Source organism: Pseudanabaena sp. CCNP1317, assembly GCF_034931345.1.
In the GTDB taxonomy this organism is placed as follows: Bacteria; Cyanobacteriota; Cyanobacteriia; order Pseudanabaenales; family Pseudanabaenaceae; genus Pseudanabaena; species Pseudanabaena galeata.
Window position 1 is genome coordinate 1 of record NZ_JAYGIF010000058.1, and the last position, 57671, is coordinate 57671.

The window sequence follows — 57671 nt, forward strand, 5'->3', positions numbered from 1 at the left end:
AGAAACTTGCAAATAAGCTTGCTTATCAAGACAACTTTTTAGGACGAGACTTAGCCACTTTACCCGCCTGTTTCGGCTTCCCCTGAGAAACTTTCTTCTCCTTCGCAGTAGCAACCTTACCCAAATTCGGCTTAGCCGCCTCATCCAAATCGCCAAACTTCTTCGACCACCACTTCTCCTGAGAAGACCAGAAAAAGACCACATCCGCATGATCCTTGCGTTGCCGCGCCTGAACATCCGCACACTTCAACATTACCTTATCCACACCATCCTTATGGTAGGGAAACTTAGCCAAAGGCTTGCCACAGACAGGACAAGCAAAACTAGTAACCTCCGCCATCACTGCATTCTCACCCTTCGGTTGAGGAATCTCCCACTGATTGCGGCGATCACTCCAAAACATGACCAGATTCTCACAGCCATGCTCACACTTGAGAAAATGCCCACCACTCACCTTCTTAGAAGGAATCTTACTGAGAGGATGACTGCAATTAGGACAAGCCACATCTGAAAGCTCATTTTTACGATCGCTTGGCTGTAAATCCGCACCGAGATTTGTATAAGCCCGCGCCAACATCGGCTGAAAATAGGACTGATGCCAACCAATCAAATAGCTTTGCCACTCCAACTTACCCACCGAGATTTCATCCAAAGTCGTCTCCATCCCTGCGGTAAAATCGGCTCTGAGCAGATCGGGAAAAGTTTTATGCAACACATCATCCGTAGACATTCCCAAAGCCGAAGGTTCGAGAACCTTACCCTTAAGTAACACATAGGTTCTATCCTTCAGCGTCTTCACGATCGCGGCAAAAGTACTCGGTCTACCCACACCCTGACGCTCTAGCACCTGTACCAACTTCGCCTCGCTATACCGCGCAGGAGGTTGAGTTTGTTTCTGCGTAAAACCTGCATTTGCCAAAGCCAAGGTCTGACCGCTCGTTAAAGCAGGAATATGTTTATCCTTACTCAGATCATTCCAATAGCGCGTATAACCCGCAAAGGTGAGAATACTGCCTCTAGTTTGCCAGAGCGTCGAACCTGCCTGAATAATCACCCGACTTTTCTGAATCAAAGCATTCGCACATTGAGAGGCAACGGCTCTACGCCAGATTAACTCATAGAGTTGATGCTGTTTGGCACTGAGATGATCTCTAACCGTTTTCGGAGTAATACTCAAATAGGTAGGACGAATCGCTTCATGGGCGGATTGAGCATTCGCCTGTTCACGATGACGAGTAGTTTTCTTAGGGACATTATCAGGATCGTGTTTCGATAGCCATTCCTTCACCTCAGCACAAAACTCAGGCGCGAGACTAGTGCTATCCGTGCGGTGATAGGTAATCAAACCCTTCCGACCTTGGGGCAAATCGACACCCTCAAACAACTCTTGAGCCAATTTCATTGTCTCTTCAGGCGATAGCCCTAATCTCACTGAAGCAGCTTGCTGGAGCGAACTGGTAATGAAAGGTGGTAATGGTGATTTCTGAGCAGTCACACCCGTTGCTTCGCGAACGATATGGGGATGATTACGGGCTACTTGAATAATTCGGGCTGCTTCCGCTTCCGACAATATCCGTTTTGACTCCACCGTAGATTCTGTATTCACTTCCGCCGCATCATCGGTGACATCCTGATCGTCAAGCACTGGCTCAATTTCACTACTACCAGCATAGAAAGCCGTGAAGCCTTCAGTATATTCTGTCCATACCGACCAGTAAGTAATCGGCACAAAGGTATTAATCTCCCGTTCGCGCTGACAGACAATATGCAAAGCAACTGACTGCACCCGACCAGCCGAGCTACCGCCACTAGTCCGTCTTACCAAAGGTGAAACCTTAAACCCAATCAACCGATCTAAGCATTGCCTAGCCCGTTGCGCTGAAATCAGATTCAAATCTAACTGATGTGCATTGGCGATCGCCGCCTTAACCGCCGTAGGCGTAATCTGGTTATAGACAGCGCGTTTAGGATTACGGAGATGAAGTTGCTGTTGTAAATGCCATGCGATCCCCTCACCCTCGCGATCGCCATCGGTCGCAAGCACCACCTCTGAAGCATTTTTTACAGCCGCCCGAAGTTTAGCGACGACCTGTTGTCCTTTACCTTCGGTTAATTGATAGCGACATTCAATTTTGTTGGTATCTTTGTGCATCGTAAAGCCCAAGCTATCTTCACCATCTTTGGCTAGTTCCGTAAAGTGACCAAAGGAAGCTTCCACTTGCCATTCATTACCGAGGATGGCTTGGATGGTTTTGCATTTAGATGGAGATTCAACGAGTAACAGCTTTTTCATATTTTTGTACCTGTGTAAACTTTATCGTTAAATGGAACTATTTCTGATTTTCAAGAGGTTTGGTTTGCTGTGCATTCAACATGGCGACAGCCCTACTGATATTGGCTGCATCTCGATCAGTGACATTTGATTCAATGATTTTGCCTTGCGACTCCACAAGGATCGGATTAACAGGGCGATCCTTTGCCTTTAAAGTCATCATATCCGATGCTTTTTCGAGACTGAACTTGTAATTCCCCTTACCATCAGGACGCTCAAAGATAAGATTATTGCCATCTTCTTGACCCTGAACTTGCAGCAATTCTCGACAATCACGCGCCAGCTTGAGGTCACGTTCATCATTAGTTGCCTTATCAGTGGAAGTTTGCGAAGTTTCCTGTTCAGCACCATCGCGTTTATTTTCGGTTTTGTCTTTACCCAGTTTAGCTAAGCCATCAAACATCGACAGAGCGATCGCTTGAATCTGGGCTGCATAATTAATCTGATTCTGCTCTTGAATAGCGATACTCACCAATTGAGCTTCATTACTATCGGAATCGGGATTACGGCTTGGTGCATAAGCCAAATCCCATTCTTCATCGAATACATCGTCTTTATCTTCCATAGTAAAATCTGTCAAATTAATTGGATAATTCTCTCGTTCAGCGATCGCTAAAATGTTGACTATATGAATATCGACAAGCTGATTAAAAGCCGTCACAAACTGGGCGATATTAACATCAGGATTAGCGGTAATCATCGTGTTTTCCTAGCGCTCTAGCTGGGGTTGAATAGGTTCTATTTTCAAGCGCGGCAATTTATCAGCAACGGAGGCAGGTTGACCCATGCGCTGAAAAATCTGCTTGAAACTAGCCAAATCCTCTGGAGTCATTGACTGAGCAGTGATTTGTCCTTTATCAGTTCGCAAAATGTTTTCCCCCCTATCGTTGGCGATCGCGATATCGCCACTTTCATTCTTTTGCAAGGTATAGTTCTCACCCTTAAAAGTCTCTCTTCCTGTCTGACTGAGAAAATTATCGACAACGACAACCGCTCTAGAGCCAGCAGGAGCCAGATCTCCCATCTTGGCGATCGCAGCAGGATAACCTTGCTTTTGGGTCAGGTCAGCCAGATCGATATTGGTGGTCTGCACAGCAGTCTGTGTAAAGTCGATTTGCTGGTCGAGCGTGGTGCGATCGGCACTGAAAACAGCACGATTGTTGGCTAACTCAAACTTCGCGATTTCACTACCACCTTGCTCAGAGATCGCATAGACATTATCTTGAGCCTGAATCCTATAGGCTTCAGCTTCATATTTACCATCAACACCCAACTTGGTAACTAGAGCCACTGAGACAGCCGCCATCACCTGTTGCCGAAAATCATCAAACAATAAAGGATTAGAACGCCCCAACTCATCGAGATCGCTTACACCATCACCATCCGTATCACGACTTCGAGGGTTTAACCCCATGCGGATCTCATCCACATCCCTAATGCCGTCGCCATCGGTATCGCGACTGAGCGAGTCTGATTGTTCCTGTTTAGTAGTAATCTCTCGTGACTCAACATCGATGTAGTTTTTCTTAGCCAAAATTGGCATCGGCGGCTGTGATGATTGCGAAAGTGGATGGCGATCGCTACCAGATAAAGGCGATGGCTTAATTGGCGAGTTCGGTAACATCGCAAAATCAGGTTCATCTTTATCGCGATTGCGTGGATTGGCGATGACAATACTGGTATCTGTCGCAGTAGCCGCAGTATTGGAAAGATCGGGTGCAGCCTGATATCTGCGCCACCAATCATCCATGATGTCCTGATCCCATTCCTTAGCAACCTTGTCCCACGCCGCATCACTAAAGCCAGATGGTTGCGCCTCAGCTTCTTGTTTACCTGCATCGCCTTTTTGCTGTTCATCCTCTTTCTTGGCTAGTAAAAGTTTTAGTAATTCGGCTAAAGCCTCAATCGTAGTTTGAGCGATCGCTAGTTGTTGGGAATTTGCTTGTGATGCTTCTGATGATTGAATAAAGACCATAGTGTACTCCTATAAACCTTCAGCCCAAGCAGGAACAGTGGACTTAGGTGTTGCAGGAGTATCCTTCGCAGGTAAAGGAAAGTTATCTAGAAAGTAATCCTTACGAGCCAAGATCGCCGCGTCGGTAATGGGGATTTGATGCCCTTCCTGTTCTAGTTCGACTTTTAGAGCCTCCCATCTAGATTTACTGTTTTCCGCCCGATCCGCATCAACTTTAGGGATTTTGATATTGCAGCGACGGGGGACATTCGCTTCTTTCTTGGAGCTATAACCAGGGGAAATGAGAATACAGTTACCTTGCGGTAATTTGAGAAAATCCTCTGGTGCAAATAGTTTGCGAGTTCTTTCCTGATCCGATGTACTGGTGCTAGTCTTACCACCGCCTGAACTCCGCGATTTTGACTTGTATTTGAGATGTTCGTCACCGAGATAGTCCGAAAAAATCTTTGCTGATTCAGGTTCGAGGGGATTGAAAATCGCTTTAGTGGCACAACCACCGAAAATTGCCCTAGATACCTCTTTGCCATAGGTTTCTTCTAACTGGACGAGGTTTTGGAAACCCAACATACAAGAAAGTCCGTCTTCACGGTGAACGTTTAGCCATTGGACAAGACTCGGTAAATAGAGGGTCGGCAACTCATCGATCGCGACAAGGAGAGGATCTTCACGTTTGCTGGTGACATTGCGGGTGACGATCATATGCAGGACAGTCGCTAAAAGCGGGGCAACCACATCTTGCTTTTCGCGTTTCATACCGATCACTAGCAGATGCTTACCTTTTAAGTTCATCGGAATCGTGGTCTTGCCACAAAATACGCTGAGAATATCGGGAGACATGAAACGACTGAAGAGAATACTCGCCGTCGAGATTACGGAAGCAACCGTTTTCTCAGAGTCAGCCATGGAAATCAACTGTCCAAAACTGGTTTCTACCCAAGTCGGTAGATTCGCATTTTGGACTCTGGCGGGAAGATTATTCGCGCCTAATGCTTTGGCACAGAAAATAATATCGGGATAAGGCGTTGTCTTGGCTAGTAACAGCACGGCTTGAATCAGTTGATCGCCGCTATTGGTAAAGAAAGGATCTTCATTACCTTTGCCTCCTGATTTAAAGTTGCGATTCAGGACGATCGCCACTTGTCTTGCCATATCCACATCCGTCGCATCGCGAATAAAGTCAAGGGGATTACAGATCCCGCTTTCAGGAAAGCTAGGGGCAAAGATACTGACCTTGTATCCTGCATCCGCCGCGATTCCTGCAATCCGTGAGGACTGCTCCGCATATTTGTAGTCGTAGAGAATAATCGGAAATCCTTGATCGATCGCACTGCGAATGGCAGGATCGATCACCCCATAGGTTTTACCCGAACCAGTGCCACCCAGCACAGCAATGCCGCGATTAGCATCGGGTAGCCAAATTGTCCGATCTGTTTTTGATACCTGAATGACTTTGGGCTTTTCGCCCTCGACTGGTTTTTCATGATTCGGTGTCGCCACGCCTGGGCTGGAGATTAGTTCAGCAGGAAAGACTAATTTAGGCTTAACCACAAACAAAGTCAGCTTATTGCGTTCGCGACGATTAATTTGCTCCTTAGCTTTTTTTCGCGCCGCCGCAATCTCCGTTCCACCGACCCAATGGGCATGAGCTAATTTGTTTTTGCTACTACCGCCTGTCCGCCCCAGTAAAACCATGCCGACAATACAAGCCGCAATAATTCCACCCGTAGGCGTAAATAGCTGACTGGTAATGAAAGCAATTTCGGGTGGTAATCCTATGGAATTAGACTTTTTCTGCTCTACAGGAGCAACGCTGTCAACTGTTAATGATTGAGCAGAAACTGATGGACTTACACAGGTTGCCAAGACAGCGATCGCCAATAACAACAGATGCTTTTGCCAATTTAATAATTTCAAAATATGCATGACTATTGCCTATTTACTTTTGTTTTTAGTAGTCGAGAGCGACAGGTTGGCGGTGGCGTTACTGGGAACGACGTAAGGAATCGTATTCTTTTCGCGCAGGACTAGAAACGGCAAGGGTGGCGAAATGTAGGGAGTACAGCCTAAGTCCACAAACCACGCGCGTTGACACCAACGAAACCGCAACCCAAGCGTGACCGTACCTGAAGCTTCATCCAAAGACTCAATCGTTACCCGAAATGCATCACCAAACGGATGATTGCCAGCCGGACCGCGATTGCCAAACAAACCACCTAAAAATCCATAACCGTCAGGAACCTGTTGCGCGGCTGTCATCCATTGTTTGCCCGTATAGTAGCCACCGAAAAAGTCGGTCACTTCAATATGCGGACATTCTGCATAGGAATCATCACAGGCTACCGCTTGAAACCCCGATGCAGTCATCCCACCACTAATTGGATTGACTCGATTTTTCTCTTTAGTGCCAAGGGCAATATCGACAATGCCAAAACGGACATTAGGTAACAACGTCGGTGCATTAGGAAATTGCGAAAGGCTGAGTTTACCCAAACCCGCAGCATTCAAATTGGACAGGAGTAAACTTGATGCACCCTCAATATTTGCTAGGGGCAATTGGGCAAAGCCTGGAATTGTATCAAGGCTGTAGGTATTAAGCTGAGAACCAAGACTGCTCAAGGAGCTATTGCCAAATTCAGGAAAAGCATTTAGTAACTGCCCGACCGTAAGTTCACTGCCCAGACTTGCAAGGTTGGCAACACCAGTCTGTTGCAGAGCCAGATCGAGAATTGGTTTGACTTGGCTCAAGGGTTGGTTACTAAGATCGGGCAGCGATCGCAACAAACTACTAATTGTCAGTTGTGAAGCAAGATCGCCGAGTTGTCCGAGACTGACATTACCGATCGCCACACCCGATTTATCAGCGATCGCCTGTAAACTCATCTGCTCTAAACCCATCGACTGAAACGAACCCACGGTCAGATATCGATCTGGACTGACCAGACTCCCAACTGTGAGATTATTCAATGCCGATGGTGAAAGTAGCTGCGATAGTTGTTGACGTAGCTGTGGGGTGACTTGAATCTGCGGCAAGTTTTCTAAACTAATTCTCGTGAAATCGGGAATCTGCGATGATTGCACATTTCCAGTATTTTGAGCGACCTTGGGCAAAGATTGCGCGTAAGTGATATGGGGATTGAGAACAGCGATCACCACAAGGGGAATTGCTAAAGCTGTCAGTGGCAAGATATGTCGAAACATATTAAAAATCCAAAGAGGTTTTACTAGATCGATTTAGAAGTGCGGGTTTAAGCGGTGTAAGGCGAGGAATTTGGGCATCAGGCACAATTTCTAAAATGCTGTAGGCGGGTGTTGGTTCGTTCAGCACTAATTGAAATTGGTATAGATTTCTTCCCCCACCTGCGCCTGTTGTAATCACAGTTAGGGATGTGAGATTTCCCCTTGCGGCACTTGGTAAGTTCATTTCCAAATCAATTGGCTGGGCAAGTTGCCGCAGATTAATTACGGTTGCGCCGCAATTGCTATCCTTTGCACCGTCTGTACAGAGGGGACTGTCATAATCCATCACCACTTTAGAAGGATTGCCCAACCATACTTTTTTGATGATCTCGCCCGTTTTGATGAAGCTGATATTCAAAGACTGCATCGGCGATAGTCTCACCACCGAGGTCACACCACTGACACCCATCGCTTGACTGACCCCAACCTGACGCTTAGCAGGAAATATGGGATTAGCCTGAGCGATCGCGGGTAAGAACAAGACTAGAAAAGCGATTAGTCCTGAGATGGAATATTTCTGACATGGTAAAAATCTCATAACCATAGAACTCAACAACTGATAGAAGTTAATTAGAAAGTCACAGACTGATTCACAAATACCTGTAGTTCTTTACCTGCGGGGATAAAGAAGACGTTAGGACGGGTTTTGATTTCTTCGAGCGCCTGTTGACTGCGACGATTCAAAGTTTCTGAGAGAATGCCAAAGCCACCACTGAGCGCCGCTCCAATATAATTCGGTGGTGGTGCTGTATTAACCGTAGAACTACCCCCAAGCGTAGATATGCTGCTGGTACTAGTCGGACTGTTGGTGAGTTTGCCAACTTCAGCAAGGGCGGAGGTCAGAAAAGTGCCTACGTCCATGCCGCTAATTTCCGAACCGCGATCGAAGTATTTATCTGCAATCAACGGCGCACCATCCGCACCACGAATCGTAATCGCATTGGCAGGAGGCGTAAGCTCTCGACCATTGATCACGATTCCAACCACATCTAATTCCGATAATCCTGATTTAGCATCCAAGGGACGCGCAACCACAATTAGAGACGCATTCGCAGGAATGGCAACTTTCCCATCCGCCGTTGAAATTGCTTCTTGGAGCGTGACGATAAATTTCGGGATTAGTCCAGGGGCAGAGCCAATCACCCGACTACCATCAGTGGAGAACACCAACGCTGTTTTCAATGATGCTCTTGCGGTAGTCCCCACTAGCAAAGTATTGGCATTGATAGCCTGAAGTGACTTTTCGGATTGGGCGAGATAACTGGTTAAGGAATCTGAGCGCGGTTTCTCAATCACAAGGCTTTGGGTGCTGGCATTACTAGCGATCGCGGGATTAGGGAAGATCGCTTTCGGCATTTCGGTGGGAGCCGCCAGATTTCCGTAACTACCAATGCTTGCCAATCTCTGCCATTCTTCGGCAGGATTTTTGACTTCCGCAGGTGGACTAGCGGCAAAAATACGCGAAGGCATCACCATCGGTTCGACTGGCGACATGATTTGTCGTACAGGATAGATGGGCGCACTTGCCAATGGCGGCGCTGAGAGGTTGCTGACTACTACAGGTGACTCAAGAGTGCGATCGCTAGATTTCGTCGCATTTGGGTCTGGCTTGTCCTTATCTTTGGCATCAAGTTTAGAATCTGATTTCGGTAAAACGGCTGGACGCAATGTTTTCGATTTACCTGCGGAAAGCTGACTACCCAAAGCCAAATCGGTCTTGAACTTAGCGATTTCTGCATCTTTGGGATCGAGGGTGGAAGCGACAACAGTATTGGCATCTTTGCCACCAGATTTCGCATCTAAGGGCTTAGCACTGGATGACATGACACTATTCATGAATAGTCCGACTAGCAAAAAGCCGAATAAGCCCGCGCCGCCGACTAAAGCAATTTTAGAAAAAGGACTACTAATCAGTCCCCGTATGGTGCGATGCTCCTCTGGATCGAGATCGTCATCTTCATCAACATCGTTGGTTTCACCACCAGTATCAGGCGGTAGATCAGGCTGAAAACCCGTTAGATAGGCAAAGTCAATTTCATCAGCTTTTACATTAGCTTTTTCAGTGGCTAATGGCTGTTCGGCAACTTCCGTAATCATGGCAACTCCTGTCACATATTTAATCCAATATCGAGAAAATGAGAAAGCCTTATTTCAGATCGGTTCTGGCAAGGTCACGCATGGCATAGATTTCTAAACCAGAGGCTCTAACTTTGAAAATGGCTTGCTCCAACGGCGAAGCATCAGCTTTGAGATTCGGGACATCGATCGCCTGAATGAAGATTTCTTTGTTAAAGGGAACCGATTCACCAACTTGATTGCTGGGACTAAAAGTAACTAGATTTGCCACAAGGTTGACTTTCCATTTCCCCTTTTCAATCTCTTCAGGTGCAGTAATGCTCTGAGGCACTAAAATCACTTTGCTCCCACCTGAAAATACTTCTGTCGGTGTTAATTCCGCGATCGACGAAAGTAAACCTTTGCGGAAGTCTTCCGAAAAGCCAAAGCTAGCTTGCCAAGCAATTGTGGTAATTTTCTTCTTCAGTCCTTGAGCGGAGGTAACTTCCACACCAGGATCGAGAACGGGTTTCCCATTCTGAGCATCTGAAGGCAATTCACCTGTCCATGTCATCAGAGAAAGCAATTGCTGAGTCACAAACTGCTTCACAATTTCAGGCGATCTGGCTTTGTTCTCCATCGTGATCGCGGTAATCGCTTTACCGCCAACTAGCTGCACCAATGTTGGTGGTTTCTGGGAAGCAAGGGAGAGATATGCCCCCGTCAGGGCAATTAGTCCCAAGCTATTGAGAGCCGATAAGCCCAATATGCCAAACAGGATGGAGACGACCAGTACATCTTTAGGAGTTTTGGCTTTACTGGGAGAGGATGGCGCAGGAATAAAACTATGCAAAGCAGTAGTTTCATCTGTTGTGCTTTCTGTATATGAATTCATTTTGATTACCTACTTAGAAATTCGTAGCCCGATATTTAAACCTGCCGAAGCCGCCGCACTTGCTGCCGAAAGAATGGCACTGAAGATAGCCATACCGCCACCAGCCGATAGGGCTAGGGCAAGAATTGGCGCAAGCAGTCCAAGGGTAATTGCGATCGAGAGCGTATCTAATTGGGCGGAAGCAGCGATCGCGGTGGCGGCAAGTCCTGTAATGATGTTCAAACTTAGCTTTGCCATGCCCAATGACCAGAATCCTGTCATCCATGCATAGAGTGGCTTTGCGCCGATAGGTAGCAGTGAAGCACCGACGGCAAGGGGACCGAGTAAACCTGTGAGCAGAAACCCGACTTCAATCAGTGCCTGAAAAGCCGACTGCATGGCGATCATAAAAGTCTCGATCGCCGCCAACATAATTGAGCGGGCAATGATTGTGCCGGGGAACAGATTCGTAACTGCTTCCAGTGGGTTTTCGCTTGCCTTATCGATTTGTTTTTTTAACTTGCCAATCAAAGCCGCCGCCACTGCACCGTAGTTTGTTTCATATCCACTCAGCAATGCTTGTGCTTTGGTATTCACTTCTTGCAAGCAAGCTTGCATTTCCGTATTTTTAGTGATGCTATTGCATTGCTGGCGATAGGCAATTATTTGCTCTTGGGCAACAGAGAAATCGGCTAGGGCGGATAGGGTTTTCTCTAATTTGGCGGTTGAGGTAATCGCACCTAGCACCGAGTTATTGGCATTGTTGATTACTGTCCGCATCCCATTGGTTAGCCCAATTAGGTTTTGACCGCCATTGGTGAGCAGCACAATCACGATGATCGGCCAGATTAATTCACCGAATTGTCGATAACTCTGGTCATCAATCAGGTTCTTGGTAAATTGGATTGTCCATAGCAGCAAAGAAGCTACGGCAATAATGAGTCCGAGATTGGTAAGAGCTTTGTAGAGAGTGCCATTGAAGGCAAGTTCCCACGTATCTTGCCATGCTCCCTGCACGGCTAGTGATACCTCCTCTGAATTGTTGACAATAACTTGAGCAATCAGCATGGTTAATCTCTTTAGCGTAGGAAGGTATAGGGCATCCGTTGTTGAATCGTAGAGTTGCGTTCCATCACCCGCTCTTGGCGATCGCCTTTGAGGGCGGTATTAATCTGGTCAAGATTGAGCAGGGAGGTTGCACCTTGCTGAGTTTGTTGTACTTGCAAAGCAAGTTGCTGCGCCTCGATCTGAGTGCGTTGGCTATTTTGTTCGGCGACTTGAGCATTCTGGTCGGATAGCACGCTAATTTGATTGGCAACATTACCAAGCTGATTGGCATTGTTGCCAAACTGGGAAGCAATATTCGAGAGAATTGCCGAATTGCCCGAATTTTGTTGCGCCACAATTTTGAGTACATCCTGTGTGGCTACGGCTCCTTGCGCTTGCTGCGATAGCATATCTACCTGTTGAGCGCTAGAAAATGCACTCTGAGCAAAGCTGACTGAGTTTGCCGCGATTTGTTGGGCGGTGCTAGCGATCGCGGCATTGGTTTGAGCGCCTGTAGTTGTATTTAGCGATAGCTGTCCGACATTCTGAGCGTTGAGCATCATCTCTTCAAGGGTTTTCTTCAGCCTTGCTTGCCCTTCTTCTCCCAAGACATTTTGGATAGAAGTATTGGTAACTGAAGCAGTAACCATCCCTTGATTTGTAAAGGTGCCATTTAACCCAGCGCTGTTAAATGCGCCTTTAATCGAGGCAAGTACGGCTGCTTCAGCTTTGCTAGGGTCTGGGATGCCTAGTTGTCCAATTGATTGGGTAATTGCGGCTTGAACTTGGGGCAGGTATTGTCCCAGCGCCTTGTCTAGTTGCGCTTTCAGGAAGTCACCAGAGTTAATCGAGGTAATCAGTTGATTGACCTGCGCGATTAATCCTGTAAGTTCCGTGGGAACTGGTAATTGGAGCGCACTTGCATCTCTGGGACTCGTCAGAATTAGCGAACAAGTAACGAAACTGATGGCGATCGCTTTGTAGGTTAGACGATTGATTTTCATAGTTTTGTAGGAAAGTTGCTCAGAATTGGAAATCAAAGGACGGCTTCAGGTAATTTGAGCTTGCGCCCATCTCGCAAAGCACTAGCCATCTCTCGCGAAAAAGCAGCTAATCCTTTGTATGGATCTGCTAGCGAATCCATGAAAGCAGTACGCGCTTCCTGCTCGTCGGGGTTATTTGCCACAACTCCAAGCTGGATATAGCTGGGAAAGAAGCGCACGAAGGTATAAATCCCGCCATCGTCCAGTAACCATTGCGAATAAATCGATTCCCGTTTGGGGTAAAAGCGCTCCTCCGCATTCTGAGCAATCACCGCTCTGGGATATTTGAGAATGCTGACAAAACTATCTACTGCCGAGGGTTGAATTCTGCCAATCAATCTCGTTGATAGGTTTTGGAGAATCTTGGAAGCCGATGGCGATCTGGCGATCGTGTCAGGGTCTTGGGCGGAAATAATCACCTTGATACCAGCCTTAGCTCCATTGGCACAGAGCCGCGCTACCATTTCTGAGATCGTCGGATATTCAAACAGGATCGGGGCTTCATCAATAAACAAGATACTGGCTGGCGATGATAAAGCACGTCTGAGGGCTGCTGAGTATGCAGATAGGGCAAGTATGGCAGCATCTTCCGCTTCCGATAAGTTTCGCAGCGCAAATACCAACAGTCGCGCATCACTGCGAAACGTAGATGGACGTGAAATCGCTTGACCAATGCGAGAGTTTAGCCAAAACCGTAATTGAATCGTGATTTGATTGGTAGCTTGATCGATCTGTTCGCTGCTTGCTACATCCGCCTCAATCTCAGATTTTCCTTGATGCAGAAAATAATCCAAGAAATCTGACAGGGTGGGCATCTGACTCCATGCTTCAGTACCGAATCCATCGGCGATCGCCAGATCGTATCGGGATTTAATCTGCTCGTCATCAAAGAAGGCATTAACCACAGGCACTAACAAAGCCCGAATTAGTTGCCGCAGTTGTCTTTCCGATGAGGATAGGTCATGCTGACTTGCTCCGAATACCATCGTCATCAGCGCTGATTCCACAAAGGATTTGAAATCTCGCAGACGCTCTTCCGCTTGCTCAGAGGCGAATGCTCTTAAATCTGGCAGTTCGAGTAGGTTTGATGACTCTTTACTGATATCGAAATATGCGCCTATATCGCCAATAAAACGGGTGTAGTCCGTAAACGTACTCGTACCATCAGGTTTCGGGAAATCAAGCGCAACAATTTGCTGGTTGTTGCATAAGGCTTGCGATATAAAAGCTGATACCAATACCGACTTACCCGCCCGAGTGGTCGCAAAAATACCAATATTCCGATGCTTTCGCACATCCAGATACAGAGGCATACCGCCTTCTTCGGTAATCAATTCAAAGCCAGTCTCATCGACCGATCTGGGCATAACACAACCCGTAAAAGCAACCGCTTCATCAGATAGATAAACATGACGGCGGGGAAAGGGTTGAGCTAACAAATTGCCAACCGTAATTGGTAAGGTCTGTTTCCACATCAACCACGCATATTCAGTTTCCCGCTCTACCCATGCAGGACGTTGAAAACAACTGCAAAAATAACGACAGGCATCATCAAGGGCATTGGGACTAGGACGGCGGATTAATATCGCTACAGCCACGTTGATCGGAATTGCGCCCTCATAGAGTGCTTCCTGTGCTTTGACTGCTCTTTGCTGTTTTAACGAAGCATTGACATTGATGTTATTCAAGGAAGCGGATTGCTCTTGCGAAACAATGCTTTGCTTGGTCACACGCTGCATATTCGCTTTGACAATCGTTTCATTTGCCCTTGTGAACTGACAAAAAACTTCGGTGTTTGATATCGCATCACGGGCGATCGCTTCCCAGAGATAGCGCATCTGTTTACCCTTGGATACCCAACCGCCTGGCTTATCCATGAAGGTGAGTACGCCAATATATTCACCCTTTAGATGCACGAAACCATTATCAGCAAAGGGAATTGAGTCAGGACGCTCTAGCAATAATGTTTTCATATGCACTTGCGTCGTCACCTGTTCCTGCACACCGCGATCTGACATCACCAGCAATTGCGGAATCGGTGGTGCTTCACTGCTGTTAAATTGTTGCCAGAGATGTTCCCACAGTTCGCGATCTGTTAAGGGTCGCAAATCCAAACCCATGCGATTGGATAGAATCTGTTCCCAGTTTAGAAACCCATCGGTAAAGGCTTTGGCAAAAGCAATCTCATGGCGCTCCTGCTCTGCTTCTTTTTCTTGTCCAACCAATTGCTGATAAAGCTTCTGCACCCAAGCCAGCACTTTTTCTAGAGCATCATTGCCCTCGGCAGTCGATCCGCGAATCGTGTAGGTTGCATAGAGGCGTAGGAATTTAGGTTTTCTCAAACCTGCTTTGGATAGCTCCTGTACCCTTTGCTTTTCACCCATCACCAGAAACTTTAACTGCGGCGTATCAGCTTGTTCGTAAAGTTCTTGGAGTTGATTTTGGCGATCGCGATCTGAGCTAACCGAACCAAAATGCACTGTCAGCTTCTCACCATCAGGGATATCTTTCAAACCCGATTGGATCGCGTCAAACATTGAAGTTTCTTGTTCAGCAGACAGAGTGGTATGAATACCTTTAGATTCCCAACCAAACACAAACTGCAATGATTCTAGTGATGAGTTACCTTGTTTAAGGACAAAGCAACTCACTGTCCGATCTCGCAGCTCGAATTTGAGGATGCATTCGACGGCAAGCTCCTTTTCAAAGTGCTTATAGCCTTTACGATTAACTTTTGGATTAGCGACGGACATATCTTTTTAGCTCCTGTTTGCTCATATCCCTGTACCGATACGCACCTCGCGTCCATCTTGGTACGGGGATGAATTTTGATAGAAACCGATAGGGTTTAGAACCCGTTAAAATCCACCATGTCGTATCCCCCCATGCCACGATTATTGATACCCACAGCCATGACATATTCAGAAACACGTAGCAAATCATAAATAGCGTGAAGCTGATGATTGCCCAAGGAATAATCAGTTCGGTGGGAAAGGGACCAATCTTCGGACTTGCGCCCAGAATTGCATTGACCTTACGGAATTTGTACTCATCTGACATGGTTTCTAAACCCCAGTAATAACTGCGGCTAGGATGTCTCCCATAGTCACTGTCACCACCAGAATCAAAGGAGTACGCGCTAATTGCTGCCAATCATCGTCATTTCTAGCCGATTGGATCACTTTTACTAATCCAATCCCTAGATAAATCACAAATAATGCTCGCAGCACGTTAAAGATTAAGGCAACTAAAGATGCATCTATTCCAGGAATCGCACCACCTAACCATGTCTGGGTTTTGTTGAAAAACTGGGCTTGGGCTGGCTCGATTGTAAAAATCAACAGTAATCCGATCAGGAAGCCAATTCCCGTTCCTAGCAATAAAACAGGGCTGTACTTGTGATTTCGCAAATGCTGCTCAACTTTGCCATACAGCATCAATAATGTCTTGGGAAAAGCCAACAGCAAGCCAATAAAGGCAAGTAATGCGGTCAGGTACATGCTTCTAGAACAGGAGAAGGCAATGACGATTCCGACAATCGTGGCGGTTAAGGCTGCTACCTGTGGGTCTTGAATTCTGTTGAAGAATTTAGAACCATTGCGATGAGGAGTATAGGTAACTCTCATCCCATCGTTTGAGGATGTTTTCATTTTTTCAATATAGGAGAAATTGGGCTTCTTTGCTTGACTGCATCTTGCACCATAGTCCTGTTTTGGTCAATCACCGAAGCTGGACACAGTGATGATTTAGGCTGTATTTGCAACATCACGCTTACGACGATGATCTGCTAAAGCGTCATTTAAACCACATCGGAGATATTGCGATCTCAGTCGCCATAACCCTGTCCTTTCGATCCCTAGAACCTTGATTATTGCTGGGATAGCGGCTCCATTGTGCATAGCTAGCAACACTTGAGCGCGATTGAGCATAGAGATGTGACTAGTCCCCTTGCGACAAAGCTTTAGGCATTGCTGATAATCAGCATTTGAGAGTGTTAGTTTTAGTCTTTCCATGTTGCATATGACGTTTTGTTAAGTTGTTTGTAAAGTAGAGCCAAATGCACATTTTTCGTTAGTTTTTTAGTCGTTTAGATCACTATTCATTTAGTTGTCGGACAATCAATGGTTAATTTATTTGGCTAGAATGTTTAATATGATACTGTACATTCTCTTTTTCATTCATATCAATTATCTATTTGAAAGAAACTTAATCGAGTCTGATATCTTCAGCAATATTTCCATTGTCTATTAGTTCAGAATTTACTGGATTTGTTTGAGATAGAATCTTGTTTGTTGATTACAGATTAGTCCCCGAATGGAAAATCTATGCACTTCCCCATCAGATGTACTATAGCGGTAGCCATGTAAAGTGATGTTAAAGCTATAAACTAGATTAGGAAAAGTTTTCTAATTAGCTATAACTAGACCATGAGGATCTTGGCATGATGGGGATAGTGGATATGCAAGCATAGCTTAAGGACTAAATAAGGTTCAAAGTAAAAATAAGGCTCTGGTAAGATTGAAGTTGAAAATGATTATCAATTTTTATTGCCATGCCAGCCAAGTCAAAAACACAGCCTATAAAAACTGATGATGCACCAACCTGTGAGATTCATCTGGTGCATCTAGATAAGGTGGTTGCTTGTCAGTCTGAGATATTCTCGCCCAAACAAGCACAACAGATGGCAGATTTTTTTGCAGTGTTATCCGACCCTCATCGATTGCGCCTCATCTCTGCTCTCGCAGGACAAGAACTATGTGTTTGTGATTTGGCTGTAGCCATGAAAATGAGTGATTCTGCGGTGTCTCATCAACTGCGAATTTTGCGATCGGCGAGATTAGTCACGTACCGTAAAGAAGGGCGTAATGTTTATTACAGCCTTGCAGACGAGCATATTGTCAACCTCTATCGAGAAGTTGCCGAGCATTTACAAGAAGTTTAATCCTAAAAAATTTATTGATTAAATTTACTGCTAATCTATTGAATAGTTATTCAAGTATTCAGAGGTATGTATGGCAAAAAGTTGTTGTGGTGATGATGAGCCTAAAAATTCTAAGAAGCATGATCACGACCATGATCATAGTCATGATCATGGTAATGGTGCTGATTCTTCAGGGCTTAAGGGTGAGGTAATTACAATTGCAGCGACAATTGTGCTATTTACAATTGGTCTCATTTTTGAAGAGCGATTACATGAGATGAACTATTGGGTAGTAGATCATGCGATATTCACAGTTGCCTACTTATTGAGTGGATGGAGCGTTCTTAAAGTTGCGGGAAGGAATATTTTGCGTGGTCGCTTCTTTGATGAGAATTTCTTAATGACGATCGCTACAGTAGGCGCATTTGCCATTCACAAATTGCCTGAAGCAGTTGCGGTCATGCTGTTTTACAAAATCGGTGAATTGTTTCAAGACATGGCGATCGGCAATTCACGGCGATCAATCAAATCTCTTTTAGAAGTCCGTCCCGATGTCGCTTTTCGTCAAACCGAGTCTGGTGTGGAACAAATTTCTCCAGAATCTGTATCTGTCGGTGAAGTAATCATCGTCAAAGCAGGAGAGAAAATCCCCCTTGATGGTGAAGTCATTGCAGGTAATGCTCAACTAAATACGGCGGCACTGACTGGAGAATCCGTTCCTCGTGCTGTTGGCATTGGTGATATGGTTTTATCAGGCATGATCAATGAGACTGGATACCTAACTGTGCGCGTGACTAAGGTTTATGGTGAGTCTTCAATCGCCAAGATTCTCGATTTAGTCGAAAATGCCAGTAGTCAGAAGGCGGAAACCGAGAAATTTATTACGCAGTTTGCCCGCATCTATACGCCGATTGTGGTATTCATCTCTTTAGCAGTGGCAACGATTCCACCATTAGTAATTCAAGGAGCAACTCAAGCCGAATGGTTCTATCGCGCCTTAGTTATTTTGGTGATTTCCTGTCCTTGTGGTTTGGTGATTAGTATTCCATTAGGATACTTTGGTGGTGTTGGCGGTGCAGCAAAGCGCGGTATCTTGGTTAAAGGTTCCACTTTCCTCGATACCTTAGCGGCGGTGAAAGTAGTTGCTTTTGATAAAACAGGAACTTTAACTCAAGGCAACTTTAAGGTAGCTAAGATTGCTCCTAGCAATGGATTTACAGAATCAGAACTACTAGAGATTGCCGCAAAAGTAGAAGCGAGATCGAATCATCCTGTTGCCAAATCGATTCTGGAAGCTTATGGAAAAGCTCCTGATCTGTCTGACATGGGCGAGTTTGAAGAGATTGCTGGTCATGGTGTGCGATCGCAGATTAACAATCAAACTGGCAATCAAACTGTCTTTGCGGGTAATGAACGTCTTTTACAACGCGAAAAAATTGCTTACACAATTCCTTCCAATCAAGGCACAATTGTCCATCTAGCAGTTGACCAAGTTTATGCTGGCTATATTCAGATTGCTGACGAACTCAAAGATGATGCAGATCAAGCAATTCGATCTCTAAAACAACAGGGCATTCATACGGTAATGCTCACAGGTGATCGCGACAGTGTGGCAAAGATTATTGCAGGACGTTTGGGCGTAAATAGCTACTACGCCGATCTCTTGCCTGAAGGAAAAGTTGATGTCCTCGATAAGCTCTTAAAAAATGTCAAAAAGGGAGAGAAAGTTGCTTTTGTTGGGGATGGCATCAATGATGCACCTGTTCTCGCTAGATCTGATGTGGGGATTGCGATGGGTGGATTGGGTTCTGATGCGGCGATTGAGACTGCTGATGTGGTGCTGATGACTGACGCTCCTTCTAAGGTATCGGAAGCGATCGCCATCGGACAAAAAACGCACCGTATCGTCCTCCAAAATATCTACCTAGCTATGGGTATCAAAGGATTATTCATTGTGCTTGGTTCCTTTGGTGTAGCAAATATGTGGGAAGCGATTTTCGCTGATGTTGGTATGGCTTTGTTAGCGATCGCCAATGCAACTAGAGTTCTCAAATAAATTTCATCTAATTATGTTCAAATTTACATTCATTATTTTTTCATTGTTTTTCATCTCTGGGAATACAGCAGCATTTTCCCACGTAATCTCGACATCAGATAAAACTAAGCCTAGTGTTGTAGATTTAGTCAAACATGGTAAAGAGTTATGGGATAAAAAGGATATAGCTAGTGCATTAGCTGACTATCAACTAGCCGCCACCATCGAATCTAAAAACGCCAAAATTCAAGCAAGTATTGGCTTCCTGTTTATCCAACAAAGTAAGTTCCCAGAGGCGATCGCTGCATTTCAACAAGCCATTCGTTTAGATAATAAAGATGTAAAATCTCTAATTGGTCTAGGTTTCACATACACTCAGCAGAAAAACTTTACAGAAGCATTGGGATTTTATCAGCGCGTGATAGCCATCGATCCTAAAAATATTGATGCTTATCAAAGTATTGGCTATATTTTCGATAGTCAAAATGATCTTGCAAATGCGGTTAGAGCATATCAACAACTGATTACCATTGCTCCAAATAATGTGAAAGCATATCTTGATCTAGGTCATGTTTTTGAAAAGCAGCAGAACATCCAAGCCGCTTCAGATATCTATGCCAAAGCTGTCCGCCTTGCTCCCACCAATCCAGATGTTTTATTTACTAGCGTAAGTTTAGACCGAGCAAAGATTACAACAGAAGAAGCGATCGCAAGGTATCAGCAGATTCTTAAAATTAATCCTCGTCATCTTGAAACAAATCTAATGATCGCCCAAGCTCTAACTACACAAGGCAAATTAGATGAAGCTATTGGTTTTTATAAAACTGCTGCCAAACTTAAACCCAATCCACTTATACAACAAGTAATCGCCACTTTATATATTGGGCAAAATAAACTTTCTATGGCAATCATTACCTACCGTGAAATCATCAAAAACAATCCTGAAGATGCCCTTGCCCACTTTAATATGGGTAAAATCTTGGCACAACAAAAGCGTAACCAAGAAGCTGTGCAGTCATTTCAACGAGCAGAAGAACTATATACCCGCCTAGGTGATCTTAAAGCTATAAATGAAGTCCAAGCAGCCATTAAAGATCTCAAATAGTCAATTTATCAGTCAAATCCGAATTAAAAATCATGAACGAAAATATTCCTGAAGAGACCATCTCATCCACTGCTCAAAAAGTCAAGGAACTCCGCAAGCAACAGCGATCGCATAGTTGGTTACAGCGATATCAACGCCCGATTATGGCTGGTATTTCCACGTTAGGAGTGGTTATTACTGCCTATCTAACCTTTGTTAGTTTTTCCCAATCGTCAGTGGCTTGTCCAACTAATGCCTGTGATGTTGTGCTTACCTCTCCCTATGCCAAAATTTTTGGCTTGCCACTATCTCTATTTGGTTGCTTGGGTTATGCCAGTATGATTGCTTTTGCGATCGCGCCTCTACTGGTTAAGCAAGAACAAAAAGAACTTCGTACCAAGCTAGATAACTGGACAGGATTACTACTCTTTATGGGTGGTACTGCCATGATGATATTTAGTGGTTACTTGATTTATTTGCTAGTTACTGTAATTCAAGCCGCTTGTATTTATTGCATCGCTTCTGCACTTCTATCTACTAGTTTATTTGTATTTTCTATCATCGGTCGTAAATGGGAAGATATCGGAAAATTATTCTTCACAGGTGCGCTCATCGCCACTCTCACAATTGTCGGGACATTTGTTGTTTATGGAAGTGTGAATAAACCGATCGCTAGTGTAACTCTACCCGTTGATGCTGCCACAGGAAAACAAATTGTCCAAACACCAACAGCAAGACCTAAAAAGGGAATTGGATGGGAAGTTACGACAACTTCAGGCAATGCCGAAATTGCCCTAGCTAAGCATCTCAAACAAATCGGGGCAAAGATGTATGTTCTCTATACCTGTCCGCATTGCTACAAACAAAAGCAACTTTTTGGCAAAGAAGCTTTAGCCGAATTGAACTGGATTGAGTGCCTTCCTGATGGTAAAAATGCCCAGCCTCAACTATGCGAAGCAGCTAAGATTCAGACAGTACCTACATGGGATATCAATGGCAAGTTTTATCAAGGTGAGCAAACACTTCAAAAGCTTGCTGATTTGTCAGGCTATCAAGGCGATCGTAACTTTCTTTATATGCTGCCTGATCATTAACCCTCAAAAAAGCTGTTACCAACATTTTTGTTTTTGAATAGATTCTTGTTTCAACTTCACACAACATCATTTCTAATGCTTAACTTCTTACCATTTGCATTTGAGTTTACATCTCCAGGTCCGATCGCCTTTGGAATCGGATCATTTTCGATCCGTTGGTACGGAATGCTGATTGCCTCCGCAGTTGTTATCGGCACACTATTAGCCCAAAAACTTGCAAAAAAACGTGGTATCGATCCAGATATAGTCGGCAATCTCGTAATTTGGTTGGTGGTTGGTGCTATTCCCTGCGCCCGTCTATACTATGTTTTATTTGAATGGCAGCGCTTCCAAAATCAACCTTGGTATAAGGCTTTTGCAATTTGGGAAGGCGGCATCGCGATTCATGGCGCAATCATTGGCGGTGCAATAGTCACAATTATTTTTTGCCAACGCCAAAAAATCTCAGCATGGTTAATGACAGATATTGTTATGCCTGCGCTGATTTTAGGTCAAGCAATTGGACGTTGGGGCAATTTCTTTAACTCTGAGGCTTTTGGCAGACCGACCGATCTTCCTTGGAAATTATTTATTCCCGTTGATCGCCGCCCACCAGAATTTGCAAGCGAATCATACTTTCATCCCACATTTCTGTACGAATCGCTTTGGAATGTGGGTGTGTTTGCAATCTTGATGTTTCTATTCTTCAGATTTCCCAAAATCAGAACTGGGACATTAACCATGACTTATGCGATCGCCTATAGTCTAGGGCGCTTTTGGATTGAAGGGTTGCGTACAGATAGCCTGATGGTTGGATCGCTTCGTACTGCCCAAGTCATCAGTCTTGTGGCGATCGCATTAGGTATTTTTGGTTTAGTTTGGCTATACGGATTGCGGCGGCGTTTTCCTGACACGGTTTCCCCAAAAGTTTCTCAGAAAAACAGTCACACATAAAAAATGCTGATTCTTGCATTGCGATCGCTCTAAAAAGCATTTGACTTATCAGATATTTTTTAGAGTGATCTCAACTTTAGATACACCTTAGACGCAGCATTAAGTTTTTTCCTTCCACAAGATAGTCATTACTCATGCTGGTATAGTTTGAAATGCTTATCAGTTCTAGTGAAGAACAGTCACTAGAGGAGACGGGGAAAGTTTGGTGCAAATCCAACACTGTCCCGCAACTGTAATAAAAGCAATCAGCTTTTTGAGTCAGGACACCCGCTAATGAGCAATTTCAAACTCTTATTTCATTTGCGAGGTACAAAATGAAAAATTCCGTTCAAACAATATGGTGGCGGACTGAGCAGTTCGTTATGTCAGTGCAAGTACAAGCAGTTTTATATGTTGTCTTGTGGGCGCTAATAATTTGGTCGGTTTACTTTACAACTTATCCTGCGGTGCATGACTCCGTTCATTCGCTTCGACATCACACACTTGGAGTGAGTTGTCATTAATGTTCGAGTTCAGCACTTACAGGAGTTTTTAATCGTGTTATCAAAGTTTAAATTATCAACATTTTTGATGGGCTTCACCTGCTTCATCATTATCGCAAGTACCGCATTCATTGGGGTTTCTCAATCATCCCAACCCTCTGTGCAATTAGTGACCGCGCCGCCGATCGCGCAAGTGACTCCATTAGAAGCAGAAGCCACAAAATATTTAGGTTCTGGGCAGTACGATTCACCTGTCCAGTTAAAGTTACAGGCGCGAGATGCCGCAGGTAAGTCATTACAGAATGCACAGTTTCATCTACAAATCCTCACTCCTGCACCAACACCTTGGTTTACCACAGACTTTCCAATTGTGGAGGGGACAAAACTTTTGGACATTGTTGGAGATGCTCCTACAGGTGAGTTTTTAGTCCAGCAGGTTTTTCCAATTCGTGGTGAGTATCAGTTGAAGATCAATGTCAATCCAACTGTAGCTGATGCGTTTACCCCAATTGAGCAAACCTTAAATCTCACAGTTCCTGAAAATCCCTTGAAGTTTCGCTACTTTCCTATTCTTATTGCAGTATTGTTAGCGATCGGGTTTGGTGGTGGTTGGATTATCGGTGGTGGGCAAAAGACTAAGATTCAAGCTGGAGAAATTGCCCCGCAACGAGTTCGATTACTTCTCAGTGGTGTGACTGTTTTAGCGATCGCCGCCCTGTTGTTCTTTAATATCAGTGCCGAATTAGTCAAAGCACAATCAGGCATGGAGTCAGAGACATCTACTGCTAATAATTCTGGTTTAATCGAGTCTCAAGGACTAAGACTGGAGTTAACTGGAGATAAATCCACTACGGTTGGACAGATGGCAGCTTTTCAAGCAAAAATCACTGACAGCAAAACTAATCAGCCTGTCAGTGATGTCATTGTTGCAATTAAGTCCACTCAATTAGAAAATAACTGGGTAGCTTTTGGCTATCAAGGTGTTGCCGATTCTAAGGGGTTACTGACATGGCAAGAGCAATTCTTTGATGGTGCGCCTCACAAAGTTGAAGTTAAAGTATCGCCTAGCCCAACTAGCAACCGTCAATTCCAATCATTCCAAGTGATTCAAGAAATTGATGTAGAAGGAATTGCCCCACCGATGTTAGTTCGATTTATCGGGTTATTTTACTTCACTGCTATTTTAGGATTGGGGTTGATTGGAGGATTATGGTTACAGCAGAAGTTAGAATCAATCTAAATCAAATTGTATAGCTACTGAGTATTGGCTATCATGATGTACCCCAAAAGGATAATGGCAGAGCGAAGTGTCGTCATTCTCCTTTTGCGGGTAATGTGTCATATTTGTTGGAAAGGTGATGAGAATTGAAAGCAAAACTTATGCTCCCTTCCCACTAATTATTCACTATGTAATGTGCAACTAAGAATTAGGAAAAAAGCAAGTCTTCATCCTAATTCTTAGTTGCACATTACGTTTTAATGGGTTTAATAACTGCTGTTTCTAATGTCTTGGGGCATACATGATGACCAATACCCCTAAAAAAGCGATCCAAGCACCGATTAGGTCAAATTTATCAGGGACAACCCGATCAACTAACCATCCCCAAGCGATCGATAACACAATGAAGACTCCCCCGTAGGCTGCATACACTCTGCCAAAGTTTGCAGTTTGTAGAGTGGGAAGAACAGCATATAAACACAATGCAAGCAATCCTAAAATTGCTAGCCAAATGCTTTTGCCTTCTCGTAACCATAGCCAAAACAAGTAGCCGCCGCCGATTTCACATAATCCGGCTAAGACAAATAAAAGTAGGGACTGCATCATAAATATTTTCTTTTACTCAGATTATCAACTATGATAAATCAAATAATGAAACGATTATGAAAGCTATTTATGGCTTAACCCTGCTCAACGGTAATATTTTTTATGGAACCTAATCCAATTCGACGCTCTCTCCTTGGAGCAGGCTTACTAGGGGCTGGAACTCTTTTCGGTAAGTTATTCCCTGCCAATGCGGTTGCTCAATCCCCCGACTTATCAAAGGGCAATCAGAAAGGGATGGATATGTCCCAGTCGGGCATGGTGCATGGCGGTAACATGATGGTCGGAGAGGTTGATTCGACTAAAAATGGATTTGACCCGCGCAAAATGTTAACCGATTGGGATGGGGGGAAAGTCTCGCAGTTGCCGAATGGTCAAACGTTGCGAGAATACGACATTGTTGTAAAAGAAAAAGAAATTGAAATTGCCCCAGGGGTAAAATACCCAGCTTGGACGTATAACGGGCGAGTACCTGGACCAACAATCCGAGTCACAGAGGGCGATCGCGTACGGATCAATTTTAAGAATTCTGGATCTCATCCCCACACAATTCACTTTCACGGCATTCATTCAGCGCGTCAAGATGGAATTGCGGGGACACTCGAAGCATTTCCTGAGATGGAAGTCACCTATGAGTTTGAGGCAAAACCATTTGGTTGTCATTTATATCACTGCCACTCGGTTCCATTTAAACGCCATATGCATAAAGGAATGTATGGAGCATTTATTGTTGACCCCGATCCTCAAAAGCATCTCGAACAGGAAGCGGTGGCGAAATCTCGGCAACTAGGAACGCCTGAAAATGCCAATTGGCAGGAATTGGTCATGGTGATGAATGCTTTTGACACTAATTTTGACGAGAAGAATGAAGTCTATGCGATCAATACGATTCCCTTCGAGTTTATGAAGCGTCCAATTCGGGTTGAACGCGATCGCCCAATTCGGATTTATCTGATCAATGTGGTTGAATTTGACCCGCTCAATTCTTTTCATCTCCACGCTAATTTCTTTGATTTCTACGATCACGGCACAACGCTTACCCCGACCCATCGCATAATCGATACGGTATCGATGATCCAAGCCCAGCGCGGCATTTTAGAGTTTTCTTTTAAAGACTTTGAGGCTGGAAAATATATGTTCCATGCCCATCAGTCTGAATTTCTCGAATTAGGTTGGATGTCTGCTTTTGAGGTAATGGCATGAATGAGCAAAAACTGCAAAAACAAAATACTTGGCTTTGGGTGATTCTTCCCCTAGTTTTGATTACTGCATTAATTGGTATTTTTCTAACGACAAATCCACTAGCACTGTTGAAGAGTTCTGCACCACCCGTAGAAAAACTCACCGTAGAACAGACAGTTTTAGATGAGACAGGCATTTCCCTTTCCGTTCGTGCTGATGGCTCACAACCGATGCAAATTGCTCAAGTGCAAATCGATGGAGCCTATTGGCAATTTACGCAAGATCCAGCAGGTGAGTTGCCTCGGCTTTCGAGTGCTTGGATTCGGCTGCCTTATCAATGGGTCGAAGGAGAAGCTCATCATATTAATTTGTTGACGAATACGGGCGCAGCGTTTGAGCATAAAATCGAAGTCGCGGTGCAAACTCCCATGATTTCTGGCAATCGCTTGTTGAGCTTTGCCTTATTAGGGTTGTATGTCGGTATTGTCCCTGTTGGTTTGGGAATGATGTTCTACCCAGCTTTAAAAGCGCTGAGTGGTCAGGGCATGAAATTTCTATTGGCGCTGACTCTCGGTATGTTGGGTTTCTTGTTTGTTGATACCCTTCTAGAAGCAATCGAGAAAGCAACGAAAGTCGCTACAGCTTTTTCAGGCGGTACACTGGTTTGGTTGATTACTGCGGCTAGCTTCTTAACAGTCTTTATGATTGGTAGACGAGCTGGTAAAGCTCCAGAAGGAACTAAGTTATCGACATACATGGCTTTAGGCATTGGTATTCACAATTTAGGAGAAGGCTTGGCGATCGGGGCTGCTTTTGCGGTTGGGGAAGCGGCTCTAGGATCTCTGCTTGTCATAGGTTTTACGCTCCACAATATTACTGAAGGAATTGGCATTGCAGCTCCGCTCATTGACCTGCGCCCAAAACTCAGAACTCTGATTGGTTTAGTCGCTTTAGCGGGGTTACCTGCGGTGATCGGCACTTGGATCGGAGCATTCGCGTTTATGCCGATTTTTGCCGTGCTGTTTTTGAGTATTGGAGCAGGAGCCGTGTTACAAGTAATTGTCGAGGTTGGGTCATATCTAACTCGCACTGCCCAAAAGCAGGGTGGTTCGTGGTTGTCTAAATCAAGTTTGGCTGGATTTAGTTTGGGTCTAGCCGTGATGTATGGAACAGCGCTGTTGGTGAGTGCTTAAAGCATGGTAAGTGAATCATAAATAAACTGCCCTGACTGCGATCGCTTTTGACAGTAATTTGACCTTGGTGATGATGCACGATCGCCTGAGCGATCGCCAAGCCTAAACCCGTCCCTCCCGTTTTGCGAGAACGATCGCCATCAACTCGATAGAAGCGATCAAAAATTCGATTTTGCTCAGCCTTAGGAATGCCAATCCCTGTATCTTTCACCGCGATAACAGCATTGTGGTCTTGGACTTCTAAACTGATATGCACTGATCCTTGAGCAGGACTGTACTGAATTGCATTCGCAATCAGATTTGATACCAGTCGATAAAGTTGTGATTCATTGCCAAGTACATAGATTTCCATAGAAGGAACTTGACTAGTTAAGTGAATATCCGATGCAGTAGCAAGTTCTGACATTTCTTCGGTCAAGTCGCTGACTAAATCATTCAAACAGCAGGATTGAAATTTTTTTGGAGATGAATTTTGCTCAAGACTAGACAGCAGCAGTAGGTCAGCAATTAAATTACTCAAGCGCCTTCCCTGCTTTTCTACTTTGTAGAGCATAGTTTGCGTATCTGCGAGATTAGCTTGTGGTACTCGTAAGATTGCTTCGACAGTAGCAAGGAGACTGGCGAGGGGCGATCGCAATTCATGGGCAGCATTGGCGGTGAACTGTTGCTGTTGTTGATAGGATTTGTAAATCGGTTGCATTGCTAGTTTAGATAGCCACCAACTAGAAATAGCGATTAAAATCAGCGCGATCGGCAACCCAATCGCCAAAATTATTTTGATTCGCTTTACTTCTGCATCAAAGGGTTCTAAGGTGCGCCCAATTTGCAAATAGCCCCAAGAAGTTTTGACTTTATGTTGTTGGCTCTGATGACTCTTGGCATCATCGCTATGGAGAATAATCGTGAACTGATGATAACGGACTCCATTAGCACTTTGAAAAGTTTGCCAAGGATGATCAGATAAACTTGAAGGTAATTCTCTAAGTATCTGACTGGGGGAAAAGGCGATTAGTTTACCTTGATAATTGAAGAGACGGATGTAATATGTACTGCGATCGCTAATGCCAGTAGTATGCCGTTGAATTAGAGTAGGACTGACATTACAAGGCTGGTCTACTAAACAGAGTTCTGGCAAAATCCGCCGTAAAATTGCGGTTGGTTCTTCAGAAGCAGGTAACATCGGTTCTAAACTATCGTGCAAAGTCCCTGCGATCGATTCCATTTCCCGTTCCATCGCTTCCCAATTGGATTGAATCAGAAAGCGATACATACCAAATCCCGACAAACTCAAAATTACTGCCATCACCCCCGCATACCAAAGTGCGAGACGAGTACGGCTACGGCGAAATAATAGATGGGTGTTCATGGCTGCGTGTTAAACCGATAGCCTTGACTGGGAATCGTTTCAATCGGACATTCACAGCCATAGCTTGATAATTTACGACGTAATAAACGCATTTGTGCCGCGACTACATTGCTGATTGGCTCTTCATTGAGATCCCAAAGTTGATTGCGAATTTTGCTGCCTGAAATAATGCGATCGACATTTTGCATGAGGTAAGTGAGAATCTGAAACTCTTTTGTTGTTAAGGGAATAACCTGTGATACTTGATCAGATTCCGTCACTAATAGTGCGTTATTGGCATAATCCAGAGAAAATTTGCCGATGGTGAGAATTTGTGGTTGCAAATTTGGCGATCGCCTTTGCAATGCGCGTAACCTTGCCAAAAGTTCTTCCATCACAAAGGGTTTAACTAAATAGTCATCAGCTCCTGCATCTAGCCCTGCGATCCGATTTTCGGGCTGTCCTAGAGCCGTGAGCATGAGTACGGGCAATGGATTTTGGTGCGATCGCAGTTTTTGGCATAGTTCTAGCCCTGATAGTTTGGGCAGGAGCAAATCAAAAATTGCCACAGAATAGTCTGTCCATTGATTTTCGAGATAGTACCAAGCTTGAGCGCCATCAGTTACCCAATCCACTACATATTTTTCGCAAATTAAAACCTGCTTAATCGCTGTTCCTAAGTCTATTTCATCTTCTACAAGCAAAATTCGCATGGATCTAAGTAAATTAATCACGAGCTTGATTGTAGCGAAACAATTAGCATTTCACCTCGATTTCATCGCACCTCTGGCAAGCTACTGAAGAATTTATTAAGCCTTTTGCCATTGTGAGGATATCCTATGAAAAAATTGCCATTAGTTAGTGCTGCCCTAGCAGCAATTTTAGCCGTCGCCAGCCCTGTATTTGCCCATGTCGGACATGGAGATGAATTTCAGTCTAAAGGCAAGATTCAGCGCGTGCAGATAAATTCTGAAACCGATCAACAGCTTGGGATTATTGTTACACCGATCGCTCAAACCGCAAAAAGTGCCGCAGGGGTGATGGTTCCAGTAACATCTTTGGTTGAAGCCGATGGTAAACAGCTTGTATTTGTGCAGTACCAAAACTTCTATGAGCCAGTGGAAGTCAAGACTGGTAAGACGCAGGGAGAAAATATTGAAGTTATTGATGGTCTATCAGTAGGCGAAAAACTGGTGACTCAGGGTAGTTTGTCTCTCTATGCCCAATCTCGCAAGACTCAGAAAGCCGATCCAGTAGCTAGTCCCAGTACAGTAGCTAGTCCTAATGCAGTTGCAACCGCGATCGCCACTCCCCAAAGTACAGCAGAACATAATCAAGCCCACGTTAAAGGAATTGCTCACAGCGATCAAGGTGTATTGTCGCAAGAAAATAACTTGCTAGTTGGTGGTGTAGTTGTTGGCGGTAGTGCGTTGGCATTGATTGGTGGTGGAATTTTTCTACTCAAAAATCGTCAAAGCAGTCGCAAAAAACTAAAGCTTAACTCTCGTTCTAAAAATCAGGGAGACGTTTAAGCTCGATGTCTAACTCAATTTTGAACCAGATTCTTAAAGGCTCAATCGTGCAGCGATGGCTGATTGTCGTTTGTGCGATTTTAATCACCTTGTGGGGAGTCTTTACTGTGACGCAGATGCCTCTGGATGTATTTCCTGAATTTGCACCGCCTCAAGTCGATATTCACACTGAAGCTTCTGGACTTGCGCCCGATGAAGTGGAGTCACAAATTACAATCCCGATTGAAAGTGCGGTTAATGGCTTGCCAGGGGTAACGATTGTGCGATCGTCCTCTAAGGTGGGGCTGTCGATGGTGAATGTGGTATTTGATCAAAATGCTGATATTTACCGAGCCAGACAATCGGTTACAGAGCGACTTCAGCAGGTGACAAATCAGCTTCCTGAAGGGGTACATCCGCCAGAAATTTCGCCTTTAGTTTCGCCACTGGGAACTATTTTGCAATATGCCTTTACGGTGAATGGTCAGGGCAGAACTTCGCTAATGGATCTGCGCCAGTTGGTTGAAGGGAATCTGAGAAACCAGATTTTATCCGTCCCAGGGGTGACTCAGGTGACCATTTATGGTGGTGATGAACGTCAGAATCAGGTGCTAGTCAATCCTGCCAAATTGCGATCGCTGAATGTTTCTCTGACTGAAGTTACTGATGCAGCTAGAGGCGCAAATTCTAACGCACCTGCTGGCTTCCAGATTGGCGGTGGTCAGGAACTACTTGTACGCGGTATTGGCAAAGTCAAATCAATTCAAGACTTACAGCAATCAGTAGTCAAGGTTGATAATGGCAAACCAATTCTGTTGAGAGATGTAGCTGAGGTCAAAACGGGAACAGCGTTAAAGCGTGGCGATGGTAGCTTTAACGGTAAACCTGCGGTGGTGCTGATGATTAACAAACAGCCTGATGTGGATACGCCCACTGTCACCAAGGGTGTAGAAGCCGTAATGCAGTCTTTGCAAACGACATTGCCCGCCGATGTCCAAGTTGCTCGCACTTTCCGTCAAGCTAACTTTATCGATGCTGCAATTAAGAATGTCAGTGGTTCGTTGATCGAAGGCATCGTGATTGTATCGGTGATCATGTTGCTATTTTTGATGAACTGGCGCACTGCTGTAATTACTCTAACTGCGATTCCTTTATCACTTTTGATCGGGTTGATGCTGATGAAAGCCTTTGGCTTAGGCATTAACACAATGACCTTAGGTGGTTTAGTCGTAGCGATCGGTTCGGTTGTCGATGACTCGATCGTGGACATGGAAAACTGTTATCGCGGACTAAGAACCAATCAAGCACAGGGTAATCCTAAACATCCTTTTCAGGTGGTGTATGACACTTCTGTAGAAGTTCGTCTAGCGGTGATTTTTTCCACTGTTATTATCGTGGTTGTGTTTGCCCCGATTTTTAGTTTGACGGGTGTGGAAGGTCGCATTTTTGCGCCGATGGGATTAGCCTATCTACTGTCAATTGCGGCTTCGACTCTAGTTGCAATGACGGTTTCACCTGCCCTTTGTGCGATCCTATTGGCAGACCAAACCTTGCCACAAGAAGGTACTTTTGTTTCACGGTGGGCAGAACGCTTGTATCGTCCATTCCTAAGTTTGTCGATGCGATCGCCGATGATTATTATCGGTTTCGCACTTGCCGCCCTGGTTGCAACGAGTGTGATAGTTCCCTCCCTCGGACGAGTTTTTCTGCCCGAATTTCGAGAAAAGTCAATGGTTAACTCGATGGTGCTTTTTCCTGGGGTATCTTTAGATATGACCAATCGCGCAGGGATGGCACTATATAACTCGCTCAAGGGCAATCCATTATATGAGTGGGTGCAAGTGAGGTCAGGACGCGCCCCTGGTGACGCAGATGGTGCAGGCGTAAGCATGGCTCATGTGGATGTGGAATTAAGCGATGCCGCTCTGAAAAATCGGGAAGAAAGCATCAAGCAATTGCGGGAAGCCTTCAACAAATTACCAGGGGTGGCTCCGAATATTGGTGGATTTATTTCGCACCGTATGGATGAAGTGCTATCGGGTGTCAGAAGTGCGATCGCGGTCAAAATCTATGGCTCTGACCTCGCCCAACTGCGAACCATCGGTGAACAAGTACGCGATGCGATCGAGCCTGTTGCTGGGCTTGTAGATTTGCAACTAGAACCGCAATTACCAATCCGTCAAGTCCAGATTCAATACAACCGCACGGCGGCGGCAACCTATGGATTGAGTATGGAACAGATATCCAATGTTGTCGAAACTGCTCTGAATGGTCGTGTCGTTTCGCAACTATCAGAAAATCAGCAGCTAGTTGATACTGTCGTCCTATTACAAGAATCATCTCGTAATAGCCTCGATGACATTCGCGCTATCCCTCTGATCGCCCCGACAGGGCAACAGATATCCCTCGGTGAAGTTGCTCAGATTAGTTACGGTATGGGCGCAAATGTGATCAATCGTGAAGATGTTTCACGGCTAATCGTAGTTTCTACCAACGTTGCTGGTCGGGATCTCAATAGCGTTGTCAAAGACATTCAAGCTCAGATTCAGCAAAAAGTGAAACTGCCCAATGGCTACTTTATCCAATATGGCGGACAGTTTGAGTCAGAGGAACGAGCCACTAATAATCTTTTAGTGTTCAGTATTCTCGCGGCGATCGTGATCGCTGTATTGATGTTCTTCTCTGTGAAATCCATCCCTGCAGCGATCGCCATCATGATCAACTTACCTCTAGCTTTAGTCGGTGGGATTATTTCCGTTGCGCTTACTGGTGGTGTCATTTCCATTGCCTCCCTCATTGGTTTCATTACTCTGTTTGGAGTTGCTGTGCGTAATGGCTTGTTGCTAGTTGATAACTACAACAATAAATTTGCTCAAGGAATGCCTCTTAAAGATGTAATTTTTAAAGGTTCTATGGAACGAGTTAATGCCATTTTGATGACTGCACTCACTTCTGCGTTAGGAATGCTGCCCTTGGCAATTTCTAGTAGCGCTGGGAATGAAATCTTACAACCTCTAGCGATCGTGGTTTTAGGTGGCTTGATTACCTCTACGATTTTGACCCTATTGGTAATTCCTGCTATCTACGCCAAGTTTGGTAAGTGGCTAGTTCCCAAACAAAAATCTTTAAGTATTGACAACCAATTCGAGGTGAATGAGAACCCACAAGTATTAGTTAAATCATAGCTATAAAGACTTTAAGAACTAGACTAAGGAACAAATTCGCCTTAATTTAGTTCTTAAAGTCAAAATTTTTTGATTTTAAGATTCTATTGCGACTGTTTAAAAATTATCTCTATGTTCTTTTATCGTTCAAAACAAAAACACAACAAAGATGGCGAAGATAAGGTATACAGTAGAAAGCAAAAGATTTGGGATATCGCTTCAATTCTGAGCCTATTTGCCTTACTCTGGTTTCTCCAAAATGCTCAGAACGTCATAAGACACATTAATTATCTGAAAGTAGCTGAAGATGTGCCACCACTAGCTATGTCTAATGGCGATCCCTATATTCGAGCTTTGATGAGAACTATTTCTGCAAGCGAGTCCAGTGGTAAGAACTCCTATGCGCTTTTATATGGTGGAGATCATGTTCACGATTTAAGTCAACATCCTAATCAATGCATTCCGATTAAAACTGACGTAAATAAAGGAAAATGCTCCACCGCCTCTGGGAGGTATCAATTTCTTACCTCTACTTGGATGGAAAAAGCTTCTAAATATCATCCCAATCCATCTGAAACCCCAAATGGCATAACCTATAGCTTTGAGCCTGAGTACCAAGATATCGTTGTCTATCGATGGCTCAAAGATCATCATCAATGGAATGTGGATATTTTAACTTTGCTCAAAAAAGATCGGGTTGAAGATGCTTTGGGTGAGTTGTCTGATGTTTGGACTAGTCTAGGCAGTGGGCTTGAAGATAATTTGATGACACCATTTTTACCCAAGCTTTATCGTAAATTTCTAGCTGAAGAACTTGCCTCTACAAGTAAAATGAGTGGATCTCAAATGATTAACAAAATTGAGTCTTTCTAAACCTAAAAACTATCGATACCTATCTCAGCCCAACCAAAATGCCACAGGTTCCCTCATCATTACGATGCCTCAATAATTCAACTTTTGCCAGACTCTATACTGCTCAGACGATCAGCTTATTTGGTGATGCTCTAACATGGTTAGGATTAGCTCTACTAGCTTTTGAACTAGCAGGGAAAGATAGTGCTGTAGTGCTTTCTGTGGCTTTGACCTTGAGAGTTACGGCTTTTGTGATTCTCTCCCCAATCGCAGGTGCGATCGCCGATCGCTTAGATCGCAAACTAATTCTCGTCATCACTCACATTGCGCGAATGGTGATTGTGGGAACCATGCCATTTGTAAATGCAGTTTGGCAGATTTATGTTCTAGTCTTTGCTCTAAATGTATTCAATGCCTTCTTTACGCCTACATATCAAGCCACAATCCCTTTAGTCACGGGTAAAAGTGAATATGCTCAGGCGATCGCTCTTTCTGCTGCGACTTATCAACTGCTAGGCGTTTTAGGTCCTGGAATTGCTGGAAGTATGTCGGCATGGATTGGCGCAAGACAGATATTTTTTCTGGATGCAATTTCTTTCTTAATTGCCGCAGTTTTGATCTTCTCACTTCCAAATCAACTTAGAGTAGAGCGAAATGAAAATTTAGAAGAATCTCAAAAGGGAGCGATCACTACAATTATTGGTGATGTTAAAGAAGGAACCACACGCTTATTTGCTAATGCTTTTATTCGCTATGCCCTCTTTCTGCAACTTGTCGCATCGATCGCAGGAGCGCAGATTTTAGTAAATACCGTAGGCTACATAAAAGGAACGCTCAAACTAAGCAGTTTAGAATATGGATGGGTAATGGCTGCTTTTGGCATTGGCGCAACTATAGCGGCGGTAACTGTAGGAGCGATCGGTAAAAAGTGGGAGCGCACAATTGTAGTTCTGTTTGGCGCAGTTTTGATTACTTTGGCAATTTTACCCGCGAATTATGTCGGTTTAGTGCCATTGATATTACTTTGGGCGATCGCAGGAATGGGACAAGTTTTCGTGAATCTACCCACCCAAACTCTCATCGCGGATCAGATTCCCTCTAACCTTCAAGGGAGAGTTTATGGCGCACATTTTGCTTGGAGCCATCTATGGTGGGCAGTTTCCTATCCCATTGCAGGTTGGTTGGGAAGTCAAAGTAATACTTCGTTTCTTTACGGAAGCTTGATCGGGTTTGCCCTTCTCGCAGTAGTCCAGATCTTGCTAGCTCCTAAAACTCATGAACATCAGCATGAATATCTCTGGCATGAACACGAACATACTCACGATCCACATCATCAACATGATCATCCTGAACATATGTTACTAACCGAACCACATACGCATACCCATGAGCATCTGCCAACCAAACATCTTCATGCTCACTACCATGATATTCATCACCTACATAGCCATTAGATGAATTTTATATACATTTCAGCGAAGGAAACCCATTGCAGAACCAATCAATAAAAATAATCCCATTACTTGGGGCGAAAAATCAAACGATAGAATGCGTGGGTAGTGTGTCACATTTGTTGAACTAGGTAATTGATAAAAATGGCAAACCCATACCAGCATTTTTTATAGCCTATTCTTGTTATTTTCTCCCCAACAAATGTGAAACATTACCGAATGCGTGTTTAAGACCGATCTTGCAGTTTTTTACATTTATCCTGTATCTATCCCTACTCCTTCTGTATCAATTGATTAGTAATCTATCCACGAATCACAATAATTTCTCGACCTGCGGGACTGATGACATTTTCAGTCGTAGTGCGATCGCTTAGCGGCGGCAAACCTTTACGGCGATCGAATATCACTAACCATCCTGTATCTAAGCTCAACCCTGACAAATACTTATCCAACTGTGGCAATCCTTCCTTAATTGGATCAGATCTTTTATCAGCCCATACCTTCAACTCCATTGCCAAAGTTACCTTACCATAGCGCAAGCAGATATCCATTCTTCCCGAACCAATGGCATATTCTCTCTCCAAAGTGCCGCCACCATTAACAACACGGTGCAGAAAAGCCATCAACACCAGATGGGGCGCAATCTCTGGATAGGGCGTACTTCCAAATAAAGGCTCTCCATGCTGCCGCCAGAATAATAAGAACGCTTCCAACAAGCGATCGGGCAAAAATTCACCTTGCTCACTAAGCCAGATTGGTTGAAGATACCCAATAGAAGCAGTAGTTACATAGGCAAGCACTCTAGGAAGCACTTCCTGATAAATAGGATTAGCGATCGCCAAACCATTTTCGTTAGTACAAAGCCCTAAATCTAAAACGTAGCGAATATCATCCTGTGGCACATCTGGTAGCTCCTGCCCAGCGAGAATAGGCTGAATCATTGCTCTGACTCGATCTTCTCTTAGTCTCTCCGCAAGGCTATCCAGATGCGTATCTTGTCTCTTAATGAGTATTTCCTTCGCTTGATTCACTAACTCAGCCGTAATAGGAATAGATGGATCTTTCGTAATATATTCAACAATTTCCTTAGCGATCGCATTGACCAACCAAGGCTGACCCTGAGTCAAATGAAAAGCTAAATCAACAGCTTCAGGAGTAAATATTTGTCCTGTGGCTTCCGTATGCTGCTGATAGAGCTTTCTCACATCCTCAAGGGTGAAGTTACTCAGCGTGAAGGAGCGCACTTTGATATTAAAAGGACTAGAAGTATTCAGGCGATCGCTTCCTCCCGAAGCATACTTATAATCCCGCACATCGCGCATCCCCACCAAAGCAACTGACTGTGGGAATCCTTGTGGACGGCGCGGAAATCCATCCCTCAACTGTCGTAACACAGTCATCAAAGTTTGATTTTGTAGAGAATCTATTTCATCAATGAATATTACCAATGGTCTTGGTGAAGCCTCCGACCATATTTTTAAAAAATTACCAATACGCTGTGGCGGCTGATTTACATTGTAGGTTGGTGGTTTCAGTTCGTCTGGCAACCAGAAATCTGCCGCATCTCGCCATGCTGCTAAAATGATATCTTCTGCTTTTTCTGGTTCATTAGGGAAAGTTGACCCGACTTCTGCCGATACCATTACCGATGTATATTCACCACTAGTGGTGAGTTCTTGCGCGAGGGTCAGCATTGCTGTAGTTTTACCCGTCTGACGTGGCGCATGGATCACAAAATAATTTTCTTGAGCAATTAATTGTTTGATTTCAGGCAAGCGCTCAGTCGCTGACAACATGTAATGAATATCAGCTTTACAAGGACCAGCAGTATTAAACCATTTTGGCATGACAACAACTAACTAACGGGCATAGATACCCCTTCAATATATAACAACGCGCCAAGCAAAGCCCTGAAACGCTGAAAACACATTACAAACACTAAGTATAAATACTTATTCGCATAAATTTAATGGCAAATAAGTATTGATTATTTGCTCTAAGATGTTTCTAAGACGAATTGGGCTTTCAATCTTGAAGACGATCGTTTTTATGATTATGACCATAAGTTTGCCGCAGCGGCAAACTTATGGTCATAATCATCTAGGGCAAGGGACTCTAACACATAGCCAGTAAGCATTTCGGTAGCAGATGTCCGCTAAATCCATTCTCCTTAAGCCCTTTAGCCAGCCACAGGCAAAATTTGTCTGTGAATGAAGTGGTAAAATCAGCAATGGGAGGCAAATCCAGATGCAGCAGGAAGATAACTCCAGACTGCTCAAGGCTTTTGGCAGATTCAAGAGTTTACGATTTTCGGCAAGCTTATGCTTGTAATTCAAGACTTTCGGCAAACTTATGCTTCCACCTAGGGAGACGAATCTAGGTGAACCCAACGGTGAAATCGGTATTTCAAACTCAGTAGCGGCAAATTTATGGTGCTAATGGCGGCAAGCTTATGGTCATAATCTCAGTTTTTTTCGCATCTTCTAACACTACACTTAGAGATAGGGGTTGCTGATGGTACTTTGTAAGCTAGATGGTGATGCCGTTATGTCGATTCCAGAGCCAATTTTAGTTGTTTACAGTGAACCGCCTAAAGTGATCGCCACTTCAGACTTGCGCCAAGCAAGAGTTGATGAGTTTTTAGCGTCAAGGTCTTTACAACCCAAAAGTCGTAAAGCGTATCAAGCGGACTTGTGGACATTTATGGATTGGTGCGATCTGGCTTGGGTGGATGTGAGTCGTCGTAAAGTGACACAGTTTAAAACTTTTTTGCTGAAGGAACGCGAACTGGCGTTGAGTTCGGTGAATCGAGTGCTGCGAACTCTGAAATCTTTTTATCGATGGATGTTGCTCTCGGAATATGTGGTTGCCGATCCGACGATTGGCATTCAGCAAGAGCGATTACCCGATCCTGTGGCAAAGGATTTGGAGGATGAGGAGGTATTACGGATTTATGAAGCGATCTCGCTAGGTAAAGGGGTGTTACGCGATCGGGCTTTGTTTTCGATTTTGTTGCATGGGTTGCGGGCGGAGGAGGTTTGTCGTTTGAATATTGAGGATTATGTGAATGGGGAATTGGCGATCAAAGAGGCGAAATGGGATAGTAAGGGAGAAGTGCCTTTGACGAAGTTTGGTATTCAGGATTTGGATACTTATTTAGATTGGAGGAGGGAGCAAGAGGGAGAGTTATTATCTGATAGTCCTTTATTTGTATCTTGTTCTAATCGTAGTCAGGGTAAGCGGTTGACCTATTGGGGGATTCGACATGTGATGGATGATTTGGCGGAGAAGACGGGGATTGATTTGCATTCGCATCGGGGTAGGCATACGTTTGCGACGAATTTGATTGTGAAGTATGAGCTAGATCCTTCTTTGGCGATGGAGTTGACAAGACATCGGGATGTGAGAAGTTTTAGGCGCTATACAAATCGCAAGAATAAGATTGCGGCGAAACGGGCTTTTTTAAAGGCGGCGGCGAAGTTAGAATAGTGGTTAGAACATTAGCTGGCATATTGGCGATCACAGGATGGAGGTTGGGAAAAAATAGTTCTATGATTCATAAATTCCAAACTGGTCATTGCCGAAATGTACTATATGTGGTGCAAACTTGAGGCAGCCCACAACTCTTAAGTAACTGTTAGAAAATACCTAAATTACGCTCTTCATCTCGAGTAGATTCTGACTCTATCTGTCTATCAATATCTGCTATATACGCTCTAACCCATTTGCTTACATTCTGATTATGATGGTTAATAAATGGTAAAAGAGCTTTCTTGTCAGCTTCTAAATATGGGACTAAAGAGCCTTCCCAGCCTCGTGTAGCCATATTTGCCCCAAGAGTATTTACAACTTTTTCATCATTACCAAAATTCTCCAGAAGTTGAATAAATAATTTAGTGGGTTGTTGCACTTTATTAACGGTCTCTAGGATATTCACACAACTGGCAATAAAGTTTGGACCTAGGGCTGGATTTTTTTGGCACCAAGAAATAACATTATCAGGATTTAAGACAGACAATACACTTGGCTGTTGATTGGAAAAGCTATTTTCTCTATCAATAACCTGTTGAAGCCAATAACGCTCCATTCCCCTTGCTGCCAGTATGGCATCACCCAAAATAGGCCACAAAACCTCTTCATACTCTTGCATAAGGTCAGTAAGTAAGGGCTTTATATAATCCCAAATATCTCCATGCTCAAAACCTTGCGAACAAGAAGCAATAATCTGATTTACAATGGCAATAGCAAATTCCTGATCTGGGAATTTGAGAATGTTCTGCGCTAGTCCATGCCAATGGTAGATATCTCTGTAAGTTCCCTTCTGATCTTTAGACAATGAGACAGCTAATACTAATTTCTTGAGTGGATCAATAATTTCCTTGACGAATGCTTTATTGCTATGGCAATACATAAAAATAACATTTAGAGCCGACCAAGCAGCTACATTTCCTAGAGCGGATAAATTCAAACAAAATTCTGCAATAGTTGATGGATCAATACCGTCTGTGACACGACCATAACCTAGAAGATTTGCACTGTTGGCAGAAATAGTATCTTGGGAAATGAGTTCTAGAAGTTTATCTAAGTGAATCTTCGTTATTTTCCCAGTCCGAATGACATCTGGGTAAAACACAATCAGGTGTTTGTCCTCTAAAAGCTTGTCAATATATATTTGCCAAGTTGCTTGTGATTTCTCATATATACCGCTATAAAGACCAAGTGCAAAGCTTACATTAGGCGATTGAATAGTGACAAGCTGCTCTAGTGTTAGATCAAGTAATTGTGTAAAGTCGGCAAGTTCTATCGCTAATTGTCTTCCAAATGTATATGACTGCTTCTGTTCATTTTTCATTAATAAGCCGAGTAATGGAAAAAGAGAAGACACCTTTTTAGCTATATCTATTGCCAGTGTTTTCGCTTTTTCAGCCGCCATATCAATGTAGATTCCATCATCGTCTTCGTGATGCTCCCAAGGGGGGTTAATTACTATAATCTTAAGCTTATCAGTTAGATCAGAATCATCTGGATTAAGTAGAACCAACCAAGAATTTAATGCATCAATTGCTTTCTGATTAAGCTGTGCAGCATCATATTCAAAAGTATGTTTTATGCTTTCAAGTGCCGATGGCCAATATTTACCATTTACTTCAATAACCTGCTTGATCGTAGTATCAAGCATATCAATACGACCTACACGCACGAATCCACGAATAGAGTGTCCTATTATACTCATAGCTTTTTCTTTTCGATCATCTTTTCTTTCCAGAATTAGCAGAAGCAAATCGAAAGCAGCTTGCCATAAGTCGAAGATATCCTGCCAAATTTTTGGTCGCCATTCCTGAAGTGGTGCTTTTGTACCCTGATACTCTGCCCCAACCATTCGGTGACCTCCATTTATTCTGGTTGCCTGCTCTAAAGCATTAAGAATAACCATATCAATTTCAGGACGATTCAGGTCAAAAGCTTTACTTAGTAATGTAAAACGGATATTAGGATCGGCTGCCGTCCCCGATAAATCGCACCTGAATAATTGTGAGAATATACCTGTGGCATTGTTGCTCCAAGTTTCATTTTCGGCTGAGGCTAAGAGTAATAGGCACCATGCCGACTCTTCAAAAAGATTCGCATGGAAACAAAGCTTTTCGAGTGCCCAAACTAAATTTCTTCGGATATTGCCATCTATATGTAATAACTGCTGGTAGTTAAGATTAAAGAGAGTCTGGTAGAGTGCGGCAGATGTAGCTTCGGGATTTACATTCACAAATGAGCGGAAGAGTCTAGAACCCCGATTAGATAGGATCACCTCCGCTTGGCCAAAAGGGCCTTGAGTTCCACACAAATCTTTAGTGAGCAATTTAACATCAGGATGAAAGTCCATTTTCTCAATCTGTTGGCAAAAGCCTTCAATTAGTGACTCTGGAATCCCATTTACAAGCTCTTTCTGTTTTTGCTCCCTAGTTTTTGTCCACCACTGTCCTGCCAATCTTATAGCTAATGGTTTTGGAACTACTTGCCCATATCGTCCTCGTCTATCAATTAGTCCTCGTTCAGAATATTTTTGTATACATTCGTATACGGTATCAACATTTAGCCCTACCAAACCTGCGATATATTTAAGTTGATCTTCAACTTCTTGCTCTATGCCAAATGTATCAAAAAGAGAACATACTTGAAGGATTTTTAGATGATCGGGATTTTCCTCCTCCCCACGTTTCCATAATAGCTTGTTGGCTAAGTCGTCTTCACCAAGTTCACCTATTCTTGGATCTTCATTTAACCTAGCCTCTGCTAAAAGAACAGCCATTTGAGGAAAGCCTTGAGCAAAGCTAACAATTCTATCTAAATCCGTTAGTCGATTACTATATATTGGATTTAGAAGTTGAAGTAATTCATCATTACTCATCTGCTTAAGGTCAAAACACTTCGTTGCGTCAGAAACTTTATCAAAGTTGTAGTCCAAACTTAGTAGGCTGATTTGGCTATTTCCTCTCCCAATCTCTTTTGCCAACCGCTCATGAAGTTTGTACTCGCAGTTATCAACAACCAATATTGCGCTCAAGCCTAAGCTAATCCAATCAGCTACCAGAGCATCAACATTAGGAGCATGATTAGCATCCACATATACCAAGAGACTTCTGATTTCCTCGCACTCAACAAATACCTGATAAGCCATTCTAGTTTTACCTAACCCTGAAAGCCCCTTTACTCGAAAACAGGATTTTGGTTTTGGTAAGTCAGAGATTAGAGTTGTAATTATGTCCTTTCTACTTGCTACGGAAGTGAAAGGTAGGCTGCTTAAGTCTTTATACTCACTCCATAAGTCAAAGGTTTTTAAACCTCTTTCAGCTGGTCTTCCAATCCAGTGCTGAACAGCAACAATTGCAGGGATATAGAGATTTACCCATCCTTGAATTTGGCTTGCGTCGTATATTTGCAAATCACAGGTTAAAGCATAACTCTTGCCAAGTGTGGTTAGATTCTCGCGTATTTTTTTGATGCGAGCTTTTTTCTGTTTATTATTTAGCTCTTGCGTAGTAAATACAACATAGCTACCTCCAATGCTAAGAACTTCATCGACTTGAGATTTTACAGTTTTGTCTTTTGCTAAGATTTCATTCCCATAATCTGTTGGTCCCATATCTGTGGCTTTATTTTGAAACAAAGTAAGCCTGTTTGGAATATAATCCGTTGAAGCTACTCCATTCTGCCAAGAGATCCGTCCATCCTCTCCACCATCCCCAGTTGTGATATTTAGAGCTACTTCAACAGCGCATTGTGCTAGATCATAACGAAAAGCTTCGGCATGAAGTAAAATTTTCAACAACTGTGTCAATTGAAAATCTTTCAACAGATTGATACTGCCAGATTCTACATTAAATGGTTTTGTCATTTCGATCCCAAAATTAGTATGATTTTTATTTTCATTGGCTGGCGATCACATTATCGTGTGGCTTTCACCACTCAATAAAGAATATAGTGCTCCCCAATGTCAAGAGAGAGATTTGGGCTTGGCTTGGCTCGAACGAACATTCCATGACTAGTATTGTGACTGTCAAGTTTTTTGGGAAGCAGCCAAGCAACAACATCGCCACCCCGCAGATCTGGTGAAGCAATGGATCATAAACCTTACAAATAGGTTGTGTATCCTATTCTATGCGTATCCCACAAAACCTCAACAGGCTGTATTAAGTTATTATTTTCCAAAATCATGCCTAAAGGTATTCCCGAAAAGTGTAAAAAATGTGCGATGCTTTCGGCGACTCAGGCTCAAGAACTTCACGGCAATGATGGCGATCGCTGTTGGAATCCTGCGGTTTGCTATAGTCGCCGTTCCTATGCCCGTCATCGCGATCGCCGTAATCTGATTCGCTCACATCAACGTGGTGATTCCAATGAAAGTTTAGTTGTGATTACTGATGAATTTGCCTCAGTATATTGGGCTGTGTTGGTGGTGTATCGACAATCGGGAACTGATACACCAATTCATGCGATCGCGGTTCAAGTTTGGAAAGGACAAGAAAAGTTCGCAGCGATTCCACCAATTCATTGTGCGGGGATGGTTGCGACGCAAGTGCATACTTATGTGCAGAAAGTGTTGATTTTGCTGGAGTCAAGTTATGGGATTAAGAAATTTGCCAGTCAAGAACGTCTCGATCCTTGGCTTTGTCCTTTGCGTCCTTGCCCTTGTCATTCCAATTAATTTTCGGTGTGACAATGAAAGTTAAACAGCTTGAGTTGGATTTATGGGATGTCCTTTCGACTGCGAGACAAACTCCTGAAGATGCAAATTTTCCAATGGTGTTTAAACTTTTAGATTTGACTCTGGTTGATCTTGATACGCGCTCTCAGTTGCGAATAGCTGGTGAGGCGGTTTGTCAGATTGCGGATTTGTTTTGTGATCGCTCTAATTTTTTATTTGAGGAGTTACATTCTCGTGCGGTAAAGGGGGAACCGATCATGGCTGATGATGCTTTTGATCGTTATGTGCGTCAGTCTATGGTGGTAGATTTTGAGCAGTTCATTGAGCCTTTGCAGAGTTTACCTAGGAAGGTTTCCGAACAAATAAAAAATGGCAATTCGATTGTTCGTGAAATTGATAAGGAGGTTTTGATTCAAGCTTTAGAGCAGCACAGTTTGCTTAGTTTGGTGGAAGAGTTTGAACTGGCGATTAATACTGCTCATACTGAAAATGTTTCGGCTTGGGTTGAGGCGATCGCGCATTGTATTGCAAATAATTTTTCTCCTATGCGCTTGATAGATTTGCAAGTTGCTTTGCCTTTACCAATTGTCGAAACTTGGCTAGGTTTACTTTTGGGTGGGTTTAAACTTGAGCAACGAGGAAGCTTTTATGATTTGAGCGAGATTTGGATTAGTTAAAACGTGTCTCCTTCTAATTTCTTGGATTTGCGTTGTGCTTTCAATAACCTAATTGTCTCTGGGTCAGCGTCTTTGCTCCAGACAAGACGATGCCCTTGAAGTTCTGCACAGTATTCTTTTAATTTTTGTTGCCAGCCTTGCCAATATGAAATATCTTTCATGTTTTCTAGCAATCCCCAACTTTCTTCTTGTTTAGTTAATTTGGCAAATTTTTCATACTGTAGGTAGTCGGGAAGGATATAAGCATCTTTGCAATGAAGTACGGGGGGATTATCGGAGTTGTGATAGTCACGATAACGAACCTGTAAATCTCTCAGGTCAATTTGCATTGAGGCTTGCATTTTTGGATGGGGATCTCGATCAAAGTCGGGATAAAAAAGATAGCTGATTTTCGGTTTATGAAGATGGAATTTGATCAGCGTGGCTCCATCCATTCTACCAATGGTGCGACTGGCACATCCTTCATAGAGTCTGAGCATAGTATCAAGATGTTCTAAAGCCGAAATATGAACATAGAGGGCTTGATGATCTAGCCGTCCAATTCTGCTGTTTCGACAACAGGTAGCGATGAATCCTTCCCTACCTAAATTAAATAACATCAGATCAGCAGTAGTACTTGCACCTTGATAAGAGCCAAATAGAGATTTGATATCGGTTTGGTATTGCGTTAAAAGTTGGCTTAATTTGAGTCGTTTGTAAGGGTTATCAAAATTACTGAGGGCAAGGAATACCAAAATATCTTGACGGCGCTTATCGGCGATCGCATCCCATTCATCTTGATTTGTGGCACTGACAATCAAGTTAAAGGCGCGGCGTACTGTTCCAAATTCTGTTAGCAACGGCTCAAAGTTTGGCAATTCTTCGCCAATGGGTAATCTGCCTCGCTCTGTAAAGAAATCCATAAGGGGATTGAGTAATTCGCGATAGTCTTCAAAGCGTTTGGAGACAAGTCGGATTCTGGGTGTGGTGGCTCTCGAACGAAACCGTGATGCTCTGAAGCTTTGCGCTTGCATTTCGTCACGAAATACAAAATAAATGCCGAGAGAGACAGGCACAGAATCTACGCCTAACACTTGATCGATATAGAGTTTGAGTTCTTCTTGTTCGTAATACTTCTGGAAAGTGTTACGACTACTCACCACGCCATCACTGTAGGCGATTTGTCCTTTGCCCACATCACCAATTAAAACTTGTGCCGACACTATCAAAACTTTTTGCGTTAATTCCCATGCTTTGATTAGTGCTTCTCTTCTTTCGATCTGCGATTCGATGACGTTGATGATATAGCCGAGGTTGACGATTTCGGCTGAGGTACAATCGCATTGTGGTCGATAGTATGGGTCCCAACCTGAGCTAGTAAAGCCGCGATCGCTAATTCTTTTGATATCTTCACCATGACCACAGCCATAGTCAAAAAAGGTTGAGCTTTCTGTAAATAGTCCTGCTTCTAAGGCAAGTCGAACGGGTTTAGATAGATCGGGGCGATGAATTGCGGCTTTATGTCGATCAATTTTGATATCTTCTTTTAGCCCCTCAAACACTTCGACAGGCTCAGTGCATCGCCCAGATCCTCTCCCAGAGGTCGAGGGGAGCAAAATGACTTGATGATCTTTCAGTTCAACATTGTATTCCTGTAAACGTTGTTCCCATCCTTTACGAGTGCCGATGATGCGAGTCTCATGAAATAGCCCGATCGATTCTTCTTGTTTGGTTAGTTGAGCAAATAGTTGATAGTGGGGATAGTCAGAATTTACAAAGGTTTCTTTGCGATGGAGGATGGGCGGATTGAGAGAGTTGTAATAGTCTCGTTGCTGGACTGTTTGGGCTTTTAGGTCAACTTGAATACTTTGATGCAATGCGGGATGTGGGTCGTTATCGAATTCTGGATAGAACAGGTAGGAGATTTTGGGTTGTTCGTAGTTGAATTTGATAATGGTGAATTGGATAGATTTTGGTAGTAATAATCTGGCTTGGCGATCACATTCTTGTAATTGTGGAGATAAAGAGGTAATCGCTGAGATATGCAAATAAAGCGCGTTGGGTAACTTTTTGCCAATAGGACTCTGTTGGCATAGGTTAATTATTTGAATGTGGTCACACCCTATTATCATTGCAGGAGCAAACTAATCGAACATATATGTATCCAGAATACTCCCTTGGCAAATATCTAACACTAAAAGATTTTTGTACTTGTACACAGACATACCAGAAATACCATGACCAAATTAAGCCTTATCCACAAAACAATATCGAAGAAAGCATACTAGCGATAAAGAATTTGCATCAATGGATTATCGATCCAGTAATTGACTATTTTGGGAAAGAAAATTTTTGTCTGACCTATGGATTTTGTTCGCCTGACTTAAAAAAGTGGTTGTCAAAGAAAGATCCTGTCACAGGGCTAAAAAACGGACGTGTCGCTCCAGAAATCGATCAACATATGGCTCATGAAATTAATAAAAATGGCAACTACTACTGTTCCCGTTTAGGAGCAGCCTGCGATTTTAAAATCACAAACATTACAAGTAATATAATTATAGACTGGATTTTGGCGAACCAATTGCCCTTTGATTCGCTATACTTTTATGGCTTAGAGCGATCGCTGCATATTAGCTATGGATTTCAGCATAAGCTAGATATTCGTGCATTTAACGATCTCAATGTTCCAACCCAAAAGGGTATTGAGAGTTGGGTTAAGCTTGCCAAGCAAATTAAAGAGTAAATATGATTCAGACTATCAACAGCAATACTTCTAGCGGCACGGAATTAATTTTTGCTCGACATGAGACATTTTATCCTCGTTATGGCTGGCTAAAGAAAGGATTTGAGGCAGTTCATGCTAACTCCAACATTTTTTTAGAGGAAGATGCTCACATTCAGCTAGGGGTAGGAAAAAACATGGCGAAGGCGATTCGCTATTGGTGTGGAGCGTTTAAGCTTATTGAAGACGATCGAGCAGGACAGTCATCACCTCAAACATCACAATTTGGGCGATTATTACTAGGTGAAGATGGTTACGATCCCTTTTTAGAAGATACTGCTTCCCTGTGGTTATTGCATTGGCATCTATCGCAACAACCCTGTAAAGCCTCAGCGTGGTACGCAATTTTCAATAACCTACGTCAAACAGAATTTACTGTTGATGACTTGCTGTTAATGCTCATTCAGTATCGTGATGCGGCAGGTAATCGCACTGTGGAGGCTTCATTAAAAAAAGATATCACTTGCCTTTTGAGAATGTATGTTAGACAAGGTGATGATTTGAGTTTGAATGAGGATAACTTAGACTGTCCCTTTGCAGAGTTAGGGTTGATTCAGCGAGTAGGGGATGCTAAGCATTATTTGTTTCGCACAGGTGCAAAAACTAGTCTCCCTCATGAAATCTTAGTGTCAGCTTGTCTAGATTTTGCGAAAACGGTTAATACTACGCAGAGGACAATCTCTTTATCGAGTTTATTATTTGATGAAGGTAGTCCAGGCACAGTGTTTAAGTTGTCAGAGGCTGCCATTTGTGATGCGATCGAGCAGGTAGCAAGATGGTGTAATGAGATTACTTTTTCTGACAGTGCTGGCATAATTCAGATGTCCTTTACTCAAGATCCCGCAAAGCTTAGTCACACACTTTTAAATAGATATTACAGACCTTAAATGTTTAAATTGTCAGAATACTTTCAACTTGATCGCCGTTATGCTAGATCGATTAATCTAGAGCGAGATTTAGACAACCCTAACTCAGTAGCTGGTTATGTACTAACAGATAGATCTCTGTACGCACTCAAACAAATTTTGGTTAATAGTCCAGAATCTGGGCAGACACAAGCAGTTACATTAACAGGGGTATATGGTACGGGGAAATCTGCCTTTGCTCACTTTTTGGCTTGCATATGCGCGGGGGAAGAGTCAGTTAAACAGCAGGCTTTGGCGATTGCTCAAAAAGCACTCACAGAAACAGATTTTCAAAAGTTAGATCAGAATTTGCCTGAAAACAGCTGTTTTAAGGCGATCGCTACAGCCCAGAGAGAACCTCTAGCACATACAATTATTCGAGCATTGGACTATGGTGCGAGTCGTTTTTGGCATAAGAGTAAGCATAAACCCGCGATCGCTACTAGGCTTGTGGATTTGGCAGGCAAAATTGCATTTGGAGATAAAGTTGATAGTAAGGAAGCATTGCAAACCATTCGAGAAGTTATTGCAGCAGTCAAAACTGATGTGATTTTGATTATTGATGAGTTGGGCAAAAACTTAGAATATGCGTCTTTGCACCCTAGCGAATCAGACCTGTATCTATTACAGCAATTAGCAGAATTACAGTCCAGTAATCGAGAGAATGCTTCGCGTTCTCTCGATTTAAAATTTTATCTCATTGGTCTATTACATCAATCTTTTGCTGACTATGGCGAAAGGTTAGCTTCTTTACAGCGTAATGAATGGGCAAAGATTCAAGGGAGATTTCAAGATATTCCTTTTACGGAGTCACCACGACAGATGACTTGGTTAATTGGGAAGGCGATCGCCCGCCCTGATCATGAGTCTGCTGATAAATCTATTGTTAAACAAGTTAAAAAATATGATGCTCTAATCAAAAATCAAGCAAAAGATTGGTGCGAGGTTATGCGATCGCAGATTGAGGATATTTCGCCCGAACTCTTAGCGGCGGCTTATCCTTTGCATCCGATCACGGCTTTGGTCTTACCAATTCTTTGTACTCGTTATGCTCAGAACGATCGCTCATTATTTACATTTCTGACTAGCGCTGAACCCTATGGCTTACAGAGTTATCTCAAGGAATTTAGCTTTGATGGCGATCGCATCCCACTGTTAAAACTGGATCGCGTTTATGACTACTTTATCGAATCCGCAGGAATGGGACTAGCCAACCGTCCCCAATTACAAAAGTGGGTAGAGATTCAGAACTTAGTTAGTGATGCTAGTAATCTGGATACAGAAAGAGTGAAGCTACTCAAGACCGTGGGCATTCTGAATTTGATCACTTCGACGGGTGGGTTAAAGGCTTCGCGAGGGATGGTGAAGTGGGCGTTGTGCGATCACATTAGTAATCAGCAAGATGACCAGTCTCGGCAAGTAGCGATTGATAATTTAATTGATGAATTTCTCGATCAAAAGGGAATTCTCCACCATCGCAAACAAATTGATGAATTAAGGATCTGGGAAGGCTCAGATTTTGATGTGGAAAGCGCGATCACGACGCATATCGAACAAGAGCGATCCCCCCTAGCCAAGATTTTAACTAGTATTTCTAAGTTAAAGCCTGTGGTGGCCCAGCGTCACAGCTACATCACTGGTACAACCCGTTATTTTGAGCGAGTCTATCTTGATGCTGATGCGAAGTGGTCAGAATTGCGCTGCTCACACTATAGTTTTGATGGCATGATTGGCTACTGGGTAAGTGCCGAGCCGCCGCAGTCGTTACCCAGCATCACCAGTGACGGGAAGCCTTTAATTGTGGTCATGGCGGCTAATCTCAAGTTCTTACAAATGGCGGCTCTGGAATATACGGCGCTCCAAAAAATTCAAAGTCAAGCCAAGGGATTACAACAGGATCGTGTGGCGACCTTAGAAGTGCGTCATCGGCTGATACAGGCGAAGAGAATCTTTGATGAAGATCTAGGAAAATCCTTTGAAATGAATCAGCAGCAAAATGGATGGGGGAATGTCTGTTGGATCGAGGGAGAACGGATCGAAATTAGTCGCGCCATTGACTTTAATTCCAAATTGTCAACAGTTTGCGATCGCGTTTATCACAAGGGGCTGACGCTGTGGAATGAGTTAATTAACCGCCGCGAGTTAAGCTCGCAAATGGTCAGAGCTTTACGAACGTTAATTCAGGCGATGTTAGATCATGGCGATCGCCCTCAATTGGGTTTAACAGGTAATAGTCCAGAAGTGAGCATTTACACTTCTGTCTTAAACTCAACGAAGATTCATCGTCAAGGAGATGGACAAGGAAGTGAAGCTTGGGGATTTTATCCGCCCAGCTATGCGCCGATGCAACCAGTATGGACAGCCATTGAGAACTTCTGTTTGGAATCTTTGGAGAAACCACGCACAATTGATCAACTCTATGCAATCCTTGATGCTCCGCCCTATGGGGTAAAGCGCGGTGTAATTCCCATTCTTTTAGCAGCAGTGTTTTTAGATCATGTTGATGATGTCAGCGTTTATAAAGATGGAACTTTTATCCCCGTATTGGGAAGTGAACATTTTGAATTATTGGTAAAGCATCCGCAGCGCTTTGCGGTCAAGCATTTTGAAATAGTGGGCTTGCGATCGCAGGTCTTCCGTGAGTTAGAAAATGTATTGCGATCGTCTAGTGCCAAATCGAATGAGAAAAAGATACCTGCGAACGTTCGCAATGTCACGATGCTATCAGTAGTCAAGCCATTGTTCCAATTTGTCAAGAAGCTGCCTACTTACACCACAAAAACAACGCGCATTAGTACTGAAGCTCAGGCTGTTGTCCGCACCTTACAAAAGGCTCAAGAACCCGATGTACTTCTATTCCAATCTTTACCTGTTGCTTGTGGACTGGATGCGATCGTTGCTGGTCAGGCTGATGACGGTACGATTGCAAAGCAGTTTAAGGGTAAGTTAGTTCAAGTTTTACATGAAGTTCAAACTACTTACGATCGCTTACTTGCTGATTGTCAAAACCTTTTGCATGAGGCTTTTGGAGTGCGGCGAAGTAGTGAGAAGTTGAGGGAAGACTTGCAGGTTAGAGCGAGTTATTTGGTTGAATCTTGTTTGGAACGAACATTGCGCCGATTTGTTTTGGCGGCTGCCGATGAAACTGCGGACGATCGCCGATGGTTGGAGTCTTTGCTGATGATTGTGGTGGACAAGCCTGCGGAATCTTGGACTGATGCAGACATGACTAGTTTTGAACCAAAGCTTAGCGATTTAGCACGTCGCTTTATTAATCTTGAGGCTTTGCAAAAGGGGATGGTCGCATCAAAAAACAAAGGATTTGATGCTCGTAGAATCACGATCGCCCGTCCTGATGGTCAAGAGGTTCATCGCTTGGTTTGGCTTGATCGCGAAGATAGCGATCGCCTCGAACCATTGGTAGAAAAAATCTTGAATGAAGCGATCGTGCAAGGTAGCAATCGTTTACAACAAGCTTTAATTGCCAAATTGGCTGAGAAAGTCTTGGGAGAGCGACTGCTAGAAGATGTCAATCTAATTTCCACAAAGGTATCAAGTCAAAAGAGATCCCCCAAAAGCTCATAGATCGATTAAGCCTAAGCTAATTAGAATTGCATTGTTTACACAGTCCATTAGCTGATCGGAGACAACACCAAGTCGCCTAACTAGGCGTTGTCTATCAATAGATCGAATTTGGTTGAGTAAAACTACTGATGGATGGCTCAGTCCCCCTTCAGGTGGCGTGATTAAAACTTCTATGGGATATATCTCAGCATCAAATTGAGATGAGAGGGCAGCAACAATAGTAATCGGACTATGTTGATTAGAAATATTATTTTGGAGAATAAGTGCTGGACGAGTTTTTTGAACTTCTGAGCCAACTATGAGGTCAAAGTTTACTAGGTAAATTTCACCTCTCTTGGGAAGTGTTACCTGTTGGCGTTTTGCCATGATTCCTCATCAATATTAAACCAGTCTTGGGTAATACCTAGATCTCTTTCGGCCCATCGGACTGCACCTTGTTTGAGCTTTTCCCTAAGATTTTCTTTTGCTTCGGCATTAATGTAGTACTTTACTGCTTGGTCAATAAAATGACTACGATCGCCTTTTGGGGCTATGCGATCGAGTAGCTGTAAGGTTTCATTAGGCAGCGTAATATTAATTCGTTGATACATAATTACCAATACTCACTAACTATATGTATCATACTATTAGTATCTAAAATTTTTTTCTAATTTATGAGTGATATATCTGGGAGTAGCGATACAAAAATAAAACAAAAGACTATAGCTCAGGCGATTTTAGAGGTGATGGGTGAGACAAATCGCACAATGACTTGCCAAGAGATCTGTCAATTGATCGTAGAGAAAAATCTCTATCATTTTAATACGGATGATACACAAGGAATGGTGTATAACGCTCTTTGGAAACATAGCAGCAAAACAAAAGATCATTCATCTCCTAATAAATATTTTTATAAGGATGGTAATAAATGGACTCTATTAGAGCAAAATGACTCAGATAATAACGAATCAAATCTACAGACAATTGATTTTGAAGCATCTTTATATGATTACTTATTCGACTTAGAAGATTTAGAAAACAACTAATTATGACTAGACACATTTTAGGATTATCAGGAGGGAAAGATAGTACAGCATTAGCAATTTTGATGCACAAAGAAGTCCCACAAATGGAGTATTTCTTTTGTGATACAGGCAAAGAACTTCCTGAAACATACGAGTATTTAGAAAGGATCAAGGCACGATTAGGAATCAAAATTGAATATCTAAATGCTGAAAGAGATTTTGATCATTGGTTGGAAGTATTTAATGGTGTTCTCCCATCGCCAAGAGTAAGATGGTGTACACGCAAGCTTAAAATAGAACCTCTTGAAAAGTTTGTAGGAGAAGACAACGCCGTTAGTTATATTGGCATAAGAGCAGATGAAAATCGTGAAGGTTATGTATCTGCACAACCAAATATTTATCCAGTTTATCCATTTAAAGATAGAGGTTTAGTCAAGGCAGATATTCTTAACATTCTTGATGATAGTGGGATTGGATTACCTAGTTATTATGAGTGGCGGAGTAGATCAGGCTGTTCTTTTTGCTTTTTTCAGCGTAAATATGAATGGGTAAAACTTGCTGAAAAACATCCTGAAGAATTTGCTCAAGCGATCGCCTATGAAAGAGATCATAAGGATGGAAGAACGTATACTTGGACTCAAGGAGAAACCCTCTTAGAATTGATTGCCCGTAAAGACCAAGTTATTGCTGACCATGAAAAGGCGATCGCCAGAGAAAAGAAAACATCACCAAAGCTTAGTCTTGCCGAAGTATTAGAATCAGTACTAGACGATGAAGATGACGAAATGCCTTGTTTAGCTTGCCATTTGTAACTAAATCTCTTGAGAGGACAGTTGTATGACCATCATGATCGCAAAAACCACGCAAAATACCAAGTCTAGAGTCACTTTTGCTGACTACCTAACTTACTTTGACGGGTCTGACACAAAATATGAACTAGTTGACGGAGAACTTGTAGCAATGTCATTAGCCACTGGAAAACATGGCGGAATTACTAAGTTTTTAGAAAGAGATCTTGATGGTGAAATTGAGCGCACTGGCTTACCTTGGATTGCATTGCAAGGCATTGTCGGAGTACGTTGTCCTCGTGGCATTGGACTAGATACCGTCAGGATTCCTGATGTAGTGGTGATGCAGAGAAATGATTGGCAAGCTTTGCAAGAGCGTGAAGCTGTGATTGATTTTGATCTATCCGCACCATTACTTGTCATCGAAGTAATCAGCCCTTCCACAAAAAACGTTGACTACCGAGCCAAACGCACTGAATACGCCGCCCGTGATATCCCTGAATATTGGATCATCGATCCGCTAGAGGCAAAAGTCACTGTCTTAATTAATTCCGATGGTTGGTATGACATAACTGAGTTCTTTGATAGCGATCGCATTATTTCTCCAACTTTTCCAGAACTTCAGTTGACACCACTAACAATTTTTTCTATCTAAAACTTATGTCAGAACTAAATCTCAGCTTTCATACAACTTTTTCACTCAAAAAAGAAGATATTTTAAGAATAGTCAAAGTTGCTGAAGAAGAAGAAAAAGGAGTTAAGGATTCTCAAGAAAATCTCATGGCTAAAACTGGCTTAGGGAATAAAAAAGTTGGTCCAATTAAATCTTGGTCTATTCGTTCAGGATTAGTTGATAAAGAGACAGGCAAACTCACCCCACAAGGCGCGATCGCCCGCAAACATGATCCTTATCTCCAATCACCCATCACCGATTGGCTCATGCACTTCTATCTCAGTTTCAGCGACAAAGGACTAGCCACCCCACCCCCAGATCCCGCCGAGTGGGGCGGCTGGACATGGTTTGTTTATAGCTTCTTGCCACAACGTAAAAACTTTACTCGTCAAGAACTCGAAAGCTATGCTGGCTCAGTCTTTACCAAAGCAGCTAAAAATATTGCCAAAGACCTCAACATTTTGCTGCGTGCTTACACAGAACCACATGCCCTCTTTGGTTGCGGCTTTGTCAAAGCCACTGAAAAAGACAAATTTGTAGTCGCACAAGCCAACCAACCTAATGACTATCTAATTGCTTACTTGCTAACTCAACTTTGGGAACGAGACTTCGGCGACACTAACTCTGTACAGACTCGTGAAATCTTACAGCAAAAACTAGGACTAACAGAGGTTCTGGGCATTAACGCGGATTCAATTCAAACGATTTTAGATCGGCTAGAAGCCAAAGCCATCATCGAGCAAAATCGCGCCGTCTCCCCCGCCGAAACCGTCCGCCGTTGGCATAATCCTCTTGACCTATTGGAGAAAGCTTATGCAGACTAAAGATTTTAAGCTCAGAGAAGCCATGCCCTCAGACAAACCGCACTTGTTGCTATGGGATAAGTTTGATCAGCATGAACTGCGATCGCTTGCCTATTTTGACGATGCTGAAGTAGTTAGCTATCGCCAAGATTTACTAAAACGTATATCTCCAAGCAGCAGTTTTCTCGCCTTGCACGAAAACATAGATCCAGAATTAAATGCCATTAGACAAATTTGTAATACAAGTTCTCAAAAAGTTATAATCTTACGAGATCTAGACTGCCTAATTACTTACCTCTATGTGCAACCAGAAAGCCGAATTACACTTTTCTGGCAAAAGTTATTCTACGAGCGTAATCTAGAAAATATTCTTTGGATTCTTTTACCTAGCAAACTTGCTCCACCCATTTGGACAGAAGATCGCCTACAACGCATTTAATTTTTAACCGATAGTCATCCAAAATCATTATGCTACTCAATCAACTAATCGAAATCAATCAACAAGGTTTAGTCGCCCGATCTGTCAGTTTTGGGCTAATGGATGATGTCGAAAAAAACTTAAAACTATGTCGAGGCTTCGTTTTCAACCATGACATTGACAAGACTCGCATAAAAAATACAACTGTCGGTATTCTTGATGTAATTCGCTATAGTTTTCATAGCTCTAGTAATCCAAATGTCCATCTAATAGTTCAAGAATATGGAAAAGGAAAATCTCACTTTGCCTTGACTGTCGCCAACTTTTTTAAGCTTCCTCATGAACGAGACGAAGTACAAGGTATCCTAAAACAATTAAAATATGCAACGAGTGAAAATAATGCCACACTCGAAGCTTTAACAGCATACAAACAACGAGGTAAGCATTTAGTAATTTGCCTGAGTGCTGTAGCTGTTACAGATATGCGAAAACATTTTTTTCAAGTACTCAATAAAGAACTTGAAGCAAATGGAATTACTGGGGCGATCGCTCAACAAATTTGCCGCGAACCACTAGAGTTTTTACAAACAAAATTAGACCTCACCGAACGTCAAAAAGCTGAAGCTTATCTCAAAAGTAATTGCTCTACAACCATTACTGACCTTGAAATAAGATTGACTCAAAATGATTTTCAAGTTATTCCGATAGTTAAACAAGTTTGTACTCATATTAAAGGCGTTAATCCTGATTTTGATAGCAATATTCAAATCGAAAAAATTATTGATGATTTGATAAATAACCTCTGTAAAGGCGAAAATGCAACCTTTCAAGGAGTTCTAATTTTATTTGATGAGTTATACGAATATCTACGGAGTTGGGCAACTGACCCCGCAGGCTCAGGCGGATTATTTTTACAAAGCATTACCGATGCTTGCGAAAAGTACAAAGGTAAGATTGCACTAGTCAGCCTCACTCAACGCAAACCAAGTGGAGTTACACCTCCCAAAAATAGCGAAGACTACAAAAGATTAGTTTCTCGAATTGAAATCACTTCTAGCACCTATAACCCCAAGGCTAGTTTAGAGCTAGTTCTTGATGGTCTACTAAACCAACGAAAAGCAACGTCTGAATGGCAATCTTTTTGGAGTAAATGGGAAAATGATTTAAAAAGAAAAAGCCTAGAAGTCTTTGGAAAACACGCCGAAGAATACTATACAGGACTTGGCTGGAAACATAATGAGTTTTATAAACATTTGGCGATCGGCTGTTTTCCTTTACATCCGCTTACTTCTTACTTACTTTGCAATCTATCTTTTGCCCAAGGTAGATCTGTAATTGACTTCATCCAGAAGGAAGTCAAAGACTTTATTACCAGTCAACCAATTGAAAAAAACAACCAACTAAATCTTATCTATCCTATTGCTTTAGTTGACGCATTTGAAAGTAACTTTGCTAATCCTGAATCAAACATTGAATTCATTGTTGAATTCTCAAACTACAAATCTTCTATAAACAAACTCGAAAAATCATCGGATGTTGATCCAGATGAAATTGCTGTACTCAAAGCATTATTACTTTTTTACACAAGTGGAGACAGGCTGAAAAAAGCTGACAAAGAAAAGCATGAAGAAATACTTCAAACTTTAACGGGTTTATCTCCAATTCGCATTGCTGAAGCCATCAAGAAACTTTGTAAAGATAGAGAATTGATCTATCTTAACCTCGGTGACAATACCTACAAGTTTTATAGCGGCGGTAAAGGCATTGATGAAATACGAGTTCGGATCAAGGAAGAAGCTAAGAACAGACAGTTTTTTATTGATGACGTAGAAAAATATCTCAATGAGAACATTGGCGTATATACAAGTGGGAAAGGAATGACTGTTCCCCAACAATTTATAGATGTTAAGAAATTACGCACCGAAGATTGGTATTTTCAAAACAAGGTATTCTCAGTCAAAAGTTTACGATCACAGCTTCAAAAAAATCAGCCATTTAAAACCACTGACCAATCAGGCATCGTTGCGTATGTAGTTGCTGAAACCAGCGAAGAAATATTACTACTCGAAAAAGACATTAAAAAGCTAATCGAAAAGCATTCATATCGCGACCAATTTGCTGTAGCGATCGCTGAGCGTCCAATCGAAGAATTAGCACAGTTAATGCTAGAGCAACAGTGTGCTGACAAGTTCAAACCGCAAGAATTCGGCGCTGCCCTCAGTCAA

At 43.0% G+C, this 57671-nt stretch carries 47 protein-coding genes and 1 riboswitch (1 of these 48 running past the window's edge); of the genes, 25 read left to right on the forward strand and 22 right to left on the reverse strand.

Annotated elements, in window-relative coordinates:
* Positions 1 to 25: 25 nt before the first annotated feature.
* The 14 genes from topA to VB775_RS12225 form a co-directional block, all read right to left on the reverse strand.
* Complete coding sequence (topA, locus tag VB775_RS12160; RefSeq protein ID WP_281010086.1) at positions 26 to 2293, reverse strand: type I DNA topoisomerase; 2268 nt, start codon at positions 2291 to 2293, stop codon at positions 26 to 28.
* Positions 2294 to 2330: 37 nt separating this feature from the next.
* Positions 2331 to 3032: a hypothetical protein gene (locus tag VB775_RS12165; RefSeq protein ID WP_281010085.1), complete on the reverse strand. Its 702-nt coding sequence runs from the start codon at positions 3030 to 3032 to the stop codon at positions 2331 to 2333.
* A gap of 9 nt (positions 3033 to 3041) precedes the next feature.
* On the reverse strand, positions 3042 to 4307 hold the full coding sequence (locus tag VB775_RS12170) for a hypothetical protein (protein WP_281010084.1): 1266 nt from the start codon (positions 4305 to 4307) through the stop codon (positions 3042 to 3044).
* 9 nt (positions 4308 to 4316) lie between these two features.
* Entirely contained in the window at positions 4317 to 6230 is a 1914-nt protein-coding gene (locus VB775_RS12175; RefSeq protein ID WP_281010083.1) for a type IV secretory system conjugative DNA transfer family protein, read from the reverse strand.
* Positions 6231 to 6239: 9 nt separating this feature from the next.
* On the reverse strand, positions 6240 to 7505 hold the full coding sequence (locus tag VB775_RS12180; RefSeq protein WP_281010082.1) for a hypothetical protein: 1266 nt from the start codon (positions 7503 to 7505) through the stop codon (positions 6240 to 6242).
* 1 nt (position 7506) lies between these two features.
* Positions 7507 to 8082 carry a hypothetical protein gene (locus VB775_RS12185; protein WP_281010080.1) on the reverse strand — a complete coding sequence of 192 codons (576 nt, stop codon included), beginning with the start codon at positions 8080 to 8082 and terminating at the stop codon, positions 7507 to 7509.
* A gap of 32 nt (positions 8083 to 8114) precedes the next feature.
* Positions 8115 to 9656, reverse strand: a complete 1542-nt coding sequence (locus VB775_RS12190) for a TrbI/VirB10 family protein (RefSeq protein ID WP_281010079.1) — start codon at positions 9654 to 9656, stop codon at positions 8115 to 8117.
* A 34-nt stretch (positions 9657 to 9690) separates the two neighbouring features.
* The gene (locus VB775_RS12195) at positions 9691 to 10494 is read right to left on the reverse strand and encodes a hypothetical protein (protein ID WP_281010078.1); all 804 of its coding nucleotides are present in this window, start codon (positions 10492 to 10494) and stop codon (positions 9691 to 9693) included.
* 9 nt (positions 10495 to 10503) lie between these two features.
* Positions 10504 to 11541 (reverse strand): hypothetical protein, encoded by a 1038-nt coding sequence (locus VB775_RS12200; protein ID WP_281010077.1) that lies wholly within the window; start codon positions 11539 to 11541, stop codon positions 10504 to 10506.
* A gap of 11 nt (positions 11542 to 11552) precedes the next feature.
* Positions 11553 to 12524, reverse strand: a complete 972-nt coding sequence (locus VB775_RS12205; protein WP_281010076.1) for a hypothetical protein — start codon at positions 12522 to 12524, stop codon at positions 11553 to 11555.
* A 32-nt stretch (positions 12525 to 12556) separates the two neighbouring features.
* Positions 12557 to 15316: a hypothetical protein gene (locus VB775_RS12210; protein ID WP_281010075.1), complete on the reverse strand. Its 2760-nt coding sequence runs from the start codon at positions 15314 to 15316 to the stop codon at positions 12557 to 12559.
* On the reverse strand, positions 15303 to 15623 hold the full coding sequence (locus VB775_RS12215; RefSeq protein ID WP_281010074.1) for a hypothetical protein: 321 nt from the start codon (positions 15621 to 15623) through the stop codon (positions 15303 to 15305). The genes VB775_RS12210 and VB775_RS12215 overlap by 14 nt, the downstream gene beginning before the upstream one ends.
* Positions 15624 to 15628: 5 nt before the next feature.
* On the reverse strand, positions 15629 to 16213 hold the full coding sequence (locus VB775_RS12220; RefSeq protein WP_281010073.1) for a hypothetical protein: 585 nt from the start codon (positions 16211 to 16213) through the stop codon (positions 15629 to 15631).
* Positions 16214 to 16309: 96 nt separating this feature from the next.
* Complete coding sequence (locus VB775_RS12225) at positions 16310 to 16576, reverse strand: hypothetical protein (protein ID WP_281010072.1); 267 nt, start codon at positions 16574 to 16576, stop codon at positions 16310 to 16312.
* Positions 16577 to 17115: 539 nt separating this feature from the next.
* Here VB775_RS12225 and VB775_RS12230 point away from each other — a divergent pair.
* From VB775_RS12230 to VB775_RS12260, 7 genes are all read left to right on the forward strand, one after another.
* Positions 17116 to 17505 carry an ArsR/SmtB family transcription factor gene (locus tag VB775_RS12230; protein WP_281010071.1) on the forward strand — a complete coding sequence of 130 codons (390 nt, stop codon included), beginning with the start codon at positions 17116 to 17118 and terminating at the stop codon, positions 17503 to 17505.
* A 70-nt stretch (positions 17506 to 17575) separates the two neighbouring features.
* A complete protein-coding gene (locus tag VB775_RS12235; RefSeq protein WP_281010069.1) occupies positions 17576 to 19540 on the forward strand; it encodes a heavy metal translocating P-type ATPase in 1965 nt (654 codons plus the stop codon).
* Between the two features lie 13 nt (positions 19541 to 19553).
* The gene (locus VB775_RS12240) at positions 19554 to 20624 is read left to right on the forward strand and encodes a tetratricopeptide repeat protein (RefSeq protein WP_281010068.1); all 1071 of its coding nucleotides are present in this window, start codon (positions 19554 to 19556) and stop codon (positions 20622 to 20624) included.
* Positions 20625 to 20656: 32 nt separating this feature from the next.
* Positions 20657 to 21697: a vitamin K epoxide reductase family protein gene (locus VB775_RS12245; protein ID WP_281010067.1), complete on the forward strand. Its 1041-nt coding sequence runs from the start codon at positions 20657 to 20659 to the stop codon at positions 21695 to 21697.
* A 75-nt stretch (positions 21698 to 21772) separates the two neighbouring features.
* Positions 21773 to 22630 carry a prolipoprotein diacylglyceryl transferase gene (gene lgt, locus VB775_RS12250; protein WP_281010066.1) on the forward strand — a complete coding sequence of 286 codons (858 nt, stop codon included), beginning with the start codon at positions 21773 to 21775 and terminating at the stop codon, positions 22628 to 22630.
* Positions 22631 to 22773: 143 nt separating this feature from the next.
* A riboswitch (cobalamin riboswitch) is annotated at positions 22774 to 22920 on the forward strand.
* Positions 22921 to 22944: 24 nt separating this feature from the next.
* Positions 22945 to 23133 carry a CbtB domain-containing protein gene (locus VB775_RS12255; protein WP_281010065.1) on the forward strand — a complete coding sequence of 63 codons (189 nt, stop codon included), beginning with the start codon at positions 22945 to 22947 and terminating at the stop codon, positions 23131 to 23133.
* A gap of 34 nt (positions 23134 to 23167) precedes the next feature.
* Positions 23168 to 24352: a hypothetical protein gene (locus VB775_RS12260; protein ID WP_323216803.1), complete on the forward strand. Its 1185-nt coding sequence runs from the start codon at positions 23168 to 23170 to the stop codon at positions 24350 to 24352.
* A 261-nt stretch (positions 24353 to 24613) separates the two neighbouring features.
* Here VB775_RS12260 and VB775_RS12265 read toward each other — a convergent pair whose 3' ends face one another.
* Positions 24614 to 24937, reverse strand: coding sequence for a YnfA family protein (locus tag VB775_RS12265; RefSeq protein ID WP_281010063.1), 324 nt, complete (start codon positions 24935 to 24937; stop codon positions 24614 to 24616).
* A gap of 102 nt (positions 24938 to 25039) precedes the next feature.
* Here VB775_RS12265 and VB775_RS12270 point away from each other — a divergent pair, with 102 nt between their 5' ends.
* Positions 25040 to 26137, forward strand: coding sequence for a multicopper oxidase domain-containing protein (locus VB775_RS12270; protein WP_281010173.1), 1098 nt, complete (start codon positions 25040 to 25042; stop codon positions 26135 to 26137).
* Positions 26134 to 27309 carry a ZIP family metal transporter gene (locus VB775_RS12275; RefSeq protein ID WP_281010172.1) on the forward strand — a complete coding sequence of 392 codons (1176 nt, stop codon included), beginning with the start codon at positions 26134 to 26136 and terminating at the stop codon, positions 27307 to 27309. Before VB775_RS12270 ends, VB775_RS12275 begins: the two co-directional genes overlap by 4 nt.
* Here the strand turns inward: VB775_RS12275 and rppB are convergent.
* Both rppB and rppA read right to left on the reverse strand, forming a co-directional pair.
* On the reverse strand, positions 27257 to 28675 hold the full coding sequence (rppB, locus tag VB775_RS12280; protein WP_281010171.1) for a two-component system sensor histidine kinase RppB: 1419 nt from the start codon (positions 28673 to 28675) through the stop codon (positions 27257 to 27259). The two genes, VB775_RS12275 and rppB, sit on opposite strands and share 53 nt — an antisense overlap.
* Positions 28672 to 29367, reverse strand: a complete 696-nt coding sequence (rppA, locus tag VB775_RS12285) for a two-component system response regulator RppA (RefSeq protein WP_281010170.1) — start codon at positions 29365 to 29367, stop codon at positions 28672 to 28674. Before rppA ends, rppB begins: the two co-directional genes overlap by 4 nt.
* Before the next feature lie 126 nt (positions 29368 to 29493).
* Here rppA and VB775_RS12290 point away from each other — a divergent pair, with 126 nt between their 5' ends.
* From VB775_RS12290 to VB775_RS12305, 4 genes are all read left to right on the forward strand, one after another.
* Positions 29494 to 30186 (forward strand): cobalt transporter, encoded by a 693-nt coding sequence (locus VB775_RS12290; RefSeq protein ID WP_281010169.1) that lies wholly within the window; start codon positions 29494 to 29496, stop codon positions 30184 to 30186.
* Between the two features lie 5 nt (positions 30187 to 30191).
* Positions 30192 to 33350 carry an efflux RND transporter permease subunit gene (locus VB775_RS12295; RefSeq protein ID WP_281010168.1) on the forward strand — a complete coding sequence of 1053 codons (3159 nt, stop codon included), beginning with the start codon at positions 30192 to 30194 and terminating at the stop codon, positions 33348 to 33350.
* A gap of 111 nt (positions 33351 to 33461) precedes the next feature.
* Complete coding sequence (locus tag VB775_RS12300; protein ID WP_281010167.1) at positions 33462 to 34202, forward strand: glycoside hydrolase family protein; 741 nt, start codon at positions 33462 to 33464, stop codon at positions 34200 to 34202.
* A gap of 38 nt (positions 34203 to 34240) precedes the next feature.
* Positions 34241 to 35635, forward strand: coding sequence for an MFS transporter (locus VB775_RS12305; protein ID WP_281010166.1), 1395 nt, complete (start codon positions 34241 to 34243; stop codon positions 35633 to 35635).
* A gap of 299 nt (positions 35636 to 35934) precedes the next feature.
* On the opposite strand, the gene VB775_RS12310 is transcribed toward VB775_RS12305, so the two are convergent.
* On the reverse strand, positions 35935 to 37479 hold the full coding sequence (locus tag VB775_RS12310; RefSeq protein WP_281010165.1) for an ATP-binding protein: 1545 nt from the start codon (positions 37477 to 37479) through the stop codon (positions 35935 to 35937).
* A gap of 667 nt (positions 37480 to 38146) precedes the next feature.
* Between VB775_RS12310 and VB775_RS12315 the strand changes: the two genes are divergently transcribed.
* Positions 38147 to 39121 (forward strand): tyrosine-type recombinase/integrase, encoded by a 975-nt coding sequence (locus VB775_RS12315; protein WP_281010164.1) that lies wholly within the window; start codon positions 38147 to 38149, stop codon positions 39119 to 39121.
* A gap of 148 nt (positions 39122 to 39269) precedes the next feature.
* Here the strand turns inward: VB775_RS12315 and VB775_RS12320 are convergent, their stop codons facing one another.
* Positions 39270 to 43022, reverse strand: a complete 3753-nt coding sequence (locus tag VB775_RS12320; RefSeq protein ID WP_281010163.1) for a hypothetical protein — start codon at positions 43020 to 43022, stop codon at positions 39270 to 39272.
* A 318-nt stretch (positions 43023 to 43340) separates the two neighbouring features.
* Between VB775_RS12320 and VB775_RS12325 the strand changes: the two genes are divergently transcribed.
* Together VB775_RS12325 and VB775_RS12330 are read left to right on the forward strand one after the other, a co-directional pair.
* The gene (locus VB775_RS12325) at positions 43341 to 43832 is read left to right on the forward strand and encodes a hypothetical protein (RefSeq protein ID WP_281010162.1); all 492 of its coding nucleotides are present in this window, start codon (positions 43341 to 43343) and stop codon (positions 43830 to 43832) included.
* Between the two features lie 14 nt (positions 43833 to 43846).
* On the forward strand, positions 43847 to 44509 hold the full coding sequence (locus VB775_RS12330; RefSeq protein ID WP_281010161.1) for a hypothetical protein: 663 nt from the start codon (positions 43847 to 43849) through the stop codon (positions 44507 to 44509).
* Here the strand turns inward: VB775_RS12330 and VB775_RS12335 are convergent.
* Entirely contained in the window at positions 44506 to 46620 is a 2115-nt protein-coding gene (locus VB775_RS12335; protein WP_281010160.1) for a DNA phosphorothioation-associated putative methyltransferase, read from the reverse strand. The two genes, VB775_RS12330 and VB775_RS12335, sit on opposite strands and share 4 nt — an antisense overlap.
* Before the next feature lie 26 nt (positions 46621 to 46646).
* On the opposite strand from VB775_RS12335, the gene VB775_RS12340 reads away from it, so the two are divergent.
* Genes VB775_RS12340 through VB775_RS12350 form a run of 3 tightly spaced genes read left to right on the forward strand, consistent with a single transcriptional unit; the run spans position 46647 to position 51760 of the window.
* Positions 46647 to 47231, forward strand: a complete 585-nt coding sequence (locus VB775_RS12340; protein WP_281010159.1) for a hypothetical protein — start codon at positions 46647 to 46649, stop codon at positions 47229 to 47231.
* Between the two features lie 2 nt (positions 47232 to 47233).
* On the forward strand, positions 47234 to 48157 hold the full coding sequence (locus VB775_RS12345) for a DUF4007 family protein (RefSeq protein ID WP_281010157.1): 924 nt from the start codon (positions 47234 to 47236) through the stop codon (positions 48155 to 48157).
* Positions 48158 to 51760, forward strand: coding sequence for a hypothetical protein (locus VB775_RS12350; protein ID WP_281010156.1), 3603 nt, complete (start codon positions 48158 to 48160; stop codon positions 51758 to 51760).
* Here VB775_RS12350 and VB775_RS12355 read toward each other — a convergent pair.
* On the reverse strand, positions 51755 to 52126 hold the full coding sequence (locus tag VB775_RS12355; protein ID WP_281010155.1) for a type II toxin-antitoxin system PemK/MazF family toxin: 372 nt from the start codon (positions 52124 to 52126) through the stop codon (positions 51755 to 51757). The two genes, VB775_RS12350 and VB775_RS12355, sit on opposite strands and share 6 nt — an antisense overlap.
* Entirely contained in the window at positions 52105 to 52350 is a 246-nt protein-coding gene (locus VB775_RS12360; RefSeq protein ID WP_055073591.1) for a ribbon-helix-helix domain-containing protein, read from the reverse strand. The genes VB775_RS12355 and VB775_RS12360 overlap by 22 nt, the downstream gene beginning before the upstream one ends.
* Before the next feature lie 63 nt (positions 52351 to 52413).
* Between VB775_RS12360 and VB775_RS12365 the strand changes: the two genes are divergently transcribed.
* The 6 genes in view from VB775_RS12365 to VB775_RS12390 are tightly spaced (at most 29 nt apart) and all read left to right on the forward strand, a layout consistent with a single transcriptional unit that may run on beyond the window.
* A complete protein-coding gene (locus tag VB775_RS12365) occupies positions 52414 to 52785 on the forward strand; it encodes a hypothetical protein (protein WP_281010154.1) in 372 nt (123 codons plus the stop codon).
* 2 nt (positions 52786 to 52787) lie between these two features.
* Positions 52788 to 53576, forward strand: coding sequence for a phosphoadenosine phosphosulfate reductase family protein (locus tag VB775_RS12370; protein WP_281010153.1), 789 nt, complete (start codon positions 52788 to 52790; stop codon positions 53574 to 53576).
* Positions 53577 to 53601: 25 nt separating this feature from the next.
* A complete protein-coding gene (locus tag VB775_RS12375) occupies positions 53602 to 54207 on the forward strand; it encodes a Uma2 family endonuclease (RefSeq protein ID WP_281010152.1) in 606 nt (201 codons plus the stop codon).
* A gap of 5 nt (positions 54208 to 54212) precedes the next feature.
* Entirely contained in the window at positions 54213 to 55049 is an 837-nt protein-coding gene (locus VB775_RS12380; protein WP_281010151.1) for a DUF4007 family protein, read from the forward strand.
* Positions 55039 to 55467, forward strand: coding sequence for a hypothetical protein (locus VB775_RS12385; RefSeq protein WP_281010150.1), 429 nt, complete (start codon positions 55039 to 55041; stop codon positions 55465 to 55467). The genes VB775_RS12380 and VB775_RS12385 overlap by 11 nt, the downstream gene beginning before the upstream one ends.
* 29 nt (positions 55468 to 55496) lie before the next feature.
* Positions 55497 to 57671 carry the 5' portion of a hypothetical protein gene (locus VB775_RS12390; protein WP_281010149.1) on the forward strand. 3237 nt of this gene lie beyond the right edge of the window, so the window shows 2175 of its 5412 coding nt (coding positions 1–2175); its start codon is at positions 55497 to 55499; its stop codon lies beyond the right edge, outside the window.

Coding starts and splice junctions, on each gene's coding strand:
- topA (WP_281010086.1), bottom strand. CDS start 2,293: ATGAAAAAGCTGTTACTCGTTGAATCTCCATCTAAATGCAAAACCATC.
- VB775_RS12165 (WP_281010085.1), bottom strand. CDS start 3,032: ATGATTACCGCTAATCCTGATGTTAATATCGCCCAGTTTGTGACGGCT.
- VB775_RS12170 (WP_281010084.1), bottom strand. CDS start 4,307: ATGGTCTTTATTCAATCATCAGAAGCATCACAAGCAAATTCCCAACAA.
- VB775_RS12175 (WP_281010083.1), bottom strand. CDS start 6,230: ATGCATATTTTGAAATTATTAAATTGGCAAAAGCATCTGTTGTTATTG.
- VB775_RS12180 (WP_281010082.1), bottom strand. CDS start 7,505: ATGTTTCGACATATCTTGCCACTGACAGCTTTAGCAATTCCCCTTGTG.
- VB775_RS12185 (WP_281010080.1), bottom strand. CDS start 8,082: ATGAGATTTTTACCATGTCAGAAATATTCCATCTCAGGACTAATCGCT.
- VB775_RS12195 (WP_281010078.1), bottom strand. CDS start 10,494: ATGAATTCATATACAGAAAGCACAACAGATGAAACTACTGCTTTGCAT.
- VB775_RS12200 (WP_281010077.1), bottom strand. CDS start 11,541: ATGCTGATTGCTCAAGTTATTGTCAACAATTCAGAGGAGGTATCACTA.
- VB775_RS12205 (WP_281010076.1), bottom strand. CDS start 12,524: ATGAAAATCAATCGTCTAACCTACAAAGCGATCGCCATCAGTTTCGTT.
- VB775_RS12210 (WP_281010075.1), bottom strand. CDS start 15,316: ATGTCCGTCGCTAATCCAAAAGTTAATCGTAAAGGCTATAAGCACTTT.
- VB775_RS12215 (WP_281010074.1), bottom strand. CDS start 15,623: ATGTCAGATGAGTACAAATTCCGTAAGGTCAATGCAATTCTGGGCGCA.
- VB775_RS12220 (WP_281010073.1), bottom strand. CDS start 16,213: ATGAAAACATCCTCAAACGATGGGATGAGAGTTACCTATACTCCTCAT.
- VB775_RS12225 (WP_281010072.1), bottom strand. CDS start 16,576: ATGGAAAGACTAAAACTAACACTCTCAAATGCTGATTATCAGCAATGC.
- VB775_RS12230 (WP_281010071.1), top strand. CDS start 17,116: ATGCCAGCCAAGTCAAAAACACAGCCTATAAAAACTGATGATGCACCA.
- VB775_RS12235 (WP_281010069.1), top strand. CDS start 17,576: ATGGCAAAAAGTTGTTGTGGTGATGATGAGCCTAAAAATTCTAAGAAG.
- VB775_RS12240 (WP_281010068.1), top strand. CDS start 19,554: ATGTTCAAATTTACATTCATTATTTTTTCATTGTTTTTCATCTCTGGG.
- VB775_RS12245 (WP_281010067.1), top strand. CDS start 20,657: ATGAACGAAAATATTCCTGAAGAGACCATCTCATCCACTGCTCAAAAA.
- lgt (WP_281010066.1), top strand. CDS start 21,773: ATGCTTAACTTCTTACCATTTGCATTTGAGTTTACATCTCCAGGTCCG.
- VB775_RS12255 (WP_281010065.1), top strand. CDS start 22,945: ATGAAAAATTCCGTTCAAACAATATGGTGGCGGACTGAGCAGTTCGTT.
- VB775_RS12265 (WP_281010063.1), bottom strand. CDS start 24,937: ATGATGCAGTCCCTACTTTTATTTGTCTTAGCCGGATTATGTGAAATC.
- VB775_RS12270 (WP_281010173.1), top strand. CDS start 25,040: ATGGAACCTAATCCAATTCGACGCTCTCTCCTTGGAGCAGGCTTACTA.
- VB775_RS12275 (WP_281010172.1), top strand. CDS start 26,134: ATGAATGAGCAAAAACTGCAAAAACAAAATACTTGGCTTTGGGTGATT.
- rppB (WP_281010171.1), bottom strand. CDS start 28,675: ATGAACACCCATCTATTATTTCGCCGTAGCCGTACTCGTCTCGCACTT.
- rppA (WP_281010170.1), bottom strand. CDS start 29,367: ATGCGAATTTTGCTTGTAGAAGATGAAATAGACTTAGGAACAGCGATT.
- VB775_RS12290 (WP_281010169.1), top strand. CDS start 29,494: ATGAAAAAATTGCCATTAGTTAGTGCTGCCCTAGCAGCAATTTTAGCC.
- VB775_RS12295 (WP_281010168.1), top strand. CDS start 30,192: ATGTCTAACTCAATTTTGAACCAGATTCTTAAAGGCTCAATCGTGCAG.
- VB775_RS12300 (WP_281010167.1), top strand. CDS start 33,462: ATGTTCTTTTATCGTTCAAAACAAAAACACAACAAAGATGGCGAAGAT.
- VB775_RS12305 (WP_281010166.1), top strand. CDS start 34,241: ATGCCACAGGTTCCCTCATCATTACGATGCCTCAATAATTCAACTTTT.
- VB775_RS12310 (WP_281010165.1), bottom strand. CDS start 37,479: ATGCCAAAATGGTTTAATACTGCTGGTCCTTGTAAAGCTGATATTCAT.
- VB775_RS12315 (WP_281010164.1), top strand. CDS start 38,147: ATGGTACTTTGTAAGCTAGATGGTGATGCCGTTATGTCGATTCCAGAG.
- VB775_RS12320 (WP_281010163.1), bottom strand. CDS start 43,022: ATGACAAAACCATTTAATGTAGAATCTGGCAGTATCAATCTGTTGAAA.
- VB775_RS12325 (WP_281010162.1), top strand. CDS start 43,341: ATGCCTAAAGGTATTCCCGAAAAGTGTAAAAAATGTGCGATGCTTTCG.
- VB775_RS12330 (WP_281010161.1), top strand. CDS start 43,847: ATGAAAGTTAAACAGCTTGAGTTGGATTTATGGGATGTCCTTTCGACT.
- VB775_RS12335 (WP_281010160.1), bottom strand. CDS start 46,620: ATGATAATAGGGTGTGACCACATTCAAATAATTAACCTATGCCAACAG.
- VB775_RS12340 (WP_281010159.1), top strand. CDS start 46,647: ATGTATCCAGAATACTCCCTTGGCAAATATCTAACACTAAAAGATTTT.
- VB775_RS12345 (WP_281010157.1), top strand. CDS start 47,234: ATGATTCAGACTATCAACAGCAATACTTCTAGCGGCACGGAATTAATT.
- VB775_RS12350 (WP_281010156.1), top strand. CDS start 48,158: ATGTTTAAATTGTCAGAATACTTTCAACTTGATCGCCGTTATGCTAGA.
- VB775_RS12355 (WP_281010155.1), bottom strand. CDS start 52,126: ATGGCAAAACGCCAACAGGTAACACTTCCCAAGAGAGGTGAAATTTAC.
- VB775_RS12360 (WP_055073591.1), bottom strand. CDS start 52,350: ATGTATCAACGAATTAATATTACGCTGCCTAATGAAACCTTACAGCTA.
- VB775_RS12365 (WP_281010154.1), top strand. CDS start 52,414: ATGAGTGATATATCTGGGAGTAGCGATACAAAAATAAAACAAAAGACT.
- VB775_RS12370 (WP_281010153.1), top strand. CDS start 52,788: ATGACTAGACACATTTTAGGATTATCAGGAGGGAAAGATAGTACAGCA.
- VB775_RS12375 (WP_281010152.1), top strand. CDS start 53,602: ATGACCATCATGATCGCAAAAACCACGCAAAATACCAAGTCTAGAGTC.
- VB775_RS12380 (WP_281010151.1), top strand. CDS start 54,213: ATGTCAGAACTAAATCTCAGCTTTCATACAACTTTTTCACTCAAAAAA.
- VB775_RS12385 (WP_281010150.1), top strand. CDS start 55,039: ATGCAGACTAAAGATTTTAAGCTCAGAGAAGCCATGCCCTCAGACAAA.